The sequence below is a fragment of the Microcoleus sp. D3_18a_C4 genome, assembly GCF_036702415.1.
Lineage (GTDB): Bacteria > Cyanobacteriota > Cyanobacteriia > Cyanobacteriales > Microcoleaceae > Microcoleus.
Map to the genome: position 1 here is coordinate 1 of NZ_JAUBTI010000030.1, position 57,671 is coordinate 57,671.

At 47.2% G+C, this 57,671-nt stretch carries 46 protein-coding genes (1 of these 46 running past the window's edge); 30 read left to right on the plus strand and 16 right to left on the minus strand.

The window, feature by feature from the left end:
• Positions 1-105: 105 nt before the first annotated feature.
• Together QUB16_RS15500 and hslO are read right to left on the minus strand one after the other, a co-directional pair.
• Complete coding sequence (locus QUB16_RS15500) at positions 106-2,169, minus strand: hypothetical protein (RefSeq protein WP_333317350.1); 2,064 nt, start codon at positions 2,167-2,169, stop codon at positions 106-108.
• A 619-nt stretch (positions 2,170-2,788) separates the two neighbouring features.
• Entirely contained in the window at positions 2,789-3,688 is a 900-nt protein-coding gene (gene hslO / locus QUB16_RS15505; protein ID WP_333317352.1) for an Hsp33 family molecular chaperone HslO, read from the minus strand.
• A 386-nt stretch (positions 3,689-4,074) separates the two neighbouring features.
• Between hslO and QUB16_RS15510 the strand changes: the two genes are divergently transcribed.
• The 7 genes from QUB16_RS15510 to QUB16_RS15540 all read left to right on the plus strand — a co-directional run bounded on the left by QUB16_RS15510 (position 4,075) and on the right by QUB16_RS15540 (position 19,121).
• Positions 4,075-9,438 carry an FG-GAP-like repeat-containing protein gene (locus tag QUB16_RS15510; protein WP_333317354.1) on the plus strand — a complete coding sequence of 1,788 codons (5,364 nt, stop codon included), beginning with the start codon at positions 4,075-4,077 and terminating at the stop codon, positions 9,436-9,438.
• Entirely contained in the window at positions 9,390-14,120 is a 4,731-nt protein-coding gene (locus QUB16_RS15515) for an FG-GAP-like repeat-containing protein (protein WP_333317356.1), read from the plus strand. Before QUB16_RS15510 ends, QUB16_RS15515 begins: the two co-directional genes overlap by 49 nt.
• Complete coding sequence (locus QUB16_RS15520) at positions 14,120-15,472, plus strand: hypothetical protein (protein ID WP_333317357.1); 1,353 nt, start codon at positions 14,120-14,122, stop codon at positions 15,470-15,472. The genes QUB16_RS15515 and QUB16_RS15520 overlap by 1 nt, the downstream gene beginning before the upstream one ends.
• 164 nt (positions 15,473-15,636) lie before the next feature.
• Positions 15,637-16,407, plus strand: a complete 771-nt coding sequence (locus QUB16_RS15525; protein ID WP_333317359.1) for a glycosyltransferase — start codon at positions 15,637-15,639, stop codon at positions 16,405-16,407.
• Positions 16,408-16,513: 106 nt separating this feature from the next.
• Positions 16,514-18,259, plus strand: a complete 1,746-nt coding sequence (locus tag QUB16_RS15530; RefSeq protein ID WP_333317362.1) for a sulfotransferase — start codon at positions 16,514-16,516, stop codon at positions 18,257-18,259.
• Complete coding sequence (locus tag QUB16_RS15535) at positions 18,241-18,396, plus strand: hypothetical protein (RefSeq protein WP_333317364.1); 156 nt, start codon at positions 18,241-18,243, stop codon at positions 18,394-18,396. Before QUB16_RS15530 ends, QUB16_RS15535 begins: the two co-directional genes overlap by 19 nt.
• Positions 18,397-18,467: 71 nt before the next feature.
• Complete coding sequence (locus QUB16_RS15540; protein WP_333317366.1) at positions 18,468-19,121, plus strand: Crp/Fnr family transcriptional regulator; 654 nt, start codon at positions 18,468-18,470, stop codon at positions 19,119-19,121.
• 467 nt (positions 19,122-19,588) lie between these two features.
• On the opposite strand, the gene QUB16_RS15545 is transcribed toward QUB16_RS15540, so the two are convergent.
• Positions 19,589-20,809, minus strand: coding sequence for an FtsW/RodA/SpoVE family cell cycle protein (locus QUB16_RS15545; RefSeq protein WP_333317368.1), 1,221 nt, complete (start codon positions 20,807-20,809; stop codon positions 19,589-19,591).
• A gap of 36 nt (positions 20,810-20,845) precedes the next feature.
• On the opposite strand from QUB16_RS15545, the gene QUB16_RS15550 reads away from it, so the two are divergent.
• A complete protein-coding gene (locus tag QUB16_RS15550; RefSeq protein ID WP_333317370.1) occupies positions 20,846-21,265 on the plus strand; it encodes an EamA family transporter in 420 nt (139 codons plus the stop codon).
• Here QUB16_RS15550 and QUB16_RS15555 read toward each other — a convergent pair.
• The 5 genes from QUB16_RS15555 to QUB16_RS15575 all read right to left on the minus strand — a co-directional run bounded on the left by QUB16_RS15555 (position 21,262) and on the right by QUB16_RS15575 (position 25,079).
• Complete coding sequence (locus QUB16_RS15555; RefSeq protein WP_333317372.1) at positions 21,262-22,326, minus strand: transposase; 1,065 nt, start codon at positions 22,324-22,326, stop codon at positions 21,262-21,264. The genes QUB16_RS15550 and QUB16_RS15555 overlap by 4 nt on opposite strands.
• A 397-nt stretch (positions 22,327-22,723) precedes the next feature.
• Positions 22,724-22,927: a phycobilisome linker polypeptide gene (locus QUB16_RS15560; protein WP_006634929.1), complete on the minus strand. Its 204-nt coding sequence runs from the start codon at positions 22,925-22,927 to the stop codon at positions 22,724-22,726.
• A 322-nt stretch (positions 22,928-23,249) separates the two neighbouring features.
• Positions 23,250-23,735 (minus strand): allophycocyanin subunit beta, encoded by a 486-nt coding sequence (gene apcB, locus QUB16_RS15565; protein ID WP_006634930.1) that lies wholly within the window; start codon positions 23,733-23,735, stop codon positions 23,250-23,252.
• A gap of 176 nt (positions 23,736-23,911) precedes the next feature.
• Positions 23,912-24,397 carry an allophycocyanin subunit alpha gene (gene apcA / locus QUB16_RS15570; protein ID WP_333036136.1) on the minus strand — a complete coding sequence of 162 codons (486 nt, stop codon included), beginning with the start codon at positions 24,395-24,397 and terminating at the stop codon, positions 23,912-23,914.
• Positions 24,398-24,902: 505 nt separating this feature from the next.
• Positions 24,903-25,079 (minus strand): hypothetical protein, encoded by a 177-nt coding sequence (locus tag QUB16_RS15575; protein WP_333317374.1) that lies wholly within the window; start codon positions 25,077-25,079, stop codon positions 24,903-24,905.
• A gap of 377 nt (positions 25,080-25,456) precedes the next feature.
• Between QUB16_RS15575 and QUB16_RS15580 the strand changes: the two genes are divergently transcribed.
• Positions 25,457-26,737 (plus strand): hypothetical protein, encoded by a 1,281-nt coding sequence (locus QUB16_RS15580; RefSeq protein ID WP_333317375.1) that lies wholly within the window; start codon positions 25,457-25,459, stop codon positions 26,735-26,737.
• Between the two features lie 307 nt (positions 26,738-27,044).
• Here the strand turns inward: QUB16_RS15580 and QUB16_RS15585 are convergent, their stop codons facing one another.
• Complete coding sequence (locus QUB16_RS15585; RefSeq protein ID WP_333317377.1) at positions 27,045-27,629, minus strand: endonuclease dU; 585 nt, start codon at positions 27,627-27,629, stop codon at positions 27,045-27,047.
• Between the two features lie 100 nt (positions 27,630-27,729).
• On the opposite strand from QUB16_RS15585, the gene glpK reads away from it, so the two are divergent.
• From glpK to QUB16_RS15625, 8 genes are all read left to right on the plus strand, one after another.
• Entirely contained in the window at positions 27,730-29,217 is a 1,488-nt protein-coding gene (gene glpK / locus QUB16_RS15590) for a glycerol kinase GlpK (protein ID WP_333317379.1), read from the plus strand.
• 74 nt (positions 29,218-29,291) lie between these two features.
• Positions 29,292-29,663 (plus strand): c-type cytochrome, encoded by a 372-nt coding sequence (locus QUB16_RS15595; RefSeq protein WP_333317381.1) that lies wholly within the window; start codon positions 29,292-29,294, stop codon positions 29,661-29,663.
• A 229-nt stretch (positions 29,664-29,892) separates the two neighbouring features.
• Positions 29,893-30,393: a DUF3122 domain-containing protein gene (locus QUB16_RS15600; protein ID WP_333317382.1), complete on the plus strand. Its 501-nt coding sequence runs from the start codon at positions 29,893-29,895 to the stop codon at positions 30,391-30,393.
• A 325-nt stretch (positions 30,394-30,718) separates the two neighbouring features.
• On the plus strand, positions 30,719-30,934 hold the full coding sequence (locus QUB16_RS15605) for a hypothetical protein (protein WP_333105299.1): 216 nt from the start codon (positions 30,719-30,721) through the stop codon (positions 30,932-30,934).
• 379 nt (positions 30,935-31,313) lie between these two features.
• Positions 31,314-31,706 carry a 50S ribosomal protein L21 gene (gene rplU / locus QUB16_RS15610; protein ID WP_333036112.1) on the plus strand — a complete coding sequence of 131 codons (393 nt, stop codon included), beginning with the start codon at positions 31,314-31,316 and terminating at the stop codon, positions 31,704-31,706.
• A 27-nt stretch (positions 31,707-31,733) separates the two neighbouring features.
• On the plus strand, positions 31,734-32,033 hold the full coding sequence (rpmA, locus tag QUB16_RS15615; protein WP_190738131.1) for a 50S ribosomal protein L27: 300 nt from the start codon (positions 31,734-31,736) through the stop codon (positions 32,031-32,033).
• A gap of 234 nt (positions 32,034-32,267) precedes the next feature.
• A complete protein-coding gene (locus QUB16_RS15620) occupies positions 32,268-33,284 on the plus strand; it encodes an AAA family ATPase (RefSeq protein ID WP_333317384.1) in 1,017 nt (338 codons plus the stop codon).
• Positions 33,281-33,796: a hypothetical protein gene (locus QUB16_RS15625; protein ID WP_333281710.1), complete on the plus strand. Its 516-nt coding sequence runs from the start codon at positions 33,281-33,283 to the stop codon at positions 33,794-33,796. Before QUB16_RS15620 ends, QUB16_RS15625 begins: the two co-directional genes overlap by 4 nt.
• 7 nt (positions 33,797-33,803) lie before the next feature.
• Here QUB16_RS15625 and thiS read toward each other — a convergent pair whose 3' ends face one another.
• Positions 33,804-34,016 carry a sulfur carrier protein ThiS gene (gene thiS, locus QUB16_RS15630; protein ID WP_333249719.1) on the minus strand — a complete coding sequence of 71 codons (213 nt, stop codon included), beginning with the start codon at positions 34,014-34,016 and terminating at the stop codon, positions 33,804-33,806.
• Between the two features lie 97 nt (positions 34,017-34,113).
• A complete protein-coding gene (locus QUB16_RS15635) occupies positions 34,114-35,196 on the minus strand; it encodes a thiamine phosphate synthase (RefSeq protein ID WP_333317386.1) in 1,083 nt (360 codons plus the stop codon).
• A 213-nt stretch (positions 35,197-35,409) separates the two neighbouring features.
• Between QUB16_RS15635 and QUB16_RS15640 the strand changes: the two genes are divergently transcribed.
• Positions 35,410-37,287, plus strand: coding sequence for a DUF1565 domain-containing protein (locus QUB16_RS15640; RefSeq protein ID WP_333317388.1), 1,878 nt, complete (start codon positions 35,410-35,412; stop codon positions 37,285-37,287).
• A 728-nt stretch (positions 37,288-38,015) separates the two neighbouring features.
• Here QUB16_RS15640 and QUB16_RS15645 read toward each other — a convergent pair.
• Entirely contained in the window at positions 38,016-38,693 is a 678-nt protein-coding gene (locus tag QUB16_RS15645; RefSeq protein WP_333317390.1) for a peptidoglycan-binding protein, read from the minus strand.
• A complete protein-coding gene (iscB, locus tag QUB16_RS15650; RefSeq protein WP_333317392.1) occupies positions 38,662-40,026 on the minus strand; it encodes an RNA-guided endonuclease IscB in 1,365 nt (454 codons plus the stop codon). Before iscB ends, QUB16_RS15645 begins: the two co-directional genes overlap by 32 nt.
• A 462-nt stretch (positions 40,027-40,488) precedes the next feature.
• Between iscB and QUB16_RS15655 the strand changes: the two genes are divergently transcribed.
• From QUB16_RS15655 to QUB16_RS15665, 3 genes are all read left to right on the plus strand, one after another.
• On the plus strand, positions 40,489-42,402 hold the full coding sequence (locus QUB16_RS15655; RefSeq protein WP_333317394.1) for an SdrD B-like domain-containing protein: 1,914 nt from the start codon (positions 40,489-40,491) through the stop codon (positions 42,400-42,402).
• 819 nt (positions 42,403-43,221) lie between these two features.
• Positions 43,222-45,834, plus strand: coding sequence for an SdrD B-like domain-containing protein (locus tag QUB16_RS15660; protein WP_333317396.1), 2,613 nt, complete (start codon positions 43,222-43,224; stop codon positions 45,832-45,834).
• A 223-nt stretch (positions 45,835-46,057) separates the two neighbouring features.
• Positions 46,058-46,918 carry an SDR family oxidoreductase gene (locus QUB16_RS15665; RefSeq protein WP_333317398.1) on the plus strand — a complete coding sequence of 287 codons (861 nt, stop codon included), beginning with the start codon at positions 46,058-46,060 and terminating at the stop codon, positions 46,916-46,918.
• Positions 46,919-47,207: 289 nt separating this feature from the next.
• Here the strand turns inward: QUB16_RS15665 and QUB16_RS15670 are convergent, their stop codons facing one another.
• On the minus strand, positions 47,208-48,236 hold the full coding sequence (locus QUB16_RS15670) for a hemerythrin domain-containing protein (RefSeq protein ID WP_333317400.1): 1,029 nt from the start codon (positions 48,234-48,236) through the stop codon (positions 47,208-47,210).
• A 337-nt stretch (positions 48,237-48,573) separates the two neighbouring features.
• Here QUB16_RS15670 and QUB16_RS15675 point away from each other — a divergent pair, with 337 nt between their 5' ends.
• From QUB16_RS15675 to QUB16_RS15690, 4 genes are all read left to right on the plus strand, one after another.
• Positions 48,574-49,839 (plus strand): pitrilysin family protein, encoded by a 1,266-nt coding sequence (locus tag QUB16_RS15675; RefSeq protein ID WP_333317401.1) that lies wholly within the window; start codon positions 48,574-48,576, stop codon positions 49,837-49,839.
• Positions 49,840-50,118: 279 nt separating this feature from the next.
• Complete coding sequence (locus QUB16_RS15680; RefSeq protein WP_333317403.1) at positions 50,119-51,387, plus strand: pitrilysin family protein; 1,269 nt, start codon at positions 50,119-50,121, stop codon at positions 51,385-51,387.
• Between the two features lie 203 nt (positions 51,388-51,590).
• Positions 51,591-51,932, plus strand: coding sequence for a type II toxin-antitoxin system RelE/ParE family toxin (locus QUB16_RS15685; protein ID WP_333317404.1), 342 nt, complete (start codon positions 51,591-51,593; stop codon positions 51,930-51,932).
• Between the two features lie 6 nt (positions 51,933-51,938).
• A complete protein-coding gene (locus QUB16_RS15690; RefSeq protein ID WP_333317405.1) occupies positions 51,939-52,253 on the plus strand; it encodes a helix-turn-helix transcriptional regulator in 315 nt (104 codons plus the stop codon).
• 124 nt (positions 52,254-52,377) lie between these two features.
• Here QUB16_RS15690 and QUB16_RS15695 read toward each other — a convergent pair whose 3' ends face one another.
• On the minus strand, positions 52,378-52,584 hold the full coding sequence (locus tag QUB16_RS15695) for a hypothetical protein (protein ID WP_333317407.1): 207 nt from the start codon (positions 52,582-52,584) through the stop codon (positions 52,378-52,380).
• A complete protein-coding gene (locus QUB16_RS15700; protein WP_333317409.1) occupies positions 52,547-52,726 on the minus strand; it encodes a BrnT family toxin in 180 nt (59 codons plus the stop codon). Before QUB16_RS15700 ends, QUB16_RS15695 begins: the two co-directional genes overlap by 38 nt.
• Positions 52,727-53,038: 312 nt before the next feature.
• On the opposite strand from QUB16_RS15700, the gene QUB16_RS15705 reads away from it, so the two are divergent.
• The 5 genes from QUB16_RS15705 to QUB16_RS15725 form a co-directional block, all read left to right on the plus strand.
• Entirely contained in the window at positions 53,039-54,859 is a 1,821-nt protein-coding gene (locus QUB16_RS15705) for an efflux RND transporter periplasmic adaptor subunit (RefSeq protein WP_333317411.1), read from the plus strand.
• 436 nt (positions 54,860-55,295) lie between these two features.
• Complete coding sequence (locus tag QUB16_RS15710) at positions 55,296-56,561, plus strand: ABC transporter permease (protein ID WP_333317413.1); 1,266 nt, start codon at positions 55,296-55,298, stop codon at positions 56,559-56,561.
• Positions 56,562-56,630: 69 nt separating this feature from the next.
• A complete protein-coding gene (locus QUB16_RS15715) occupies positions 56,631-56,759 on the plus strand; it encodes a hypothetical protein (protein WP_333317415.1) in 129 nt (42 codons plus the stop codon).
• Between the two features lie 156 nt (positions 56,760-56,915).
• Complete coding sequence (locus tag QUB16_RS15720; protein ID WP_333052085.1) at positions 56,916-57,254, plus strand: NADH-quinone oxidoreductase subunit K; 339 nt, start codon at positions 56,916-56,918, stop codon at positions 57,252-57,254.
• Positions 57,251-57,671: the 5' end (the start) of a cation:proton antiporter gene (locus QUB16_RS15725; RefSeq protein WP_333317417.1), read on the plus strand. It continues 1,010 nt past the right edge of the window; only the first 421 of its 1,431 coding nucleotides appear in the window; the start codon lies at positions 57,251-57,253; its stop codon lies beyond the right edge, outside the window. The genes QUB16_RS15720 and QUB16_RS15725 overlap by 4 nt, the downstream gene beginning before the upstream one ends.

Sequence of the window (57,671 nt, forward strand, 5' to 3'; positions counted from 1 at the left end):
GTCCCGCCCGTCCTTTTTGGACGGGCGGGACGCCCATCCCACTTTCAAGAGTGGAAGTTATTTAATTCTCATTCCATATTAGGTAGCAGCTTCTCACCCTCAAACCTAGCGATTGCCAGAGCTGGTAGGAGGCTCAGTTTCCGGTGGTTCGGGAGGGGGAGATTCAGACTCAGGAGGATTCAGCGACTCCTCCCAAACTTTGATTTGCGATCGAGCTTGCTCAAAAGCCCGAGTCCCCGATGGAATTTTCTTCAAAGTCGCGATCGCCCCAGCCAGATCCGACGACGACTCTTCCACACCAAGCGCCAAAATCCGCTGGCTCCACTCATCAATCGCCTCACTCGCCTGCCACCGGAGCGAACTCGACTCGGGAACCTGACTTGCCAGCGCAATTGCCGTTTGCAAAGCGTCAGCAGTCCCCGCCCGGGCGGTCTGACGGGCGTTCTGCAAATTTTGCTCGCCCTGAAATTGAGCCTCCCAAGTCCGAATGTTCGATCGAGCTTCCTCATAAAGCACCCGTCCCGATCTAATCCGGCGGGCCATCTCAATTGCCCCCGCCAAATTGCCGCCCGCCGCTAGCTGCTGAGCTCTATCCAAAAACGGCTGGTCAACAAGCCGCTGTCTCCTCTCGATCCAAGCTTGAATTTTGGCTTGAGCTTCCACGTAAAGCGCCCTACCTCTAGCGATCCGAGAAGCTTGAGCAACAGCGGCTTCCAGAGCATTCGGATCGCCCGTACTTGCCAAATCGTTCGCTCTTTGCAAATACGGACTGTCTTCCAGCAGCTCGATTTGACGGCTCAAGGTGCTAATTTGACGGAGAGCTTCCGAAGCGCGGGGATTTGATTCCGGGACTGTTTGCAATTGCGCGATCGCAGCCCTCAAATCATTTACCCCACCAGGCGCCGCCAGCCTGCTTGCCAAATCCAAAACTTTCACATCAGCCATTTCTTGTTGCCAGCGGCCGACTAAATCTTGAGCTTGTTTGTATAAAGGGCGGCCGGACTTGAACTTTTGAGCAATCTCGATCGCCTTGGAGAAACCCTCAACAGAGCCAGTCAAAGCCAGAGAAGTAGCATTCGCCAACTCATTAAAATCTTGTACTTGTTCCGTTAAATTTGCCGAGTCTGGAATCTTGTTAGCGATCGCCATCGCCTCCTGCCAATCCCCTGCCTGCAAGCGTTTTTGGGCGATATCCAGAATTTTCTTGCTAAATTCCGCGATCGCCTTATTGGCAGCTTGATACAAATAACTGTTTTGACCAATTCCCTCAGCCAGCTTAATCCCCTTCACCAGATTGTCGAGACCTCCCTCGGAGGCTGTATTCCGGGCTTTTAGCAACTTATTGCCCTCCGCCTTAGTCGTCTGAATTAGCTTAGTCAATTCCTCGTACTTAGCCGATTCCCAGAAAGTATTTCCCAAATCCAAAAGCAGAGTAGCTTGGCTGAAAGCCAGCGGCCACTCTTCCTGACGCAAGTGGTCTTCCGCCGTGCGGTAAATTTTCTCTGCATCGCTCCATATCGACTGCCACTTTTCAATCTGCTTTTCCATCTTCGGGTAAGCCGGAACGTTTTTAGGAACCTTACGAGCGAGGGCAATCGCCTCATCCAGCTTTCCTTCTTGGAAACTAGCATTTCCCAGCCTAATAATATCCTCCGACCACCGATCGATTTGAGTGTTAATTCTCGGCCGCAGCGGATGGTTTTGTGGCAAAGCATTCACTAATTCGATCGCCAACAGCAAATCATCCGCCGTCCGCTTGCTTGCTGCTTCTTGAGCACAAAAAAAGCGATCGTTAGCAGAAGCCGTCGGCCAAAAAATCTTTGAGCAATTCGACTGCGAGGTCAGGTTGAGCAAAGACGCAATTGCCACAAACCCCATACCCACCGACAGCATCAAACTCACCGCCAGCCAAAACTGCCACTTCTTCGACCAGATCCGCCACAACGGATTGTGTTCCCCCGGCGGCTGCGAGTTTTCCCCAGACAAATTCGGCGGTAGTTCCAGATGCCCGGACGGCATTTTTCCCGAAGTAACCAACTCTCGGAGCTCTTTAAGTCGTTGGGCCCGGTTTTTCCTTGCTGGTAGCCGCACCAGCGACGAAGTATCCTTGGTTGACTCCAAGGATTCTGATGCAGACCAACGGCCTGATGTTTTGCGATCTTGACTCATATCCTCACCACAAACAACAACCAGCCTGTCTTAATTATTTCAAAACAGCGATCGCTGCTATTGACTGCTCTATAGAATGTATTCATAAAAAAACTCGGTAAGTGGGAAACGAGCGCGACTTCAGTCCTGAGAGGAAAACGACTCGGCGATTTCAATCGCCTTGAGTCTTTCCCCTTTCGGGTTGGAGGGGTATGGTTGCCCCTCCGATGAGGTATGGTTGCCTCAGTCTCCCTTGCGGGGTAATGTTCGTGCAGACCTGGTTATAAAGGCTTGTTAGACCTGCGACACTGTTTCAGTGACTTTAAAACTGTTTAATCGCAGGTGACAGAGCGGAAAACTGGCGGATCATTCGCCGGTGTCGTGACCTAAATAACGTCTCCTCTTGCGAGGGGTCTGGTCAGCATAGCTTGCTCGATTTCTCTTACAAGCGAGCGTGGCTTTAGCCCGCTCGTTACTGACCACTTTTAAATACTCGTGCAGGCGAAAGACTGCAAGAGCCGATCGCCAAACCGCAAAAATCAAAATTTTGTGATTAGGTAATTGATAATGGGTAATTGGCAATTGGTCAAGGCCTTTATCCCCAACTCGCACTCCTGATTGCCAATTACCAATTATTATCTCAAGAACCGGAGTTTGAGCGCAAATCGCCGATGAGTTCCGCCAGTTGGTCGCTATTAGCTTTGTAAACCTCGTTGCAGAAATGGCACGTAGCCTCAGCCCCCCCATCTTTTTCAATCATGTCTTGGAGTTCCGCTTCGCCCAACATTTTCAGAGCTCCCAAAACTCGATCGAACGAACAGCCACAGTCAAAGCGCACCATCTGAGTTTCCGGGAAAATTTCCAGGCCCATATCTCCCAGTAACTCTTCGAGAATCTGGTGCAGCGTTTTGCCCGATCGCAGCAGCGGCGTAAAGCCTGACAATTGAGCAACTCTAGATTCTAAAGTTTGCACCAATTTTTCGTCCGTTGCCGCCTTCGGCAGAACCTGCAACAGCACACCCCCAGACGCTTCTACCCCGCCCGCCCCCACAAACACCCCCAAAACCAGAGCCGAAGGCGTTTGCTCGGAGGTTGCCAAATAGTGAGTCAGATCGTCGCCAATTTCGCCGGAAACCAATTCCACCGTACTTGAATAAGGGAAGCCGTATCCAACGTCCCGCACCACGTACAAATACCCGTCACCTATTGCCCCGCCGACATCGAGTTTGCCTTTAGCATTGGGCGGCAGTTCCACTTCGGGATTATCCACATAACCTCGAACTGTTCCATCAAGTCCTGCATCAACCAGAAGCCCGCCCAGTGGCCCATCTCCTTTGATGCGAATGTTGACCCTCGATTCGGGCCGCTTCATGCTGGAGGCGAGTAACAGCCCTGCTGACATCGTGCGGCCGAGGGCGGCTGTAGCCACGTAGGAGAGCTTGTGCCGCTGTCTTGCTTCTTCGGTGAGGCGGGTGGAAATGACGGCTACAGCGCGAATTCCGCCCTCTGCGGCTGTAGCGCGAATTAATTGATCGGCCATGAAAAACCTTACTTTGTCTTTTGATACCTTCTCGAACTATTTTAGAAGTTCTTGAAGGTTGTGGCAGCAGAGAGCAGCAGTTGACTCGGCGGGCCTGGGAGTGCGATCGAACTTGTTTTAACTATCAAAGCAATAATATTACATTTCGCAATTTATGTTTATAAAATTTAAAGTTTTTTTGAACAAATAAAACTCCAAGCCGTGTATGCTTTGCTACATAGAAAGACAAAAAGAGTATATTTACAGAATTTCGCGCATTGATGTGTAGCGTCAGTTTTTATCCCAACGTATCTGCATCTATCTGCGCCTGTCTGCGGTAAATTTTTACTTTTTAGTTAATTTTTCGATGGCGATTCGGGTTTACTGCTAAATAATCATGAGGATATATGAATAAAATTCAAGACGTTTTATTGCCTCTGGAAAAGCCCTTTGAAATTAATCCCGAATTAACAAAAACCGATTTATTAACGTCAGGAAATTTACTAACTTCAAGCAGCATTACCGACAGTTCCAACAGCATTCCCGTTCCACTTTTACAAACATCCACTGTCAATTTTTTAATCCCCCAAAAAGTTGAAGATGCCAATAGTTTTGAACAATTTTTAACACAACCGCAACTCTTGGGTGCAGCCCCAAAGGCCTCGCCCTCAGCCTCCGCAAGCAGCGACATCTTAACCGGCGAAAAAGTAGAAACACAAGCTGACCGCACCGTTTGGAGCCAACTCCTCGGCGCATCCACCCCCGAACGGCAGGCAAAAAATAGCACTTTGCCAGCCGGAGTTTTCCAAGTCGGTGCTAGCGGACAAGTCAGTGCAGACTACCTGTTTGATGGAGGATACTACCAAGGGGAACTGGCTATTTTCAGCATGAAGGGGATGGAAACCTTAATCCCCGGTTCAAAACCCTTCATCCTAGAGGCATTCCGCAGAGTTCTCACCAATTCCACGTTAGGTCGCGTTGTAATCCGCGACTCTACCGAAGGCGCCAAATTCAGCGGTTCAATGCCAGGAGAATTTAATTGGGGTTCGGGGCCATACACCGGCCTCAAAAACTTCACCATGACCCCAGGTGACACCTTCGCGGTCATGGTGATTCCCAATGGCACAATACAAATATCTTACGCCACCCAATTGCTGTGGAATTTATTCCCCGAACGCCGCCCTTTATTCTCCGTCTCCCCAACTAATTCCACCAACAGCGGCTACCAGCTAGCACTCGCCGACGTTACAGGTTCGGGCAATACCTTTGCCATTGAAGACGAGCCGGCGGCCCAAACAGACCGCGACTACAATGATATTATCGTCAGCTTTATCGGCGCGAGTGGCAACGCCACCCCAATCGGCAGTGTCATCAACCCAGCCAGAGAATGGCGCACCACCCCTCTGGGACAGCAAATTATCAGCTACGCTAACAGCTTAGTTCCCAACGATACAACACCGCCCGCGATCGCCGCCACCTTAACCAACGATACCGGAACATCCAACAGCGATCGCATTACAAACAATCCTACGATCGGCGGTACCGTCACCGACAGCAGCAGCATAGCCAGCTTCCGTGCCGGTTTCGACGACACTCCCATTGCCGAATTCGCCGACATCACCCCCCTCCTCAACAGCAGCGGCAGCTTCACCCTCAGTCGCACCCAACTCGAAACCATCCGCCGCAACCCCCTCAGAGATGGCATCCACACCCTCCGCCTGATTGCCACCGACTCCCGTGGCAACACATCAAACACTTTCAGCCTCAACTTCACCCTCGACACCGCCGCACCCCAAACCACCCTGCTGACGCCAATTTCCGGAGGCAACCACAGCAGTACAGCCCGACTCATCGGTACGGCAACCGACACCGGGACAAATCTGTCCAACCTGCAATACTCCGTCGATGGTGGCAGCCTTAATACCCTGAACCCAGACACCAGCGGTAAGTTCGACGACTCGCCTCCGAACTCGCCCCTAGCTACCGGCAGCCACACTGCGGTTCTAGAAGCAACAGACACCAGCGGCAACCAAACATCTCAAAACATCAACTTCCAAGTCACTAACAGCTTTACCGTCGCCCCCCCACAAACAACAGGTTGGGCAGCAACATCAACAGACACCGTACTCCTGGCCGAACGCAACAGCAAACTCGTCCAAGCCGTAGTACCCGTGCAATTAGGGCAAACCACAGGCAGCCGCACCCTGCGGTTCCAACTCAAAGCCGACTTCGACAAAACAGATACAGCTTCAGCAATTGAAGACTTGTTCCAAATTTACCTCGTTTCCCCAAACGACCCCAACCAAACCCTACTCGACGGAGGTACCCCCGGAACCCCGCTGTTTTCCCTAATCGGCAGCAAAGCCGAATTCGTACCTGGACGAGTGCGGTACAGCGGCGACACCGTAGAAATCGATTTGAGCAGTTTGAAAAACAGCAGCAGCGGTAATCTGCTGTTCAGATTGACCGACAGCGACACCGATACTGGCAGTACCGTAGAAGTCAAGAACCTCACCAACACCGTCGATGAAGAAGGTACAGCCAGCCCAGTCTTTCTGCCAGCGCAGAACAAAACTGCCAGCGGCGGCAGTCTCAATACCGACAACCTGACAGCAGCCCCCAATTTAAAAGTAAATTTCAGTCAGGTACAGTTTGACCCCGCCACCGGCAACTACAAAGCATCAGTACAGGTACAAAATACTGGCAGCCCCGTCAGCCGCAGCGTGGCGGTAGTTTTCCCCGATTTGCCAGCCGCAGTAACCCTGCAAAATCCCGACGGTACCGACAGCAGCGGCAAACCCTACATCAATTTGCGCGGTGCTATTCCTGCTGGGGGATTGGATACTGGGGCTATTTCAGATGCTGTAGAATTAGTCATCAGCAATCCCAACTTTCAGAAATTTTCCCTCACGGCTACCGCCATTGCCGGTGTCGCCAATCAAGCTCCAAACTTGGCTGCAATCGAGTCCATCGACGTTAAAATCGGAGAAACTTTCAAGCTGCCCCTCACCGCAACCGACTCCGACGGCGACCCCATCAGCTTTGCCGTCAAATCGTCCGCTTCCTTACCCACGGGGAAAATCACCGGCAACGGCACCCTAGAAATTTCTCCCACTCCCGAAGAAATCGGAACCTACAACTTTACGGTAGTCGCTAGCGACGGAGTTTTAGAAACAACTCGACCTGTTACAGTTAACGTTACCCCTTCGACTGCCGGCCTCACTCGCATTTCAGGAGTAATTCAAAACACCAACCAGCAACCCTTAGAAGGTGTGTTGGTGGGACTCGGCGCCTTGCGGGCAATAACAGCAGCCGACGGTTCCTTTGAAATTCTGCGGCTGGAATTTCCCGGTTTGGCGGAACTCGGACTTCCCGAATTAGTGCCGCCAGATACCCTGCAAATTTACGGCGACGGCATTACAGGCGAAGACAACTACCCCTACATTGCCGAAAAACTGCCGTTGTTATTGGAACACGAAGTTTACTCCAACGTTAACAACGTCATCTCCCGTCCGATTTACCTGCCGCCGATCGACACCGCCAACGGCAAAATTATCAACCCAGCCGCCGACACCACCGTCACCACCGCAGCCATTCCCAAAGCATCGGTATTTGTCAAAGCCGGTTCCCTCCAAGATGCTGAAGGCAACCCCTACACCGAAAACCTCAGCATCACCGAAGTCCCCACAGAATTAACCCCCGCCGCCCTGCCGCCCAACCTGCATACCGACTTGGTAGTCACCATTCAGCCGGGGGATATGGTGTTTAGCACCCCTGCCCCCCTCTCCTTGCCCAACCGCGCGGGATACGCACCGGACAGCACGATGGACTTGTGGTCGATTAACCCCACCACAGGCGACTTCGACAATGTAGGCACCGGTAAAGTCACTGCTGACGGGAGTGCAATAGAAACTGTTTCAGGCGGCATCCGCAACAGCAGTTGGCACTTCTTCGCCCCCCCAGCACCTTCGCCCAGAAATCCGGGTCAAGACCCCCGCAATCCCAAAGACAAGTGCAACGAATGCAAAGCAAAAGGCGGCTTAACCTCTGAAGTAGAAATGCACTCCGGGGCAGTCATCGAAACCCACGACCTCGTACCTTACCAGTCAATGGGAGAAACCCGCAGCTTAACTCTAACCTACGATTCTCTCAGAGCAGACCCCAGACAGATCGTCCACTTCGGCTACAATAACGCGCCCGCCGATACAGCGCAAAAATTAGTAGCTAAATTAACCGTAGAAGGAGAAAAATTTCAGTATCAAGTACCCGGATATTCCGGCAATCAATACGGTTTAACGGGAGGCGAACACTTCTGGTCAATGCCTAATAATGGAGGTACAATTGATGCCGCCCTGCAAGTCGATATGAGTGCCTTGCCTTCGGGTCAGTACGACTATACTATTAACAGCGGCATCCGCCGATTTACGGGTACTATTTTTGCGGGTTCTTCAACCGACACGAAGGATAAGTTAGTTTCAGTCAACACAATTAACAGTCCTTTCGGCAGCGGTTGGGGAATAGCTGGATGGCAGGAATTAGTAGAAAATTCCGACTCTTCATTATTGTTAATTGACGGTGACGGCAGCGAATTGGTATTCGATAAATCCACACTAGCAGGGGAAGAGTATGTATCTCCTCCAGGGGATTTCTCCAAATTAGAGAAACTGACAGACGGCACGTTTACCCGCACCTTAACTGACAAAACTGTTTATAGTTTCAATGCCGACAAGCGTCTGGTTTCGGTTAAAGAAGCCAACGGCGACGAAACCAAATATACTTACAATTCATCCGGTGAGTTGTCCCAAATCATCGACGTAGCTGGGTTGATTACCAAGTTGACCTATGCGAATGGCAAAGTAAGTCAAATAGAAGACCCGGCTGGACGGTTGACGAAGTTAGAATACGACGCTGCCGGCAACTTGCAAAAGATTGTTGACCCCGATACCAAAGCGCGGACGTTTAGCTACGACAGCGAACGTCACATCACAAAAGAAGTAGACAAACGGGGATTTTCAGAACAAACATTATACGACTTTGCAGGTAGGGCAACGGGAGGAATTCGTAAAGACGGTTCGCAGTTGCAGGTGGCACCCGTACAGGTACAAGGACTTTATCGGAAGGAGGATACAACTAATCCTTTGAATGCGCCTGTAGCTCAACCTTTAGGTGCGGTAGAAGCAAGTTATGCTGATGGTAGCGGTGGCGTAGTTACTCAGATTCTCGACCAAACAGGTCAAGTTGTTTCGGCAAAAGATGGAGGGGGAAATCAACCTACCTTTGAGCGAAATCAGAATTTCTTAGTGACCAAAAGAACCGACGCGCGGGGCAATACTACCTCTTACGAGTACGATGCTAAGGGCAATGTCAAAAGCATTTCGGATTCCCTTTCCGGTACGCCTCAAACAGGTTCAAATAACAACGACGATCAGTTGTTTGCTGCTAAGACTTACTACCCAGTTGAGGCATCTTCTAGTGTAGCAACAATTAAAGATGTCAATGATGATGGAATTCCTGATATTATTACTGCCAATCGTTATAGTAATAATGTATCGGTGCTACCTGGAAATGGCGACGGTACTTTTACTCCTCCAACAAATTACCCTGTGGCAAACCAGCCAACATCTGTAGCTTTAGGGGATGTAAATGGAGACGGCAAAAACGATATCGTTACTGCCAATTTTTATGGGGTACGAATCCCGATAGCGGTACAGTATCAGTATTATTGGGCGATGGCAATGGTAATTTCGGTACTCCAACCAATTATACAGTAGGTTATGGGGCAGTATCCGTAGCTGTGGGAGATCTCAATAAGGATGGCCAGAATGATATCGTTACGGCCAGTGATTCTAGCAAAAATATATCAGTGCTTTTGGGCAACAGCAGCGGCTCTTTTTCCCGAACCGATATAACGCTAAATTATCGACCAGAAACCGTAATTTTGAATGATTTAGATAAGGATGGCAACTTAGATATTATTAGTGCAAGTCGCTATGACACCAATTATTCAACTGGTGGGGTGTCAGTATTATTGGGTAATGGTAATGGCACTTTTGCTGCTGAAAATAATTACATGGCTGGTTCTAGGCCAGGGGGCGTAGCTGTAGGAGATATCAATAAAGATAGCAGAAATGATATCGTTACGGCTAGTTCAGGTAGCGGAGAATCTGTTGCATCTGTATTATTGGGTAACAGCAATGGTTCTTTCGCTGTGGCAACTAATTACCCACTTAGGTCTAATATTTATCCTGAATCTGTAGCTATAGGGGACTTGGATTTAGATGATGATTTAGATGTCGTTGTTTCCGGCAGCGGTTACGGTTACGAGAGTGTCATGTTAAATAATGGCAGTGGTATCTTAGCAAGTCCCGCTGATAATTATGCCAATGGTAACGCATATCAGCCATCTGTGGCATTAGAAGACCTTGACTTAGATGGTGACTTAGATATGGTCTTGGTTAGTGGTTATAACGGCGTTTCTGTAAGTCTCAATAATACTGTGAGAAACGAACAGGGAGGGGGTACTGGCAAACGCAGCTTTACTTACGATAATGTTTTCAATCAAGTAACCGGCGAAACTGATGAATTAGGCCGCCAAACTCTTTACGAAATTGACTCGCTTACTGGTAACAGAATAAAAGTGACAAACGTAGTAGGCGCTGTTGGCGACAGCGATGATGTTGTTACTAGCTATACCTACACAAATAAAAATTTAATTGACATTGAAACTGACCCCAACGGACGGGTGACAGATTACGATTATAACGATAAAGACCAGTTGGTGAAGATTACTGTTGCTAAGGGGACTGTTGATGAAGCGGTGCAGCAGTTTGAGTACGATGCTGCGGGGAATCAAAAGGCAGTTATTGATGAAAATGGCATCCGCACTGAGTATGAATATGATGCGATGAATCTGTTGAAAAAGACGACGTTTGCTAAAGCGACTCTTGATGAAGCAACGCAGCAGTTTGAATATGATGGCGATGGAAATCAGACGGCGGTAATTGATGAGAAGGGCAACCGTAGCGAGTCTGAGTACAATATCATGAATCAGCTCGTTAAAGTAAAAGCTCCTGACCCGGATGGTAGCGGGCCGTTGAGTTCGCCGGTAACGAGTTACGAGTATGATAAGAATGGGAATCAGGTGTTGATGGTTGACCCGTTGGGAAGGAAAACCGAGTATCGGTATGACAGTCGGAATCGGTTGGTGGAGACGGTGAATCCTGACGGTACGGCAGAGAAGATGCGGTATGATTCTGATAATAATCAGACGGCGAGCTTTGATGCAAAAGGCAACCGAACTAACAAGGTTTATGATGCGCGCGGCAGGTTAATTCGAGAGGTCGATCCTAGTGAGAAAGTTACTCGTTTTGAGTATGACGCGGCTAATCAAATGGTGGCTCAAGTTGATGCTAATAATAACCGGACTGAGTACAAGTATGATTCGTTGGGAAGGCGCACGGATGTTACTCAAGCGGCACAGACTACTATTGCTAGTACGAGCAAAACTGAGTACGATAAGGTTGGGAATGTTACTGCTGAAATTGATGCTAACACTAACAAAACTCAATACGTTTACGATGCTCTGAATCGTCAAACTCAAATCACAGATCCACTCAATAATGTCACAACATCCGAGTACAATAAAGGTGGCACTCTCAAATCAGTTACTGACCCGCTACTTCGCAAGACTTCCTTTACCTACGATGCTTTAAACCGCCAAAAAACTGTCATTGACCCCAAACTCAACAATACCACCTACACTTACGACAAAGCCGGCAATCGAACTAAAATTACTGACGCTCTCAACCACTCCACCGAATTCACCTACGACAATCTCAACCGCCAAACCGACACCAAAGATCCTCTCAATCATACCACAAAATCCACCTACGACGCTAACAGCAACCTCCTCACATTCACCAACGAAGTGGGAGACAAAACCGAATATACTTACGACACAAAAGACCGAACTACTTCCGTCACCGACCCCATCGGCAACAAAGTGTCTACAGAATACGATGCTAACGGTAATGTTAGTGCTGTCGCAGACGGTTTGGGCAACACCACTCGCTACGGTTACGATGCTTTAAACCGTCAAACAACAGTCACAGATGCTCTCAACAAAACTACAACTACAGCTTACGATAGTGTTGGCAATGTCAGTTCCCTCACCGACCCTTCAAACAACAAAACAACCTTCGCCTACGATGAATTAAATCGACTCAAAACTGAAACGAATCAACCGCTAAACCGAACTCGCAGCTACACCTACGATTCGGTAGGTAATTTAATAACATCTAAAGACGGAAATAACCGCACTCGCAAGTTTGTTTACGACAAACTCAACCGTTCAACAGAGGAACAGTGGCTGAATTCAGCTAACACTTCTATTCGGACGATTACTTCAAGCTACGATGCAGCAGGTCAGCTTAAAACTATTAGCGACCCCGATGCAACTTATGCTTTGACTTACGATTTGGCTGGCAATTTGGAAACTGTTGACAATGCGGGAGCTCCGAACGTGCCAAATGTGTTGTTGAAGTACGCATACAATCAGGTTAATCGTCCGATTTCTGTGACGGATACAATTAACGGTCAATTGCGGGGAACGAAGTCTTTTACTTATGATGATGGGAACCGAGTAACTCGGATTACTCAAAGCGGAAATGGGGTAAGTTCCAAGCGGGTTGATATGAATTATGATGCTGCGGGTAAAACTAAGGATGTTACTCGTTACAGCGATTTGAATGGGACGGGTTTGGTGGCAAAAAGCGAGTATGTTTATGACAGTGTGGGTCGTTTAACTCGGTTGAGTCACGGTAAGGGGGATGTGACGTTAGCTAATTATGCTTGGACTTACGATTTTGCCAATCGAGTGACTGGATTTACTTCGCCGGATGGTAGTACCAATTACAGTTATGACAAGCGAGACCAGTTGACTGGTGCAGATTACAGTTCTCAGAGTGATGAGAGTTACAGTTACGATGATAATGGGAGTCGAACTAATTCTGGATATCAAACTGGAAGTAACAATCAGTTACAGTCGGATGCTGTTTACAATTACGAGTACGATGGTGAGGGGAATCTCACGAAGCGGACTGATGTTGTTACGGGTGAGGTGACTGAGTACAGTTGGGATTATCGGAACCGTTTAACTCAGGTTGTGGGTAAGAATGGTAGCGGTTCTGTAATTAAGTCGGCTCAGTATAGTTATGATGGTTTGAATCGCCGCATTGTTAAAGAAGTTGATGCGGATGGTGCTGGCAGTGCAGCGCCTCAAGTTGAGCGTTTGGTTTACGACGGACAGCATATTGCTTTGACTTTTGATGGTGCTGGTTCTCAAACGCACCGTTATTTGCACGGTGTGGAAACTGACCAGATTTTGGCGGATGAAAGTGCTGGCGGTAGCGTGTTGTGGCCGCTGACGGATAATTTGGGAACGGTGCGGGATTTGGTTGATTCTAATGGGGCGATTCAGAATCGGATTGGTTATGATAGTTTTGGGAAGGTGAGGAGTCAAACTAATCCGAGTGTGGGTTTCCGGTTTGGTTTTACGGGGCGGGAGTTGGATGCTGAAACGGGGAATTATTATTACAATTCGAGGTATTATGACCCGCAGGTGGGGAGGTTTATTAGTGAGGATACTATTGGATTTGGGGGTGGAGATGCTAATCTTTATCGGTATGTGGGGAATAGTCCTACTAATTATACCGATCCGTCGGGAGAACAGGTTCCTGTAGCGATACCTTTGCCTGCACCGGCTTTGCCTCTACCGCCTTTGGGTGGTCTTCTCCAGCGTGTGCCTGGTTTGGGTATATTGCTTGCACCTCCTGGTGGTGGTGGGTTGCTGAATCCTCTTCCTGCTGGTCAGGACGATCGACTGTTTGAGGAAAGACTGCGGAGAGGGTTGATTCAGCCACAGGGACAAACTCAGCCTACTCCACCGCTTAAGACACCTCCTAAGCGACCCGATCAGACAGCCCCTGCACCAGCCCCCGCGTCAGCGCCAAAGTCAGCCTCTCCAACTAGAACACCCAAAAAGAAAGGTAGCAATTGTCCAACCTGTGACGATCCCCCATTCAGCTCATATGATAAGTGTAGTGATTTGGTGACAAATGATTTGCCTTTTGGAGGGTATAAAGATACAACTATTAACTCTGCTGTTCAAGCTATGCAGAACTTTAGAGGAAAGCATCCTCTGATCAAAGATTATAGAGAGCTTGAGCGTCAAGAGGGAAAAGGCGACCCAGCGGATAAGTTTAAATGTAAAAATCCTACAGGTTCTAATCATTACAACGTTTACATCAAAGACCTTCTCCCAAAGAAAAGTGCTGGCTCTATAGCTGAATGTAAATGTTGTAAAGAAGGAAATCCTCCCGACTTAGTAAACCGATTTGCTATTCTGAACATTAAAGATAAAGCAGGTAATAAATATTACAATCGAGGGTTCTAATGAACAAATTAGAGTATTGGTTCCTAGATACTGCTGTTACAGAAATGATTGGTTTCAGTTGGATTGTTCCTGATGAGCAATACGGATACCTGGCCATCAATCGCGCACCCCTCAATCTCACCGTAGCCGAAATTACTGATGTATTAAATGGTCTCTTTCAAAAAGGAGATTTGCTAGCAATTACTCCGTCAGATTTGGATGAGTACGGCGTCAATAGAGGTTTTATCCCTTCAAAATCTGAAATTGACTTGGCTATTCACCAAAAAATAAATCTCTTCTACTTTTTGACAAGTCAAGGAGGGAACAAATGGGAATCTGTCTCTCATCCTAATTGGAATTTGTATTGGACAGGATATAATGGTTTCCTTAGCTGCGCTGACCGTAAATTATTAGAAGCATATTTAGCCTTGTACCATTTAATAGATCGTGGAAATACCCGTACCTATATTATTCCTGGCACAGAATCATGGGAAATATTGACTCCTTGGCAAGCTACTTATTGGAAAACACTTCCTATTGGTTACGAAGTTCGGTATGAAAGTAGAAGCGTTGAATTTGATGAAGCTGCTAAGCGCGATCCTAAGTTAATTGAACGAGAAAAACAAGCAAATAACTGGTATTCTAGCACTAGAATATGGTATACAAACTACTTTAAGCAGTGTGAAGCAGAACTTAACTATTCCACAGCATTAGCAAAAAGTCCGAATCTCAAAATCGAATACTTGATGCTTAAGTTTGTAATATGCAAATGGGAGGCACTAATCAGTTTTGCACACTCAGAGCATCTATCTCAGGCTGAAGTAGTGCTTGCAGCAGATTCCCTGTTTCAGAGAGGTGACATTAAAGCAATGGTGTTTGACGATGAATACGACACCGAACCAGCTTCAGATGTTGTCTTAACCAGGGCAGGAATTCAAGACCACTTAATTGGAAGACTTGTAGCAAGCTACTATTTAACTCCTCAAGGTGGTGCTAGATGGGAAGCAATGGCTCACCCTGATTGGAATAAGTTTTTTATTGTGAATTTTCGTGGGGCGTTCCCTTATTATGAATATGGAATTCTCAGTACCCAGAGAGAAATTATAGAGCAATTGTTGAGTTTAGACAACTTGATTTTTAAGGAGCGACACATCCCAGGAACCGAAAAATGGAATGTCCTCAAACCCTGGGAAGCAACTTATTGGAAGACTTTACCGCAAGGCTATCACGTTAGTTGTGAATTTCAGCACAATGATTCGTACCTAGATTACCAAAAAGAAGGAGCCAGCCCTGAGTTAATTGAGGAACACGAGCAAGTAATGAAATGGTACGAAAACATGAAAAAATGGTATACAGACCCTTCCTTTGACTAGACTTTAACTATTTTACTTAATTGGTAAATTTTAGAGATGTGTCAATTTATCTCAACGTCTGCTAACATTTACTTAACCATCAAATCTGGATTAAAACTTCTACATAAAAATATCAAAGTATTTTACCTTTGTACGGTCAAATTGCGATCGCTTGGAATTCCCCAATGACCTCCTCAATCTCCATTATCACCACCACCTACAACCGAGAACAATACCTCAGCGCCGCCATAGAAAGCGTTCTCGCCCAAACCTACCCCAACTTTGAACTGATAATTTGGGACGACGGTTCCACCGACTCCAGTCTCACTATCGCCCGCAAATACGCAAAGCAAGACGCGCGAATTCAAGTAATAGCCGCCCCCCACCAAGGCAGAGGAATTGCTCTCAAAGCTGCTCATACACTGTGCAAAGGAACATATATCGGCTGGGTAGACAGCGACGACTTGCTCGCACCCACCGCCCTCGAAGAAACCGCAGCCGTATTAGACGCACAACCTGAAATCGGAATAGTCTACACCGATTGTCTAACGATCGATGAAAAAACTCAAGTAAAAGGACTAGGACACCGCAGCCAAATACCCTACTCTCCTGACAGGCTGTTAGTAGACTTTATGACTTTCCACTTTCGCTTATTTCGCCACCAATTATACGATCGCATAGGTGGCATCAACTCCGAATTCAACCGCGCTGAAGATTACGACTTTTGCCTGCGACTCTCAGAGATCGCTCAATTCTATCACCTCAACAAACCCCTTTACTACTACCGACAACATTCGCTGCATACAGTTCAACAGCAACTCGACCAAATTCTTGAATCTCAGTCAGCTATTGCACAAGCGCTTCAAAGACGTGGATTGAGCGACAGATTTGAATTAGAAGTAGATATCGTCAGTCGATTTTTTCTGTACAAACGCCAGCAAAAAGAAACAAGTTAAGCAGGCCTAAGTTATTTTTAGTTAGTATAAAGTGCAACGTGCATCGCCCTTATCATCAATTCTTCAATCCCAAATCTAAAATCTAAAATCCCAAATCTAAAATCCTATGACTCCCATCTCAATTGTCATGACTGTCTACAACCGAGAACGTTACCTTAAAGCCGCCATAGAAAGCGTTCTCGCCCAAACTTACCCCAACTTTGAACTCTTAATTTGGGACGACGGTTCCACAGATAACTCTCTCAATATAGCCCGCAGCTACGCCAAACTAGACCCCAGAATCAAAGCCCTCGCCGCCGAACACCGAGGTTCGGGCTATTCCCTAATGGCCGCCATTAGAGAAGCCACATTTCCTTACTTTGGCTGCGTGGATAGCGACGATTTGCTCGCCCCCAAAGCACTAGCAGAAACAGTTCCTATTTTAGATGCAAATCCTCAAGTAGGAGTTGTTTATACCAACTATTTACTCATCGACGAAAACGACTGCATTGGCGGCGAAGGCCCTCTCTGCAAAATCCCCTATTCGCCAGAGCAACTGTTAGTAGATCCGATCGTTTTTCACTTTCGCTTAATCCGCCGTTCGGCTTACAATAATTGTGGCGGTGTTGACCCAAAATTTGCCAGTGCTGTCGATTACGAATTGTGCCTGCGGCTGAGCGAAGTTACAGAAATTAGAAAAATCGACAAACCGCTTTATTATTACCGCATCCACCAGCAAACCGTTTCTCGCCAGCGTCGGGCAGAGCAAATATTATTATGCCGCACCGCTGTCGAACAGGCGCTTCAACGTCGCGGACTTGCTGACAAATTGGAGTTAGGAGTAGAACTTCTCGGTCAATTTCGCTTGCGACCGAAGCAAGTTAATGATAAAATAGATAGGAGCAACTTTTCGCTCGCGGATGCTAATTCACCCAACAGCCAGTCAAGCATTTTTTTTGGCGCGAAGGCTCATTCACCCAGCAACAAATCGATCGTATCAAGTCCGATTTTTGTAATAGGAGCCGAACGTTCTGGGACAACTCTCCTGCGTTTAATGCTAACAGCGCATCCAGCTATCTGCATTCCCCCTGAAAGTCTGTTCTTTGTTGCCCTAGAGTCAAAATACGGTGCTGCCAAAGACTTGCTGCCTCAAATCGAAGATTTTTTTAATGACCTTTACAACAACAATTTTCACAGGTTTTGCGAGTGGAATGTTGACCCACAGCTTTTATTAGATAACTTAACAAATAACAAGCAATTGAGTTACGCTCAAGCAGTTTTTACAGTTTATCAAACTTACCGCCAGCAGTTTGACCCGACAGCTTCGATTTGGGGAGACAAAAATCCTTTTCACATTTATCAATTAGGAAAAATCAGGAGATATTTTCCGGGAGTTAAGGTGGTTTTGATTGTGCGAGATTTTCGGGCTTGTTACAGTTCTATCAAAAAATTAGTAGCAAAAGAGCAAGAAAGGGGGGAAGTGTGGCCGGGGATAAAAACAGTAGCGGGACTGACGCACCAGTGGAATCAAGTTGTGAAAATTATCGAAAAATACCATCAAAAATGGGAACAATTTTATTTAGTTTATTATGAAGATTTGGTGAGGGAGCCGTCAGCACAGTTAGCAAAAATTTGCCAGTGGATCGGGGTAGATTTTCAGGAGTCAATGCTGGAATTTTATCAACAAAATGCTGCGTTAGGTTTAGTTCCGCCTAGCCAAATGGTGTGGCATCCAAATACTTTAGAACCAGTTGGGGTAAAGGGAATTAATGCTTGGCAAGATGAGTTGAGTTTTTCAGAGGTGGAAACTATTGAGTTGATGAATTGGAAAAACTTGGAAAAGCTTGGATATAAATGTACTTCATTATTTTAGCAGGCAAGTTGCTGAGCGATTTTTCTCAATTCGGGTGCTCTACTGTTCCTTCTTTGATCGCACAAATTGCCGGTGAATATACAAAGTTAAAACAATTAATCAAAGTTTATATTTCCCCTAACCTGACGATTACCTAACCTTTACCTTGGCCGGTTAGAGTCAGAGGCGTAGGTCTCAGACAAATGTTTTTTAGCTGGAAATAACGGATATGTCACCAACATCCAAAGCACTTTTAGCGGAAATCCAGCATAACACAGGAGCGAGTCGAAACTTGCATTTTTATGCCAAGGGGGAAACCATTCCTATGATGTCGCAAGGCCTTTGGCGAGTGTGTCAAGGTCTAGCACAACTGAGTACGCTTTATCCAAGCGGGGAAGAAGGACTTTTGGGTTGGGTTGGGCCTTCGATGTGCTTCGGTTTGTGGTTGACAAGCTTGCAGACTTACCGAGCTACGGCGACATCAGATATTTATTTGATGTGGTATTCTATGGTGGAAATCGAAGCTTCTCCTCAATTGGCTCACGAGTTGCTGCCTCAAATGGTACGGCGGCTGCGGCAAATGGAAGCAATTTTAGCGATCGCCGGACAGCGACGAGTAGATGACCGTTTGTATCAGCTATTGCTATTATTGCAACAGGAATTCGGTCAGCCTGTGGTTGATGGAACTCGTTTGAATATCCGCTTGACACATCAAGATATTGCTAATGCGATTTGCACGACGCGGGTAACAGTAACTCGAATGTTGGGAAAATTGCAGCAGCAAGGGTTAATCAGTCGAGATGGCGATCGGCATTTAATTCTTAACAAAGGTGTTTTTGCGTCCCGGTCGGATTTGTTTGGCTGCAACCCTCAATCAGTGTAGAACCGACAGCAATTTGCCTTTCCACTTTTTTGCATCTACATAAAGTCTTCCAGTATTAGCTATCAAATCTCTGTACATGAGAATTTTTTGTCTGGCTCTTCCTCTCCCTATCTACAGCCATACCTTTGCAGTTGGAAAAGATATAATTGAGCGGTGCATCTATTTAGGACTAAACTCAATGGCTAACTCAACTCAAGAAACACCGCAACCAGACAAAAAAGAATTAACTGAGATCACAGCTAAACCTCAAGAACAACAAGAAGAACCCCCCAATAAAGGTGACGGGCGGAAATAGTCGATCGTTAGTTTTTATCAGCTATTACTCGTTACCAGGATCTGCCTGGTAAGGCAGATCCGGAGGCTCCGCCTCCAATTTGCCCCAGCAAGAATCGAGGCAGAGCCTGTGGGTATTAGTGTCCAGGCTCTGCCTGGGAAACAGTTAATCGAGTGTGTTTACTATTGACAAATTATTCGGGTTGTGCAGTGCCGTTGTTCGATCGCAACTTCGGCTTTCCCGGCTTTCCACGGAGACCGTTTAAAGAAACCACATCAGCCTCAGAACTCTCCCTCGCCACCCGAATCAGCAACCCCGACAACAACAAACTTGCCAACATCGAAGAACCCCCGTAACTAAAAAACGGCAGCGGCAAACCCGTAGTCGGCAAAACCCCCGTCGCCACCCCAATATTCAGCAGCGACTGTCCCACCATCACCACCATCACCCCAATCGCCACCAACTGACTCTCACTATTTCGAGCCTTCATCGCTACCCTCAACGCCACAGTAGAGTAAGCCGCCAACATCAGCAACAGGGAGAAACCTCCCACCAAGCCAAACTCCTCAGCAAACACAGCAAAAATAAAATCGCTGTACTGAATCGGCAAATAAAATAACTTTTGCTGCGACATCCCCAAACCAACGCCCCAAATGCCCCCTGAACCGACAGCCAGGAGACTTTGAATCAACTGATAGCCGTCTTGCATCGGATCAGCCCAAGGATTGAGAAAAGACATAATCCGGCGGCGCTGATATTCCCTCAAACTAATACTTAAAACGGCTAAAAGCATTCCCCCCATAGCCGTTGCACCCAACTGCAAGTAAGGCAAGCCCGCCGCCAAAGCCACCAACCACAAAGTCATCCCGCACAAAGCCGTGGTACTTAAATTTGGCTGCAACAAAATTCCCAAAAGCATTGCACCGAAAATTAACAGCCAAGTTAAGCGAACTTTATTCGTCAACCGGGACCAGTTGCCGAAAATGCGGGCGCTTTGGAGAACGAAAAACGGCTTGATCAACTCAGAAGGTTGAATAATCGGAACCGGGCCCAGAGATATCCAGCGAGTCGCCCCGTTGATTGTGGTTCCCACCCCCGGAACCAAGGTCAGCCACAGCAATCCCAGCAGCAACAGGACGCCTAACTGAGCTGTTTTCAGCAGGTACCGTAGGGGGGAGTATACCATCAAGTTAAAACCTGCCAGCCCGATCGCCACTGCGATTAGCTGTCGTTTAAAATAATAAAGGCCGTCTCCAAGTTCATAATTTGCAATGGGATAGGAAGCCGAAAACAATGCTGTCAGCCCGACAAACAGCCACAGAAAAGTCAGCCACCTCAGCCACCGAGCCTCAGCGGCCCATTGAGACGCGCTGGGGTCAAGAAATGGAATCAAGCGTCGAATGTCATTAGCCATAGGATTTTAGAATGCTCTCAATAAACTCTAACAAAGATGGCTAAAGTACCAGATTGGTTAATTTACGCATTAATCTGTTCGCTATTATATGGTTTGTGGGGATTTTTTGGCAATTTAGCGACTAAATATATTGACTACAAAACTGCTTTTGTTTATGAAGCAATTGGCGCTATTTTAACTACTTTATTTATTATTATCAAAACTAATAATTTTAGTTTTGAGGGAGATGTTAGGGGAATTTTGTTTGCCATGTTAGTTGGCGTTGCTGGCACTGTGGCCTCATTAGTATTTTTTATAGCCCTTGGCAAAGGTGAAGTTGCCAATGTAGTGAGTGTTACGTCTATCTACCCGCTGATTACTATATTATTATCGTCTTTATTCTTGAAAGAGGCTATTACATTACCACAAATGCTTGCTGTTTTGTTAGCCATAATCGCAGTTATACTTTCTGCTTAGTAAATTACCCAGCACGCTCCCTGAGTACAGGTACAGTGTGGGCTTTCAATAGCCCTGAAATGATCTTGCACATTGCAAAACAATCTCGAACCTTCGGGCTTATTTACGAAAGCCCCAATAGCAGCAATATTCTTACTGCCGTTTAAGTCGGCATCACCTTTCCATCCACAATGACCACAAGCAAACTTTTTGCCGTTTCTATAAGATTCACCCTTTACAGGGTGAATATGATTGCATTTGTGGCACATTTGGCTAGTGTATCTAGGCTCAACAAACAAAATCTTTACGCTATGCTTTATAGCTTTGTAGATTAGGAATTGGCGCAACTGAAAGAAGGCCCAGCTATTGAATCGTCTCCGCTCTTTTTTCGAGCGTGGCTGCTGGTTTGTGCGCTCCCTAATTCCCGTCAAATCTTCCAAAGCGATAACTTGATTTTTGTTTTTAGCCTTAGTTACGACACGGTGACTGATAGTGTGGTTTACCAATGTCTGAAAACGCTTTTCCTTGCCCGACAACCGTTTCAACAATTCTCGACATCTACGCCGAGTGCTGCGCGTGCCTTTCGTGGCTTTTCGCTGGATATTTGCTCTCAACTTGGCATAATGATTTCTAACTTTGGTAATTTGTTTACCGCTAAATGTATCTCCATCAGAAGTAACTGCAATATCAGTCCTACCCAAGTCACAACCCAAAACTTGATTGCTGGGTGGAGGCTCGGCTGGCTGAGATTCAAGCTGAATATTAAGATAGTAACTGCCATTTTTGCGTTTGCACAAAGTAGCAGTCTTGGGGTTTTGACCTTCCAATAATCCAAGTTGGTAGTTCCCGATAGCCAGTGCAAACCTTTCCCTACCACCAGTAGTAGTCAGACTTACTGTCCAATCTTTTTCCCTAAAAGAAAAGATACGGGTATCGTAAGTGACGCTAGTAGGAGCAAATTTGTTAACAGGCTTCCCATCTTTTTTAGCTGTTTTTCTGTTGCCAGAAACCCGTCTAATAGCATGGATTGCTAGCTGCGCCGAAAGTCCAAACATCTCTCTGACATCGTGATATACCTGCATATTGCATCGCCAATTCATTTGTCAGGGTTGGCGGCACAGTTTGATTCACATATTCACAAGCATTCGCAAACGCCTGAAGGGTTGCATCAATTTTGATGGACTGCTCAGGCGTTACTTGGAGCTTGCAAGATAGTGTCAGGACTTGTTTCATGACAAGATTGTATTACGTATCGAAGAAATTCTGTTGTGTTTATAGATAATTTGTTCAGCTCTTGAGCCTCACGCGCATTCCTCCCGACACTCAACGGGGTACCGTTAGAGTGCGGGACTCCTGCTGTTTTAGTTGAAATATTTTTCAATGATTAAATTAACAACGCTGGACATTCTTTCTTCTGCTATAACAACAAAAAAGAGGTCATCGCGACCTCTTACCCCTCTACTAATCCAGCTTCGGCTCTTAAAGTAGGCCGGTATTAGCTCCGGGCTTACCGGTAGCCAGTTGTACTTTAATAATTCTGCCGCCCATTTTCATAATTCTTTGCTGTTCCCGGAACCAGTTGTCGTAAGGAACGAGCTTAGTAAAATAGGTATTTTGCAATTCGCGCTGAGTGCGGATGCGAGTTTGACTTGGGACGCAAGCAGTCACCTTAAACATTCTCATGGGAAACTAACTCCTGAGTAGGTTTACAGATTATTAGATGGATTTTTTAAAGATTGAAGGCAGGGAGTTAGGAGTCAAAACTAGCTCGTTAAAACTCATCGGGCTTTCTCGACAAGCCTTTGACGGTCTAGCAATCACTCTCAACTTCCCTGACCTCTTTTCAAAGCCAAAGGTAACAAGTCCAAAGTTAAAAGTTAAAAGTTAAAAGAGGCAAGAAATAAATCTTCTTCCTTCTTCCGACTTTCATCGGACTGAAATCTGTTACATCCGTTACAGAATCCGTTGCCGAACTTCCTTCTTCCTTCTTCCTTCTTCCTGAGTCTTAGCTCAAGCCAGAGCAGATGTAGTCGAAATAGACGCCCATTTCTTTACCAGCGTCAGAACCAACCAAACCGGCGGTGACTTCTTTCATTGCTTGGATTGCTTGTACGGTAGAACCGATGGGCACGCCCAAGGAGTTGTAGGTTTCTTTCAAACCGTTGAGCACGCGCTCATCGAGGATGGAAGGGTCGCCAGCTAGCATAGCGTAGGTGGCATAGCGCAGGTAGTAGTCCAAGTCGCGGATGCAAGCTGCATAACGACGAGTGGTGTACATATTGCCGCCGGGACGAGTTACATCAGAGTACAACAGAGACTTAGCAACTGCTTCTTTGACGATTGTGGCTGCATTAGCACTGATGGCGGTAGCGGCGCGGACGCGCAGTTCGCCAGAAGCAAAGTAGTTCTTGAGCTTGTCTAGAGCGCTGATGTCGAGGTACTTACCTTGAACGTCAGAGGAATTGATAACGGCGGTAATTGCGTCTTGCATGGTTGTCTTGTTTCCTAGAAAGTGGCTGAGTCAGTCCAATTTTGGAGCGAGAATTTGGGATTTGGGATTTGGGATTTGAGATTTTTAACTGGCTGGTTATTTGCAAAAGCTTTTAGCTTGTTACCAGTAACGCCCAATTTTTCAATCTAAAATCGAAAACCTAAAATCGAAATTCCTTACTGCATCGCACCGATAACGTAGTCGAAGTAAGAGGAAGCTTCGGAAGCATCTTCTCCAGACAGCAGCGAACTTGCTGCATTTTTCATAGCGCGAACGCCTTCGGCGACGGCTTCAATCGGGGTGCCGAGAGATTTGTACATTTCGCGGACGCCGACAATACCGATTTCTTCGATCGGAGTAATGTCGCCAGCTACGATTCCGTAGGTAATCAAACGCAGGTAGTAGTCCATGTCGCGCAAGCAAGTTGCGGTCATTTCTTCGCCGTAAGCGTTGCCGCCGGGAGAAACAATATCAGGGCGTTTTTGGAAAAGTTGGTCGCCTGCTTGTTTGACGATGCGTTCGCGGGATTCGCTCAAAATTTGGGCGATGCGGACGCGGCGTTCACCAGAGGTGACGAAGCTTTTGATCCGATCTAATTCACCTGGGCTCAAGTAGCGAGCTTCGGCGTCTGCGTTGACGATTGATTTGGTGACGATACTCATCTTGTGTGTACCCGCTGGATATTTTGCTATATGAACTGCTCCGCGCTGAGCTAGCGACGGCGGGCGCTTGCATCCCTTACCTTTCATGCTCAGGCAGGAGCTTTGACTCCGAAGGTCGGACTTTCCACAGCCAGCAACTGTTGAAGTTGTTGGGGGGCGGCTGCCTTCGGTGTTTGACGGCGCTTGTTCTTCACACCGGTGCGCTTGTGAGTGCCCGCACTAAGCCTGTCGCTTACAATACCATAAATGACTGATGCGATCTTTAATTTATGATAAAGATTGCAGCAGGCCACTTAGTGGCGATCGAGTGACTGTCGGACAGTTAGTAAGGATATTGCTCCTCGGACGCAACTACCTCTCGCAAGTATTTTGAGGCATTATGTTCACATTCTGAGTGTTACTGTAATAGTTTGTAACATTCCTTTTCATATTGGGGCCCTCGCTTGGGTCTGAGAAGTTAAAATTTCACCGTTAAAAAATTGCTAAAATTATCTTGCAGCAATGGTTACAGGCGATCGAGCATTGAGTTGCCATTGTGACGGGCGACGGCGCAACCCTCAAAGACTTTTCCCTTAGAGGGAGACAGGCGGGAGACAGGCGGGAGACAGGCGGGAGACAGGGGGGAGATGTGCGATCGTCTCACATCTTGCACCATTCTGAATAAGTCTTGGACGGGCGGCATCTCTTACCCATTGGTGTGCACTTAAGGTAAAACCGATAGTCCGTCAGGGGTTGAAACCCCTGCCTCAAAGCGAAAGTCCTCTAAAAGAGGACTAATGAATGATTCAGTCCTCTTTTAGAGGACTTTCGCTATTAGACAGGGAATTCATTCCCTGGCGGACTGTCGGGTGAGCGGGAGGACTGGCGGACTAAAAGCTTAAGTTGACACCAATGGCCCCAGAGCCCAACCCCTACTCCCCGCAAGAACACTCACTCTTTGTGTTTGTGGAACAGGCCGGAAAGCCTGTTCTCGATCGCGATGCAAGATATAAGAGCATCGGAAATCCTAACTTTCGAGCTTGTAGCTAGATTTGACTCTCACTTTTAATCTGGTGCGCCGTGAAAAGAAATCTATCAGCCCTTAAAAAAGCTTTACAGTTTGGCATTAGCGGTGCAGTCGGCGGTTTCGTCGGCAATCTAATCACCGAACCTTTCATGCAGCGAGTCCCTGGTTCGGAATCTTTTTTTGACAGTGCTTTTTTTGACAGTGCTTTTTTTGACAGTGCTTTTTTTGACAGTGCTTTTTTTGACAGTGCTTTTTTTGACAGTGTATTGTCCACAGCTCGCTGGTTTGGATTGGTAGGCGGTGGTATTGCTACTGCTATCATGTTCGGCTATTATTACTATATCAAAGGTAAGCCTCAAATTAAACAGGCTTTAAAAAATGGCGGATTGTTTGGTTTAATAGCAGGAGCCATTTCGGGGGCGATCGCCGAAGGTATTTACAGCGGGATTGGCGACGGAAACAACGAATTATTGCGAGTAATTTGCTGGGGAATAGCTGGCAGTTTGTTAGGACTGGGACTGGCACAGCGGATTCCTAATTTGGGGGCGCTTCGCGGCATGGGTGGCGGCGGGGTTGGGGGTGTGTTGGGCGGCTGTTTGTTTATTCTGTTTGCTTACAATTTATCCGGTACGGCGGGCCGTTTAGCTGGCTGTGCTGCGATCGGTTTTTGGATTGGCATTATGTTGGTTGTAGCTGAAACTTTGTTCAACAAAGCTTGGCTGGTAATTAGTTACGATACCGGAGCAAATCGCACTCTCACTCTGGGATCGGAACCGATAACTTTTGGCAGTGATGAAAATTTGTCTATTATCTGCATTCCTAATGTTTCGCCCTTGGCTATGCGGTTTCAATTGGAAGCAGGTCAAATTGTTTGCGAGAATGTTGATAGCGGGGCCGTGAGTTATTTGCGATCGGGCGACCAAAAGAAAATCGGCAACTGTACAATTACAGTAGGAAACTCTGACTTGCCAGCCCCAACACCGACAAATCTTCCACCTACCTTTATATCAGATCGGCCCGCAGTAAATTCTTTTACCAGCGGTCAATTTTCTCTGAAATTAGGCAGTCGAGTTATTCCTCTGAGTGCGGGAACTCAACTATTCACCTCTGACATACCGAGTTTAACAGCCGCAGCATCTAACGGTCTTGTAGCTATAGTCACTTCTCGATCGACGAGAAACGAGCTTTCGTTAGGATTGACCAATTTGTGCGATCGCGCTTGGTGGGTTACAGACATTCAAGGTGATATAAAAATGGTAGAACCTGAAAGTACCCTAACTTTGGCGTTGGGAACTCAAATCGAATTCGGTGAATTAGAGGGCGAAATTGTGTAATTAAGCGAGTAGAAACTGAGATATTGCACCATTGTCAATAAACTTTTCATGGCCGGGCAGGATGCCCAGCCCACAAGAAAATTTACTCTGTGTGGAACGGGCGGGCAGGATGCCCACCCACAAGAAAATTTACTCTGTGTGGAACGGGCATCTTGCCCGTTCTTAACGGTATCTCCGGCCCACCCCACAAGAAAATTTCCTCTGTGTGGAACGGGCATCTTGCCCGTTCTTAACGGTATCTCCGGCCCACCCCACAAGAAATTTTCCTCTTTGTGGAACGGGCATCTTGCCCGTTCTTAACAACAATTCAAGCAGAACTGCCGCTAACTCCATTAATTACCGCCGCACCAATCAAATGAGCCAAACGCAAAGCTTCAGGAACTTTACCAGTGTCTGTCAAACGCTGGAGAACCCTCGCTATTACTTCGGGTTGTTCGCCGCACACTTGAAAAAAGAAAGGTTCAAAAGCGTGAATTTTACCAGCGCGGCGCAACAATTCTAAACGGTATTCCGAGTCTGGAAAATGGCGGAGGGCTTTTTCAACAGCAGCTAAATCTGGTTGGCGGCGCATGACAGCAACGCAAGGAATTTGCAGCCGCGATGCTAACTCAGGAAGGTCAATAATATTGAAGCCGCCGAAAGCAATTCCGTCGAGCAAAACGAGATGCAATTGCGGCAGAAATTTGCCTCCGAGGAGTAGCCCAGAAATAGCATCCGTGGCATCTAATCCGTCTGGGAGGACTTGTCCCCACACCATTCCTTCAAATCGAGTTCCCCCGCAGACTATGCCCGCGATCGACACCAGACTGCCGCTTGTACGAGAAAACGGAGCGTCGTCAAAGCCAATAACCTTAATTGTGCGATCGAGCCTCAGCAAATCTGCCAGTTTCAACTTGTGGAGTTCCCTAAGCTAAAGTTTTTGACATTAATTTGACTTCTAGATATAGTATCATATCCCTTAAAGACCTCATTACTAAAAATATTTTAGACAATTGGCAAAAAAATACGTAGCAGCGATCGACCAAGGAACCACCAGCACCCGATTTATCGTATTCGATCGCCAGGGACAGATAATTTGCAGCAACCAACAAGAACACCAGCAAATCTATCCGCAACCAGGATGGGTGGAACACAATCCCGATGAAATTTGGCAGCGCACCCAAAGCGTGATTAAAAATGCCCTCGAAATCGGCAATATCGACCCCAAAGATATTGCTGCACTCGGTATTACCAACCAGCGCGAAACTACAATTGTTTGGGACAGAAACACGGGCAAACCTTACGGAAATGCCATTGTTTGGCAAGATACCCGCACTCGCTTTATTTGCGAGCAATTAGCAGAAGTTGATGGCAAAGATCGATTTCGAGAACGATGCGGTTTGCCGCTGACAACTTATTTCAGCGGGCCGAAAATTAAGTGGATGCTGGACAATATTCCAGGATTGCGGGAAGCGGCAAATCAAGGGGATGCGATTTTTGGCAATGTCGATACTTTTCTGATTTGGCGCCTGACTGGCGGCGCGCACATTACCGATGTTACCAACGCCAGCCGCACGATGCTGATGGATTTGCAAACCCTCGATTGGGATGCCGAAACTTTGGAAATAATGGCAATTCCCCGCCAGATGCTGCCAGAAATTCGCCCTTCGAGTCAAGTTTTTGGAACTGCAAAAGGATTGCTTGCAGGTGTTCCAATTGCTGCTGCTTTGGGCGATCAGCAGGCCGCTCTCGTCGGGCAAACTTGTTTCAGTCCGGGGGAGGCAAAAAATACTTACGGTACGGGCTGTTTTATGCTGCTGAATACCGGTGAGGCGATCGTCCCTTCAAAGCAAGGGTTACTAACAACAGTCGCCTACAAGATGGGAGAATCGCCCGCTGTGTATGCTTTGGAAGGCAGTATTGCGATCGCCGGAGCTTTAGTGCAGTGGCTGCGCGACAATTTGGGCATCATCAACACATCTGCGGAAGTAGAAACATTAGCAAATACAGTCGAAGATAGCGGCGGAGTTTACATTGTCCCGGCATTTTCTGGACTCTACGCGCCCTATTGGAAAGACAGCGCGCGGGGAGTAATTGCAGGTTTAACTCGCTACGTGACTAAGGCACACATTGCCCGCGCAGTATTGGAAGCGACAGCGTGGCAAACGCGGGAAATTTTGGACGCTATGAATCAGGATTCAGCAGTGCAGCTTTTGTCTTTAAAAGTAGACGGAGGTATGGTGGGAAATCACACGCTGATGCAGTTTCAGAGCGATGTTTTGGGAGTGCCTGTGGTGCGGCCTGTGGTAGCAGAAACTACTGCACTCGGCGCGGCTTATGCGGCCGGTTTGGCGGTAGGTTTTTGGAGTCAGCTAGCCGAATTGCGGGAGAATTGGGCGGTGGATTGTACTTGGGAGCCGAAAATGCCGATCGCACTTCGCGAACAAAAATATCGCTTTTGGAAAAAAGCGGTTTCCCGCACCTTCGATTGGGAAGAATGAATCGCTGAGTTAACCCCAAAATGCGTATTTAGTGATATCATTAAATCCAGCACTATTTTTCAACCTGCCAATAGATGATTTCACTAAATAATTTAAAAAAAATTCTCACCGCCTTTCTATTGATACTGACACTGGCATTTGTAGAAATCGCCACTAATTCCCAAATGGCGATCGCAGATACAGCTACAAATCCCACAACCGCAGCCGAAGTCTTCAGCGCCAACTGTGCAGGCTGTCACATCAACGGCGGCAACATTATCAGGCGCGGCAAAAACTTGAAACAAAAAGCCTTAAAAAAATACGGCATGGATTCCATCGCCAACATTTCCAACTTAGTAACCAACGGCAAAGGTATTATGCCCGCTTACAAAGATCGTTTGTCGGAACAACAAATTATCGATGTTTCAGCTTACGTGCTATCTCAAGCTGAAACCGATTGGAAATAAACCCGACTATGTACATTGTAAGACTAGGTTGAACGCCTAACTTCAGGAAACCAAGGCGAGGTATAATGTAGGGGCCGGTTTAGCGCGTAACTTTGTCATCGATGAATAATCTTTATACAAAACCTGCCTGCTTCTTGTCTTTTATTGTTCATCCCTCAATAATCTCAATACAAACCTGTTTTTTTATATCTTTGGATAAAAAATTGTCAATTCTCGGAGGTAGGGCAAGTTGAAAAAATATTATTGGTGGCGTCGAACTTTAACTATTATTAGCTTGTGCTTGTATCTAATCTTAGCTAGCAGCCCGCCCGCTTTCGCGTCGATTCATAAATATCCAGAAACTGCCGAAACAGTAATGTTCCGATCCGTACAAAGCCTGCGCGATACGGACGACAAAGCATGGCAAGTTGTTTTGTACAAGCGAGTCAAGTCGGGAGTTGTAAAGTCTTTAAATCTGAGATTAGTAGGATTTCCAGGAACAGAATTGCAGCACCCTGTTCCGCTGAAAGTTGCAGCGGGCAAGCGGGAAATGGGCAAGGCTAATGATATTTGGAACGAGTCGGGTTTGCCAATTAATGTCGGAGAATACGATTTCAAATCAATAATTACACAAGTGGAAAGTAATCGACCTTTGCTGTTGAATTTGCCCGTGAAAAATCTAAAAGAAACAGAATTGGTGGTTCCTCCTTTTGCTGTCAGAGAATGGCGGCTGTTGTTAGACAGAAACTAAATATACCGATTTAAGCGCACTCTAAATTTAAAATCGATACAATTTCCCCGGTCACAAATCGTTATGTTTAAATTATGCCTTAAGGTAGATTTAACATATTTGAATAATAATGTGGTCGGGCAAAAACTAAAGAGATCAATTTAATCGTACTCTACATTTAAAATCGCTAAAGTTTGATGGATGTATTAAAAATAACTTTATTTACATAGACCTTAAGGTAGATTTAACCTATTTTAAGGATAATTATGAAACAAACTAAAAGCTGAGTCAGTCGGGTGACAAAACTTCAGTGTTTTAACGTAGGTGTATTCAGGGTGAAGCTACTATGACTTTAATCAGTAAAATTGTCCGCAAAGCTTTGGCAACAGGTTACTTAACGGTTGAGGCCGAAGAACAGTTGCGACAGCAGTTGCAGATGACCAAGTATGGTTTAGAAGATTTTGACGCTTTTATTAATTTGCAGAAAGAGGTGATGGAAGGTAGGGTGAAACAACAAGCTTTGGAATTGTTACGATCGAGCAAATGTTCTGCGACTGCTTGAATCGAGTTCGATCGACCTTTTGGATCAATGGGATAAAAAATTTACAGCATCTTCTATTTTTATCCCTAACAGGGCTTACCCATTCAGACCGAAGAAACCGGGTTTTTTACCTAATCTCTGGCTGAAAACGAATAATTTTCGTAAAAAACCCGGTTTCTGACCACCCGTGCCTAAGTTTTACCTAATTAGAATTTTCCGGCGCGCTCGAACTTGACAAAAATACCAAAATCGCGAATAATAGTAGATTGTCTGTCTAAATCCGGCTCGGATCAGGTTAAGACATTCCAAAAGCTGGAGAGCAGTCAGCCGTCAAAAGTCCACAACGACCAATGACCAATGACTCATCAGCTACCTGTACGGCAATCTCAACAACCATCCCATGACTTACGCAATCATTGAAACCGGCGGCAAACAATTTCGGGTAGAACCAGGCCGCTTCTACGACATCGAACTGCTTCACGTTGAAGCTGAATCCAAAGTCACCATAGACAAAGTATTTCTGATCCAGCACGAAGGCGAGGTTCATATCGGCCAGCCTTTACTAGAAAATGCCACTGTAGAAGGAACGGTTCTACGGCATTTCCGGGGCCGCAAAGTCCTCGTCTACAAGATGAAGCCGAAAAAGAAAACTCGGAAGAAAAAAGGGCACCGTCAAGAAACAACTCGCTTTATGATTGACTCCATCAGCGTCAACGGTACAGTCTTGGCCGCCAGAGACTTAACTCAAGCAGTTGTTGAAACCCCCCAAACCGCCGAAACTGATTCAGAATAAAACATAGTAAATACAGTTGAGGATATTATGGCCCACAAGAAAGGTACAGGCAGTACACGTAACGGACGCGATTCTAATTCTCAGCGTCTGGGTGTCAAAAAGTACGGCGGTCAAGTTGTCAAAGCTGGCAACATTTTGATCCGCCAACGCGGCACTAAAGTTCACCCTGGTAATAATGTTGGTATCGGCAGAGATGATACTCTGTTTGCCATGATTGACGGTGTGGTGACTTTTGAAAGAAAGGGCAAAACTCGCAAGAAAGTCAGCATTTATCCTGTGGTAGCAGCACCTGTGGCTGAACCCGTGGCTGAAGCTGTCGCAGTTTAATTGCGATATTTTGCGGCGTTCTTTAAGTCTCTTTTGTTTGTCTCAAAGTCTCGATCCCCCCTAGCCCCCCTTAATAAGGGGGGGACAAGATTTCCTCGTTCCTAGGCTATGCCTGGGAACGCATATCTAGAGGCTATGCCTCCTGATTCTCTATCTCAATATACCCAGATACCCGACTTCTTTAAGAAGTCGGGTATCTAAGGTTTGGTAGACAAGTTTTGTGAGAAATAACCGATGATAAACAGCCTTGAACTCAAGAACTTTGGACCTATCCATCAGTTCAAGTGCGAGAACTTAGGTAACATTAATTTGATTATCGGCGGCAATGGAACAGGTAAAACCATTCTCCTCAAAGCGCTTTACACTGCTATGCGAACCCTAGAAGAGTATAAACGGGGCAACGAACCACGCAATGCTTCCGAAATACTCGCAGACAAACTGTATTGGACTTTTGAGATAGAGAAAATCGGCGACCTTGTGAGCAAAGGAGCAGATGAACCACTATCTTTCAAGCTCAATTGTGATGGTCAAGATTTTTATTATAGATTTGGTAAAGACACCACGAAAAATATCCAAACTATAGAAAATCATGTTCCACCTCGAAGTAGTAATTCTATTTTTTTACCTACAAAAGAAGTTCTCTCCCTGCATCATATCATTCTACAATCCCGCGAACTGAGCAAGACCTTCGGTTTCGATGATACCTATCTCGATTTAGCACGAGCACTGCGCCAACCTCCTACAGGTGGCCGAAATTACCAGCAGTTTGCTATGTCCAGAAAGAACCTAAGCGAGATTCTAGAGGGAAAGGTTGAGTATGATGAAAATTTGGGGCGTTGGCAGTTCAAGAAGGGGAATCAAAAGTTCCCTATTGGCGTAACGGCAGAAGGTATTAAGAAGATTTCCATTCTTGACACCTTACTAGGGAACCGTTATCTTGACCAAAAATCGGTAATCTTCATCGATGAACCAGAATCAGCACTACATCCAGCCGCAATTTCAAAGTTTCTCGATATTATTGCCATGTTAGCTGAGTGTGGAATCCAGTTTTTCATGGCGAGTCACTCCTATTTTGTCATCAAAAAACTGTTTCTCATTGCACAGAAAAAGGATAGACTCTCAATTCCAATAATTTCTGTGAAAGATAATCGTTGGGAGCTCGCAAATCTCAGGGAAGGGTTGCCAGACAACCCAATTATCGACGAATCAATCCAGCTCTACAAAGAAGAGGTGGAGCTGGCATTGCAATGACGACTGAGCCAATTATTGAGTCTGGGATGACATTCGGCCCTTACCCAGAAGGAGATTGCTTCTACATTGAGAAAAGCGAAACTTATCAAAAAATCAAGGAAGGCGTGAAGATAGCGGAGTTCTTACTGCTCCATTCCCAAGATGACTCTATAGTATGGATTGTGGAGGCAAAGCAGAGTTCCCCACGTCCTGAAACTCAGCCGAATTTCGATGAATTTCTCCTCGAAATTCAAGAGAAGTTGACCAACGCGCTCACTTTAAGTGTGGCAACTTGCCTAAAGCGCCATTCTACCTATGAAGAATTGCCTAACTCCTTTCAAACCCTTGATCTGAAAAAAGCCAGTTTTCGCTTAATACTGGTGATCAAGGGACATCAAGAGGCATGGCTACCACCCCTACAGGATGCGCTCAAAAAAGCACTCAACCCTACAATCAAAACTTGGAATTTATCTGCGACTTCTGTGGTGGTGCTGAATGACACAATGGCTAGATTACAAGGATTGATTAGCTAATTTGTGGCTAGCCTCCTCCCACAATTGTCACAACTTCTAAGATGTCACCCTCTTGCATCTTTGTAGTTTCCCAAAATTGTTTGTGCAGAATTTCCCCGTTGTACTCCACAGCCACCAAGCGCGGGTTTAATCCCAATTGTTCTAGTAATTTTGGTAACGGTGTGTCGATCGCACAATTGCGGGTTTCTCCGTTAACTTGCAGCGCAATTTGATTTATCATAAGTAAAATATCAGTTTTCAGGGCGGGTTGGGTAACAAAATTATATTTTATGCACAGATTTCCTGTGCTAAACCCGCCCTACGAATCGCAAATAAACCTACCTTTTTCCGTGCAAAGCTTTCTGAGCTTTGAGATTCTGCATCCGAATCAACTGCGAGATGAAAAACTGCGTGACTAAAGTAGGCTGTTCTGCTTCCATAATCGCGCGTACTATCGCAACCCTTTGAGCTCCGGCATTCAATACTTCATCGAGGTTGTTGATATCAATTCCGCCGATCGCAAACCAGGGAATCGGTGACTTAGTAGCAGCATACCGCACATAGTCCAAACCTGCCGCCTGTTTATCAGGTTTAGTAGGAGTGGAGTAAACAGGCCCAACTCCAATATAGTCGGCTCCCGCGTCAACCGCTCGCTGCATTTCCTCGCCATTCGTAGTCGAACAACCGATGATCCGTCCCGGGCCGAGCAACTTGCGCGCTTCCGCCACAGGCAAATCTCCCTGCCCTAAGTGTACGCCGTCGGCATCCGCTGCGATCGCAAAATCCACGCGATCGTTCACAATCAGCAAAGCATCATAGCGGTGACAAAGTTCGCAAAGCTGGCGCGCATTAGCCAGCTTTACCCCGTCGTCTGAGGTTTTGTCGCGGTACTGCACCAAAGTCAGTCCGCCTTGCAAAGCAGCTTCCACAACTCCCAACAAGTTGTCTCTCGGCGAAGTTACAAGGTATAACTGCGATCGAAGTAACTGCTGGTAGCGCCGGTAAGCCAGCAAATCGCTTTCGAGAGTATAAACCCGATAGCGCATCTGCTTAAAAGCCGCGCCCATATTCCGATCGTAAATTTTGCCATACTCTTCGAGTACCCGCAGAGCTTCTTCCACCCGACAGAAATTCGCCTCCAGTAGCTGCTGAATGCTCGAACGCTGCTCTTCCTGCGGGTGAGTCAACTCCGTACCCGGATCGGCCGGCGTATCCCTAGCACTGCGAAGTTCTGCGACGTGCCAAGCAGCCAATTCTTGACGCAGTTGCTTGCACTCGCCAGCTAAATCAGCGCTGTTGAGACCAAACCTGCACCATTCTTCAATAATTCTCAACCCTTCGCGCGATCGATCTAAATTTGCATCTAAAATCCGGCAGAGGGCTGGCTGTGCCGGTAAAGTTCTGTTTTGTTTGTCGGTCATTCAGAACCACCCTAATTATAATTAATCGTACCAGTCAAACCGCTACATTGTCCCACGCTGTCAAGATTGTGGCAAAGCAGGCGGCTTAATTTTGGCATAAACCAATCTAAATTCGACAATAATTTTTTAAGTTTTGATGAAAACAAAGCATAATAGATCAAACTTGATGAGAGTGGAATCGTTAAACTGCATACCACACTTCGGAGGAGAGCCGTGAGGTTAGCAGAACAACACAAAAGATTAACAGAAGAAAACCCCAGCAGGCGGGTGAAATCAAAGTTCGATCGCGAAAACCCGACACCAAACTCGGGAAGCGGAACTCGAACCGCAAATCAGTGGGGTTTATTTATGCTCCTAAATTCTCAATATAGCGAGTGCAAAGAAAATCGATCGCAAAAATCTTGTTTGAGTTCTTGCCTTCTACTCGTCTTTGCGATGACCGCCTTTTGCAACCCTCAACCGTCAGTTATCGCTGCCGGGATACCCGGAGTGCAGCTACTTTCTCAGACGCTGGAGAGCGAGATTAACATACTGTACGTCAGCTCGATCGGCGGCAGCGACACAGGAGGTAACGGCAGCGATCGAGCTCCGTTCAAAACCCTAACCTACGCCTTAAGCGTCGCCCCGCCCAAAACAGCGATTTTGCTAGCGCCCGGTACTTACAGCGAGCAAACCGGCGAAAAATTTCCATTAATGCTCAGGCCCAGCGTAACAGTTCAGGGAAATCCCAACACTCGCGGTCAGAATATTGTCATCAAAGGCGGAGGATACTTTATCAGTCCGACTTCGGCGGGTCAAAATATTGCGATTTTAGGCGCAGATGGGGCGGGACTCAGCGGGGTGACGGTGACGAATACCAACTATCGCGGTTACGCTTTGTGGATCGAATCGAGTTCGCCGACGGTTGTTAACAATACTTTTTCTGGGAGCACTCACGACGGAATTTCGGTAGTGGGTACTTCCAGGCCGACGATTGGCGGGAATGTTTTCTCGAAAAATGGAGCTAACGGCATTACGATTTTTGGCACTTCCCAGCCGGAAGTTCGAGATAATGTGTTTGAAAACACGGGATTTGGGGTGAATGTAGCGCAGAACGCTTCGCCTTTGCTAATCGGTAACAAAATTACTCGCAATAAGGACGGCGTGGTGGTGCAAGCTAATGCTAGGCCGGTGCTGCGTAACAATTATATCGAGAGTAATCGGCGGGACGGAATTGTGGCGATATCGAGCTCTCTGCCGGATTTGGGAACTGCTGCCGAACCGGGGGGCAATGTCATTCGCAACAACGGTCAGTACGATGTGAACAATGCCGCCAAAGGTCAAGTAATCCCCGCTTACGGCAATCAATTGTTGAGAAACCGGACGACGGGATCGGTTGATGTGGCGGGAACTTTTACCCCTCCACCAATGGGGGGAAGTGCTTTGCAGCGTATAGCCGATCGACCTCCCAGCATCGGTGGCCCCGACACTTCTCTCCCTGTTTACACTCCCGGCCGGCTAAGCCCCAGAGTTGAAAGAGCGCCACTTCCCCCACCTGCGCCCGTTTCAAGGCGACCGGTGCAAAATCTCTCGGCACCGCCAAGCGCTGAGTTGCGGCAAGAGCTTTCTGGGAGGAATGCCGCTGCTTCATCGGTAGTCCCAGGGACGATCGCAATTCCTGTGCCCGATCCGAATTATCGATCGGTTTCGGAAATTTCGGTACAGCAACCAATTATTCCTCCCAATTTTGATAGTTCGAGTTCGGTTTCTTCCGAGGGTAGATTGCCGGTTCCGGGCCGCAACATTCCTATCGGAAGGGGCGGTTATGTACCTGCACCTTTAGGGGGGAATTCTTGGCCCGATGCCGCGGATAATTCGCCGTCATTCGATCGAGCCAGAGCTTTGGGTTTCCGGTATCGAGTTGTGGTGGATGCCAACAGTTGGGGCGATCGACAAAAAATGCAATCCCTCGTTCCCGGTGCTTTTCGCTCTTTTTCCAGCGGACGACCGGTGATCCAAGCCGGTGCTTTTCGGGAACGCGAAAAAGCTGAGGAATTGCTAGAAATGCTCAGCGCTAACGGTTTGAATGCTCGAATTGAAGAAATTAAATGAAATGGTCATTAGTCAGTAGTCATTAGTCAGTAGTCAGTAGTCAGTAGTCATTAGACCTCTTTCAAAAATAACTAGGACGGGCAAGATGCCCGTTCCACAAGAAAAAATGTTTTTTGTGGAACGGGCATCTTGCCCGTTCCCAAATTTTATTAAAAGGACTTTTGCAAGAGTCTATTAGTTTGTCAACTGTAAACTATCAAAAATTTTAGGGCCTAGCATATCGGATGCCAGACCCTAAAATTTTTGTAAATTAAGTTGATTCAAGTGGGATTTTAGCTCTGCTGAGTTTCAGCAAACTACAACTAAGGTGGACTTTTTTGCAACTACTCTGGAGACGAGCTAGCTATCAGCGGAGTCTATTCAGACTTCTGTGTTTGACTGTTGTGCGATCGCAACTTTTGATTCATGCAATAGCCTCAAGCTATCTAACAAATATCGATCGCAATATCAACCTTTCTGTGCTAATAAGCTACACGGTTCAGGCGTTGCCTGCGAACTAGAGCCGATCGGGACAAATACTCTAATTCCAAATTTTTTATCCAAGTTTTTTGTGCTTCTTGGTTTTGCCCCTCATGTTTTTAAGTTAACACCAACTCCGCGCATAAAAACACTTTGTTTACCAAACTTGACACTTTTTGATGTGAAGAAATACTTCCAAAAGCGATTATTAACAATTTGTACGATCGCGCGATACCGCAACGTGCATAGCCGGCACTATTGGCTTGGTGTCAACGCAGCAGAGCTTCCCAAGTAGCGCGGCCGACAATGCCGTCTGCTGGCAGTTGATATTGTCGCTGAGCCGCCTTGACAGCAGCTTGAGTTTCCGGGCCAAACACGCCGTCAGCACTCACGCGCAAAAATCCCTTGGCCTGCAGCCGCTCTTGCAAATCTCTGACTGCCGGCCCCCGCATTCGTCTTCTCAAAACTGGAAAATTGGTTGGCTGCGCTTGGGGGTTAATCTCTGAGTTGTCGGCAGTTGCAGGATCGTTGGCGATGGGGTTTTCGCTCGCACTCGGAGTCGCAGGAAACAGCCGGTTCCAAGTATCTTGACCGACTATGGCGTCGGGAGCCAGGCCTGCTGCTTCCTGGAACTGAGACACAGCTCTAGCGGTGCTTTGTGAGAAAATCCCGTCTACAGTGCCAGTATAAAAGCCCAACAATTGAAGAGCAGCTTGGAGTTCGATGACTTCCGAGCCGCGGCTGCCCAATTTGAGAGTGGGGCGGACGATCGCACCTGTTTGAGCGATCGGGCTGTTGCTGTTACTCTGTTCGGAGGTAGGTAGCTGTGCGACAGCAGGAGTAGGGGCGATCGAGCTCATTGCCAATAAACCGCACAAACTCCAGCCGAAGAGCAAACTGGGAACCTCGCGGGCTTCATTCCAGCTTGCTGTCAAGTTTTGGGACATTGGGAATTCGACCTCTAACTGTTTTCTTGGACATTTCACGACAATCTCCGGGAAACGAGTAGTTATATCCATCGCTGCGATGAACAGGCTTAAGTTGATTCCGAGAAACGCTAATCACGCTATCGTTTACCCGAATATCAAAATTACCTTTGAACCTAGTGGTTTTAATTCTTTTGCATTTAACCCCTTGATGTTTTCCACCAATTACCGAAACAATGTCTCCAGTATTCCAGCCTGCGACCTTTTTCTTTGGTTTATACCCCGAACGCACAAACCCATATTTGTCAGTCTGCACGACTTGACGACTTCCCCAGCCCATCGCCTTAATTAGCAACGGTTGATTGATAGTTAAAGTCAAACCTTGACTTACATCTCCACAACAAGCAGCATCGATCCAATGAGCCTTTGGGAACTTCAAATTAGTCCGATTGAACTTCGTCAAAGAACCGCGTCCTACATAAATAGGTTCAATCGCTGTAGCCTTCAGAGCTTGGAACCAAGCGGACTTGGTTGCGTTAACTGCTGCTGCGTCCTTCAATGGTGCTTTAGCTTGACTCATTATTTTCTTAAGAACTTCGGGCTTTTTCTTAAGAAAATCCTTAATATCTTGAGTCCCCTTTTTGAGGTGGCATTTTTCACAAGCTAAGCAAAGATTAGAAACACGATTAGTGCCACCTTTGGCGCGTGGATTAATATGCTCAACTTGCAATGGTAAATTTTCATTACCGCAGTAAGCACACTTCCGATTCCACTTTTCTTTCAGGTATTCTCTAACCTCGTAACCTTGCAATTCCCCTTGTTGATATTCAACGCCGGAAATCTCTGGATTTTGCATTTTTTGAGTGTCAAAGTTTACCAACTCGAAAGCAATTGATTGGATAGGTGCTAGTTTACGAAGGCGAGAAACCCACGTCATAGTCGTTAACACTCGGTGCTGCAAGCTCGGAGGCAACCAGCCTTTCGGACGAGTGCGATTTAAGAATCTCGCTTTTCGATAACGAGTTTTGCGGTTACCGCGGGTGCGCCGGACGCCCCGACGGGTTTCAAGTCGAGACTTGATAGCTTGACCCCGATGAGTGACTTGGGCGCCCCAAATGACTTGGATTCCCTGAACCAAAGCTATGCCAGCAGTCTTGCTACCAGGGTCGATGCGGATTTCAATTGGTTCTGGTAGATCGTTGACCGATTTTCCCAGAATAATTGTAAACGGGTACAATCTAAAAACCTTTGCTTTGCCTGCATTCAATAGCTTTCTAGCTATCACTGGCAGGCACGGAGTTAGAGGTTTTTTGTCAGCGTCAAGTACGAATACTTGATTGGGGGTTTTAGACATGGTTGCGTCTATTCCTAATTAGTAAAGGTTGCCTCGGCATAGTTATTAGGCGGTACTTTCTCCACAGCACTGGCTTTACAAATCCTTGCCTGTTTAACTGCGGAGTTATAGTGCTTGGGGCTGGCACGTACTCCAAGGTATGAACTTTAACGCTCCCTAATAACGAAAGCCTGGACTTACTTAGCTATTTCAGGATTTCTCCAGAAATGTCTAGGATTTTAGTAAGTCTGCAAAACTGGTAGCGATCGTACATCAAATCTGGAAAAAATTTACGCATCGGCCAAACAGGGCATTGGGCATGGGGCATGGGGCATGGGGCATTGGGCATTGGACATTTCTGATTCCCCTCCCTTCCCTTTCCTAAAAATAATTTATCCCCTGAAATAGCTGCAATTGGCAAAAAAACTGCTAGATTGCCCTACAGAAAACATTGAACCGCGTTCATTGGGCCCCAGCAACACCATGTCCGAATTCAGAACCGCCAGCCAAATAGACATCGGCAACGTCAACATCGGGAACTTCCAAGTCGGCAGCATCAGCGGCACCAAATACAACGATTTTAACGCCAACGGCCGCCCAGATCCCGGAGAAGTTCCAATTCCCAACTGGCAAATCTACCTCGACCTCAACAACAACGGCCAGCCTGAGTTTAACGAACCTTCCACCCTCACAAACGCGCAAGGCAACTACATCTTCGCCAACCTGCCGCCGGGAACTTACCAAGTTAGGGAAGTCCAGCAGCCGAACTTTCGCCAAACTACGCCAAATCCCGCACCCATCACAATTACCAGCGGCACAAACGCTGGCAATATCAATTTTGGCAACAACTTTAACGCAGGGACGATCGCAGGCACAAAATTCAACGACATCAACAACAACAGCAGCCGAGATCCTGGGGAACAAGGGCTAGCTAACTGGCAAATTTACCTCGACCTCAACGGCAACAACAGGCTCGACGGCGGCGAACCTTTTACTTTTACAAACGTTCAAGGCAATTACGCTTTTGTCAATATTCCCGCCAATACATATTTGGTCAGAGAAGTCCAGCAACCGGGTTTTCGCCAAACCACGCCTGACCCCGGCCCGGTTAACGTTACTTCCAACGCCACTGTCAACAACATCAATTTTGGCAATGTCTTTTTTGTCGGCAGCATCAGCGGTCTCAAATACAACGACCTCAATGCCAACAGCGTCAGAGACGCGACAGACCCGCCTCTGACCAACTGGCAAATTTACCTCGACCTCAACGGCAACGGCAGCCTTGACCCGGGCGAACCCAACACCATCACAAACCCGCAAGGCAACTACACTTTTGCCAATGTTTCTCCCGGCCGGTATTTGGTGAGGGAAGTCCCGCAACCGGGATGGGTACAGACTACGCCAAATCCAGGCCCGATCGACATCATCGGCAATACCAACGCTGTCGGCGTCAATTTCGGCAACAATTTTCCTACCGGCAGCATCAGCGGCTTCAAGTTCAACGACCTCAACGGTAACGGTATCAACGAACCGACGGAACCGAGAGTTGCCAACTGGCCGATTTACCTTGATTTCAACAACAACGGCGGCCGAGAGCCCAACGAACCTTCGACTTTAACAAACCCCCAAGGTAATTTCTCTTTTATCAATTTGCCTCCAGGGATCTATGTGGTGAGGGAAGTCCCGCAGCCCGGTTTTCGACAAACCACGCCAAATCCGACTCCGATCGCCGTGGGTAACGGCACAAATGCCACTAATCTCAGCTTTGGTAACGTGTTGGTGACTGGCACCATCAGCGGGGTGAAATTTAACGATTTTAACGCCAACGGCCGCCTAGATCCGGGCGAACCGCCGATCGCCAATACTCAAATTTACATCGACCTCAACAACAACAGCAGTTTAGATCCGGGCGAAGCGAGTACCTTAAGTGACGTTCAGGGCAATTACAGTTTCCGTAACGTTCCTGTAGGTAGTTATGTTGTCCGCGAAGTTCCGCCGCCCGGTTTCATTCCAACGACTCCGCCTGCGCTGGTTGTGGTCTCGGCAGAGATTCGGGCCAGCAGCATTGATTTGGTGACGGGAGAGGCTGACGGTAGGTCGGCTAAATCCTTGGGCGACCCGCTGACGGATGCCAGTAACTATGCGGGCGAACCGGCGGGCAATATGGGGGCCGATAGCTTGCTTTTGAGCCAGTGTCGTGATAGTGATCGAATTAGTAAATTTTTGAGTGATGGATTTTTTGCAAATTTAGGCAATACTCCTAACTTTGGGCAACAGTATGTCGGTTTGGATACTCACGCACAAATCGGTGAATTTGTCAAGAAAAATGAATTAATAAAAGGGGCGCTCGGGAACTCGGTCAGCAGTATGGGTGCGAGAGATTTCGGGGTTATGTAGCAATACGCTTGGGTGAAGCCCGATCCCCCCTAGCCCCCCTTCTTAAGGGGGGGACAAGAGTCTTCTCAAAGTCAACCCCTACTCCCCTTCTTAAGGGGGATGCGAGGGGGATCTGCGAGGAATAAAGAGTGTTAACCCAAGCGTATTGGGTTATGTAGGGTGACACATTCGCTCGATCGCCCGGAGTCCCAAACCGCAGATAAAAATAACGAAGAGGTGAAAGGGCGATCGCGTGATACCCTATTGTTGGCAACCTCCAACACTCAAGCCTAAGTTCCGGCAACTCCGAAGCTGGCTTGTATATTGGTTGCAAGATTCAGAGGCAGTAGCATCTCTGTGAGTGAGAAACTATCAGGTAATTCCCCCAAACCCGATCGGCGTATTTCCAGTCAGGGCAAGCCATAATCAAGTCCGGTAGCTCGATCGATGCTGGGATATCTGTCATTGGCAATCCCAGAGGAGGCGATCGTCTAGGACAGCGAACCAGGACGAACAAGAACAATGCAGCCGGACTTGATACCAGGGGGGAGAAGTCAGTCTTAGGCTTTTTAAAGCTCGAAACCGCAAGTATGTCCGGACAGAGAAGGCGTGCAAATCCTGAAGATGTTGCCCTCAAATTGCCAGGGTTCTTCAAAACCTGATATACTTGCCAGCGACAAAGCTTGAGGCATTGTTGTGTGAGATGGGAACATTACCTCAAGTACAGACGTATGTAAAATCGAGTAGCGGTTGTCAGCTATTAGTAAAAACTACTCAGCAAGTTACAACCCATACAGTAGTCTGTAATTTACGTGGATTTAGGTGTGAAGGAGAGAAATCATGGCAGATTTAGATTTTATTAACGAAGAGCAATTGCTCACAGCCAGTCAACTACAGCCTGTTGTGGTTGGGAATGCTGGCCCGGCAATTTTAGGCATCAAGTTCAATGACCTGAACCGAGATGGGGTCAGACAGCCCAACGAACCAGGTCTTCGGGATATCCCCATCCTCCTCGAATCAGCAACAAGCAGCAACGGTGTATTTAATGCTGGTACTGGCGAAGTCTTAACCACGACGGACGCTAACGGCGCGTTCTCATTCATAAATCTTGCCCCTGGCAATTACGTACTCACCGAAACGGTACTACCTGCTGGTTTCACCGCTACTACTCCCAACCCCCTGGCTGTCACTCTCGGCAACCGAAATGTCAACGTTTTCTTTGGCAACGCGGGAGTTCCACCAGTTACAGGCAGTCGTATCGTAGGATGCAAATACTTAGACATAGATGGCGACGGCTTCCGAGATGGGAATGAACCGGGGATTAAAAATGTCAGGATATATATTGATTCAAATGGCAACGGTCAACGCGATGCAGGGGAACAGAACACTTTAACAGACAAAAATGGTGGATGGTCGTTCAACGTATTACCCGGAAGCTACAAGATTCGGGAAGAACGGATCAGACGACAGATTAGTTCTGTTACCGGACTAGAAGTTAATGCTACGGATGCAGAACCCTTAGAAACACAAGATTTTCCCCAAAGCACTCCCCCCGGCAACGTTCCGGTACTCGACGTGACGGTAGCAGCAGGTCAAACCTTTGCCTGCGCTCAAGTTGGCGATACTCCGCTCTATCAAATTGAAGTTAACAAATTTCGCGACATAGACCGCAACGGCTTGCGAAATGTGGTTAGTGGAGTATTGGAACCCCCCATTGCCCGAGTACCGTTTATTTTAGATGTGAACGGGAACGGTCGCTGGGATGGAGCAGGCTCCGAACCGATAGCCATCACAGATGCGAACGGAGTAGTTACCTTCAAGGATTTGCGAGCTGGCAATTACAGAGTGTTGGAAATTTTTCCAGGTGTACTGCCTGCAGAAGTAGGTGGCGGTGCCCCAGGAAACCTGAATGCTCCAGTAGCAACCACTCCAAACCCCGCTCTGGTTTCGGCACCAGGGCCACAGGCGCGATTCCAGGGTACCATCAGCAGAGAGCAACCGCTGTTAGTAGCAGACTCAACCTACACGCTGAAACCAAACGACCCTAAATTCGTAGACACCAACCGCGACGGCGTTCAACAAGCAGGTGAAAGAGCGATCGCGACCACTGGTGAGCGGCCGATTTTTGCAGCGCCAGTTACAACTTTACCAGCGCGGAACCCATCGCCATCACTTACCTTTTCTCCGGTTGGAGCTACTCAGGGTATTGGCAATAATGCAGGTGTGGGCAACACTCTACCACTCATCAATGTCTTCAAATACAACGACTTGAATGCCAACGGTCGCTTTGAACCAAATCAGGGTGAAGCGCCAATTAGGGGTATCACTGTCTTCCTGGACACCAACAATAACGGGACTCCCGACACTGGCGAACAGCAACTGAGCACAAATGAGCAGGGAAGAGCTGCCTTTACCAACTTGGCACCGGGCAACTATGTCGTCCGAGAAGTGGTACCGCCGAATTTCTCGCCTTCTACTCCAGATCGCGTTGATGTTACCCTGAACACTCAGGACGCCAACGTTACCTTTGCCAACACACCCAACAGCAACATCACCGGGTGCAAGTTTGAGGACTTTAACCTGAACGGTTATCGAGATGGCAATGAACCAGCTATTGCTGGTGTCACCATTGCTATCGATACCAATGGTGACGGTGTGTTGCAAGCAACAGAGCCCACTTCTATTACCGATCAGTTTGGTCGTTTTGCATTCAACAATTTGCGCCCTGGCAATTACAGCGTTCGGGAAGTATTACCTTCGGGCTTCTTCAAAACGACTCAACCGCTGGATATTGTTCTCGGTGCGAATCAAACCTTTACTTGCGCTTTGGTGGGTAACTCTCGCCGTTATGACCTCTTGGTTCCTAAATTCCGAGATGACGACCGCAACGGTATACGCAACGGAAACGAACCGCCCCTTGCCGATGTACCCTTCACTTTGGATTTCAACGGCAACGGTCGCTACGATGCTGCAACAGAACCGCTGGTGAGAACTGATGCTGCTGGTATTGCTCGGTTTAATAATTTGTCTCCAGCCAGCTACTCGGTTTTGGAAGTCTTCAATACTCCGGGCGTTACCAACAATTTCCCGATCCCAACTGGCCCCAACCCGGTTAGCTTTGACGTGCCGGGCCCTAACACAGTGCCTACGACATCTGTGGCGACCCCAGACCCATCGGGAATAGTAAGACTAAGTAGCCTCGATCCGGTGACTGGTGAATCTCAGAACCTGGAAACTGCACCCGATCCTCTGAATAACCCCGACCCTTCACTCAATGCTACGGTTAAGGCCAGCAGCATTGATACCAGCTTGATCGTACCTGGAAATGCAGGTATTAAGTTTGTTGAGGACATGAGCTTGAGCGGCATCGCGAGTGCAGTGACTGTATTGTTGCCTGAAGATAAGAAGGATTTACTGTTAGGTGTTCCTGCTACTCCTCCGACTGGTTTCTAATGTTAAGTTGAGTCTGTAGTGTGAGACTCAGCAATTAGCAGCTAACTTGTTTAAACAGCACGTCAAATTATGTTTTGGCGTGCTTTTTACTGTTGTGACAATCTTAACAACTGGTTTCGATCGCCCGAACTGTCTTTAGTGGTAGGGAACGATCGGCAAAAAGAGCGATTCCCTAGTTCCAGAAAACCTTTATTTATAGAGGTAGAACTTAGAGGAATATGTTATGCCAACTCAACAACAAACCAATCCGGCTCAACATCAAGAACAGCAACCCGGTATTGAATCCGAGATGACTCCGCAACCTCAATCCTTCGCGGAGGGATATCGCGGTAGCGACAAATTGCGCGACAAAGTAGCCTTAATTACCGGCGGAGACAGTGGAATCGGGCGTGCAGTGGCGATCGCCTTTGCCAAGGAAGGCGCTAACGTGGTCATCAGCTATCTTAACGAAGATGATGATGCCAAAAAAACCAAAGAGGCGATCGAACAACAAGGCCGCCGCTGTATTGCGATCGCCGGCGACATCGGCGATGAAAGCCTCTGTCAAAACCTTGTAGAACAAACAGTTAAAGAATTTGGCCGCCTCGACATCCTCGTCAACAACGCCGCCGAACAGCATCCCCAAGAAAGCATCGAAAACATCACCGCCGAACAATTAGAGCGCACCTTCCGCACCAACATTTTCTCAATGTTTTACCTGACAAAAGCGGCTCTCAAACACCTCAAACAAGGAAGTGCAATTATCAACACTACCTCTGTCACCGCTTACAAAGGCAATCAACAATTGCTAGATTACTCCTCCACAAAAGGAGCAATTGTTGCCTTTACTCGCTCCTTGTCTCAAAGTTTAGCTGAGAAAGGAATTCGGGTCAACGGAGTCGCCCCCGGCCCGATTTGGACGCCTCTAATTCCCTCGACTTTCCCCGAAGAAAAAGTGGAGAAATTTGGTGCAGACACGCCCTTGGGACGCGTCGGTCAACCCGATGAAGTGGCTCCCAGTTACGTGTTTTTAGCTTCACAAGATTCGTCTTACATGACTGGTCAAATTTTGCATCCCAACGGAGGATCGGTGATTAACGGCTAAAATCTTTCTTCTTGCTCCCAATGCTCGTAGGGGCGGGTTTTACCGAAAATCTTTGATAAAATTCATAATATAAATAAACCCGCCCTCTCCACAACTCGGGGGGCGGGTTTATTTATATTATGAATTACCCGAAATATCTTTCGTGAAACCCGCCCCTACAAATAATATATTTATTTTTTAAAATTGTCTTTCAAAAAACAGTAATCCCGCTACGTGGGTAGCGGGATTGATAGGTTGCAGTTTAGCTAGTTTTTAGCTCAGCTAGAGCTACAATTAGCTTGCTGCTGAATTAGCTCAGGTTAGCCATTTCTTGCTGCATTGTGCTTTTGGCTGCTTTGAATTGAGTAGCCATTTGTTCCATTTGCGCTTCGCTTAAGTTGCGGCGAATTTGAGCGAACATATCGCTTTCTTCTTCTTTTACGTGATCTTGAACCGCTGCTTGGAGCTGTTTGATTTGGGCTTTGAAATCAGAAGAACTGGGGTTCATTGACTTAATCTTGGCGAGCATTTGCTTCATTTCTGCTTGCTCGTCGTACAGTTCTTGAGTGTTGCTGTAGTAGCTGCGAATTGCTGGGTAAACAATTTGCTCTTCGGCTTCTGCGTGAACGCTGAGGTCTTTGTAAAGTTGACCGAAGAATTCTTGCAGTTTTTGAGGATCGTCGGTGCTTGCGATTTCCATAAATAGGGTATCGGTTTTGCGGTGATCCATGGTGAGGATTTCGGTGATGTTCATCTCATCTTTGGTGCGGGTAACTGCACCGCCGATGATGCCTGTCATGGCAGCCATTGCATCTTGCACGCGAGCCCAAACGCCTTGGTCGGGGTCTTTGCCGGTCAGTTCGCGCACGCCTAAAATTTCGAGAACTCCTTTGAGTTGTTCTTGGTGAGCGCGGTTCTCAAAGTTAACTGTGTTGAGCGGGGTAATGGCAGCTTCGATGTCGGCGCCGACTACTTGAGCAGCTTTGTGAATTAACAAACCGGCCATTGTTTGTTTGTGTTTGAGCAGTTCGTGCTGGGTGACTTTTTCAAACAATGTGAGTTCAGAACCTTGCATGAGTTGCTGAACTTCTTCAATCATTTTGGCGCTGGTTTCTTTGGGTTCGGTTTGAATTCCGTATTGAACGATTACGGTTTCTAATACGCCCAAGTTTTTGCGATCGTCCTCGAGCATATCCCGGAAGCGCTGGGCTAGTTCGGAGTCGTTGCAGGAATTGATGAACAATTGCTCGTTGGCGATCAACAGGTTTTGCAGCGCTTTCATGTCTGCTAATTTCATCGCGATCGCTTGGCGCTTGGTATCTTCTAGGGTAGCTACCATCTGTCGTTTCTCCTCTCAATGTCTTTAGTGTTCTTACATCTCTTAATTTATTGATATATTCTGATAACATCCTCTTTCTCCCGACTGATTCATTAATATCCCGTGCAACCTATTGACTTTTGAGCAAAAAAATGGTAATAAATTAAGGCTCGAGGTTGTTTAAAAAAAAGCAAAAATTACTTCCTGACCACTGCCCACTGCCCACTGCCCACTGCCCACTGCCCACTGACAACAGTCAACAGTCAACAGACTTTTGTATCAATTAATCCCGATCGCAGAGCCCTAAAGCGCTACCATAGTTGCAGCCGAAGTTAACTAAAGTTTAAGAATAACTAGCTTGTCTCAACTGCTCACTGCTTTAGAGTTCCCAGCCAATGTCTGGAAGCTGAATAATGGGTTAACGGTCATTCACCAGCGGATTTCGGCCACACCGGTGGTCGCGTTAGACGTGTGGGTGAGGGCTGGCGCTACGCTGGAGCCGGATTCTTGGTCGGGAATGGCTCATTTTCTAGAACACATGATATTTAAAGGGACGGATTCGATCGCCCCTGGAGAATTTGACCAGGTAATCGAAAATCGTGGCGGTGTCGCCAACGCAGCTACAAGTCACGACTACGCCCATTTTTTCGTCAACGCTGCGGCCGATTATTTAGCAGAAACAGCCCAGCCGCTGGCAGAATTGCTGCTGCGGGCTTCGATTCCCGATCGGGAATTCGATCGCGAGCGAGATGTGGTGCTAGAAGAAATCCGTCAAGCTCAAGACAATCCCGATTGGCTGGGTTTCCAAGCAATGATGGAAACAGTTTACCAGCGACATCCCTACAGGCGATCGGTACTCGGCACGGAAGAACTGCTGATGTCGCGAACTCCCCACGAAATGCGCTGTTTCCACCGATCGCACTATCAGCCGGAAAATATGACAGTGGTGGTAGTCGGGGGAATTGATGAACAACAGGCCAGAGATATTACGGGTAAAGCTTTTGAGCAGTTTTCGGATCGGTGGGATTGTCCCAAATTAACCGCAGAGGCGGAACCGCCACTGATAGAAATTCGCCGTCAGGAATTGAGCCTCCCCCGATTGGAACAAGCGCGGCTGATGATGGCCTGGACGGGGCCGGGAGTTGAACACTTGCAAAGTGCTTGCGGCTTGGATTTGCTGTCGGTGTTGCTCGCAGACGGGCGGACTTCGCGTTTAGTCAGGGAACTGCGGGAAGAATTACAATTGGTAGAGGCGATCGACAGCACTTTCTCGCTGCAACGGGAATCGAGTTTATTTACTATCAGTGCAGTCTTGGACGCTTCTGATGTCGAAGAGGTGGAATCTCGGATTTGCGATCGGCTTTGGGAATTGCAGTCTGAGCCTGTTTCCGAGGTAGAATTGCTCCGCTGTCAGCGTTTGCTGTGCAACGATTTTGCTTTCTCGCTCGAAACGCCGGGACAGCTAGCGGGTCTTTATGGATATTACAATACGATCGCCAGTGCCGAATTAGCGCTCAGCTATCCCACCAGGATTAAAGCGTTTGGGCCCTTAGACCTCCAGCGCCTAGCTCAACAATATCTCTCTCCCCGACGCTATACAGCCGTGGTACTCAAACCAATCTAATCGTTAAGTTTGTGAATATAAATATCTTTTGTACCCGATAGATGTTCGGCATTTGTCCGGGGATCTCTGTGCTTGTGGCGCACCCTACGGGATAAATGTTGTTACATTTAGATGTTGTGGGTCAGGCCCTGCCCGGTATGACATCATACAAGATGCACATGGAAAATAGAAAAATGGCAATCAAGTAATTACCGATTACCAATTACCAATTACCAATTACCCATTTTCACTTACCAATACTTCAGCTACTCTCAGTACAAGTTCCCAACTAAATTAACCATGAAAAATGAAATCCAGCGCACGGTTTTAGACAACGGTATTGTTGTCTTAGCAGCAGAAAATCCAGCAGCAGATATTATTGCAGCTAGGATATTCCTGCGGGCCGGCAGTCGCTACGTGCAGCCGGAACAAGCAGGATTGTGTCACTTGCTGTCGGCGGTAATGACTAAGGGAACCGATCGGCTGTCTTCGCTGGAAATTGCCGAGCGTGTAGAATCGGTGGGAGCGAGGTTGAGTGCCGACTCTACTACAGACTATTTTTTAGTGAGTTTGAAGACGGTTTCTGCGGATTTTGAGGAGATTTTGGAGTTGGCGGCGCAATTGACCCGATCGCCCACTTTCCCGGAAGCTGAAGTCGAACTTGAACGCCGCATTGCCATATCGGCAATTCGATCGCAACAAGAACAGCCATTTGCGATCGCCTTCGAGCAATTGCGGCACGCGATGTACAAGGAACATCCCTATGCTTTCTCTCCCTTGGGCACGGAAGCTACTATGTCAAAGCTCACCAGAAACGAGCTCGAACAGTTCCACAAAACCTATTTCCGTCCCGATAATGTAGTTATTTCTGTAGCCGGCAGAATCTCGACCGAAGATGCGATCGCCCTGATCGATCGAACTTTTGGGGACTGGAAAGCGCCTTTAACACCCCTGCCAACTTTAACCGTCCCCCCCCTATCACCCTCCCCTCAATCGGTCGTTACGGCGCAAGATACGCAGCAATCAGTGATTATGCTGGGCTACCTCGCACCCTCGGTCAAAAATCCCGACTATGCAGCGATTAAGTTGCTGAATACTTATTTGGGTAACGGTTTGTCGAGCCGATTGTTTGTGGAATTGCGGGAAAAGCGGGGCTTGGCTTACGACGTTTCCGCGCTCTACGCGACGCGCTTGGACACGGCACAGTTTGTGGTGTACATGGGTACGGCGCCGGAAAATACAACGACGGCTTTTGAAGGATTGCGTACAGAAGTCGATCGACTCGCCAACATCGAACTAAGCGAGGAAGAATTGCAAGCTTGCAAGAATAAAATGCTCGGTCAATATGCTTTAGGAAAACAAACTAATTCGCAAATTGCCCAAGTTTTAGGCTGGTACGAAATTTTGGGATTGGGAATTAAATTTGACCAACAATTTCAAGAAGAAATTGCACAGGTTACAGCTTCACAAGCGCGGGATGCTGCTAAGAAATATTTTGTAGAACCGTATATTTCTTTGGTGGGCCCGGAGGCGGCGATTACAGAATTGGGTGTAGTGGCTGTTTGTTGAGTAGGCAATGGGCGATCGAACTTTTCAAAAGTTCGATCGATGCGAGCGCACATAAAAAGACTTTTCGCTGTTGGTATAACGATTGCCTTCAACAGCGGCATTAGTTTTCGAGCCATCACTAGAGTGTTTAGACTGTCCGCTGCCAGCCCTGGTTGGGCTGCGATGACATTTATAATTATATCAGATATGATATAAATGGCGATATGGACGAAATCAATAAACCTTTAGCCTGGTTACAGGGTGAGGTTAAAACACCACCTTTTAGTCAAGAAGCACGCATAGAGGCTGGTGTGCTTCTTAGACGTTTGCAGCAGGGTGAAAGTCTCGGAATGCCTCATTCAAAACCTATGCCGAGCATTGGCAAACACTGCCATGAGCTAAGAATCCGGGATATAGGTCAAAATTGGAGGCTTATTTACCGAATCGACGAAGATGCAATTCTGATTCTCGAAGTCTTTAATAAGACCACTAGAAGTACACCAATCAACGTGATTGAAAACTGCAAGAAACGATTGAAAAAGTATGACACAGAAATAGAGGACTAATGTTATATGGATGAAGCGAAAAAGAAGCGTCTAGAAGATCAAGGCTGGAAGATAGGCTCGGCCTCGGAATTCTTACAACTTTCACCAGAGGAATCGATCCTAATTGACATTAAGTTAGCCCTCAGTCTTAATCTCAAAGAACGTCGGCAAAGATTGATGACACAGGCAGAGTTAGCTGAGAAAATCAACTCCAGCCAACCTCGTATTGCCAAGGCTGAAAATGGCGACGATTCGGTTTCCATTGAACTGTTAATACGCGCAATCCTGGCAACAGGTGCAACGCCTCAAGATATAGGGCAAATTATTGCTCAAGCAGGATAGAAAGAACGATTACTCACTCATAATACTATGCAGCACCACTTAAAACGCACGGTTATGCTGGGTGCTGAGTTTTTTGGCTCTCTATATATTGGCGTAAAACGTTATTAATTAGAGTTTTATACTGTTATCCTTGAGCCTCAAACCACTGCTTCACATCTGGATCGATCTGAACTAAGTTGTGGGCTCGATCGGCTGGAATACGTAAAGTCGCTCGTTCAAAAAATTCATCGGTCAGCGGTGGAATATCTGAGTAGTCGATATTCTCTTCTGACCTTGACTCTAAGGCGGCCCAGTTAGTACCAGAGGTACTGTTCAAATCGTTTCTGCTCATGACGGTTGGCTCTTCGCGCTGAAATGATTCGGATTACATTGTTTTGACGTTCTGTCCAGACTACTACCGCTATTCCAGAACCGAGAAAACCGATTCCAAACCAGCGATTTTCGCCATAATCAAAACGATCGGAAGAGCTCAATCAGCATTTCACCATCAAACATCGCGGGAACATCGGCAAAATCAATCTGATGTTTACGGATGTTTTCAAGGTTTTTCGCTTCGTCCCACTCAAATTGCCTGAAGGATTAGGAGAAGCGAGATTAAACTATCTTCATTCACGATCGCGCATTTGGCTCAACAGGTTTTATGCTGCACTGGAGATCGATGTTGGGATCTAAACTCGATCGCCCGCAAGCATTAAACACGGGAAAAAACTTAGTGCGACTTCAATTGAACCTTTTCTGTTCCCGATCGGTCTAAATTCAAGACAGACCCATCAGGTCTAATTTATATGTACTTCGTAAAGCACTTTCAGATTAAAAAAGAGCTGACTCCGTGGGTTAGCGGACTCCTCGCCGCTTCCGTGCTTGCAGGAGTAGGCTACACAGCTTACAGCCAGCTAACAGTCAAATCCAGCCGCGAAACTAGGCGCAAGGAAAAAACCGTTGCTGTAGAAAGGGTGAACCTGCCGATTACAATTTCGGCAAACGGCACAATTGTGCCCGAACGTTCCGTTAACGTCAGCCCCAAAACTTCAGGAATGCTCAAAAGTTTGCTTGTCAAGGAAGGAGATAAAGTTGAAAAAGGGCAGATTCTCGCCTACATGGACGACTCCAACCTGCAAGGCCAGCTTACCCAAACTCGCGGACAACTCGCAGCCGCGGAAGCAAACCTGCAAAAATTGCTCAACGGCACTCGATCGCAGGACAAAGCTGTGGCTAAGGCGGTGTTAGCAGAACAACAGGCAATTCTGGAAAAATTGCTCAACGGCAATCGCAGCCAAGACATTGCGGTAGCTGAGGCACAACTAGCAGAACAACAGGCAAATTTACAAAAATTGCTCAACGGCAATCGCAGCCAGGATATTGCTGTAGCCGAGGCACAACTAGCTGAACAACAGGCAAATTTACAAAAATTGCTTAAGGGCAATCGGCCTGAAGACATCGCCCAAGCGATCGCCCAACTCAGAGATGCCGAATACGCCAAAAACCAAGCTGAGGAAGACTTTCAGAGAAATCAGGAACTCTATAATGCCGGAGCCCTTGCTTTGCAAATTGTCAACAACTCCCGCACCGCGCGCGATCGAGCTCAAACGCAAGTCAGGCAAGCCGAACAAGCTGTAGCTTTGCTGCAAGCGGGTGCTCGCCCTGAAGAAATCGCTGCGGCGCGGGCTGCTGTGGAGCAAAAACGGCAAGCTTTGACCCTGGCGCGATCGGGCGCGCGCCCCGAAGACATCGCTGCGGGGCGGGCCGCAGTCGAGCAAAAACGGCAAGCTTTGGCCCTGGCGCGATCGGGCGCACGCCCGGAAGACATCGCTGCGGGGCAGGCCGCAGTGGAGCAAAAACAGCAAGCTTTGGCGCTGCTAGAAGCCGGTTCCCGCCCCGAAGACATCGCCCAAGCCCGCGCCCAAGTTCTCGCCGCTAGAGGCAGCCTGCAAAGCGTTCAAGCGCTGATCGACGACACTGTGCTACGGGCTCCTTTCACCGGCACTGTTACCCGCAAGTACGCCGATCCGGGCGCTTTTGTGACTCCCACTACGGCAGGTAGTGCGGTTTCTTCGGCGACTTCTTCTTCGATTTTGTCCTTAGCTTCAAAAAATCAATTAGTAGCAAACGTAGCAGAAACTAATATTTCTCAGATTAAGATGGGCCAGGCTGCGTCTATTCAAGCCGATGCTTTTGCGGGAAAGACTTTTGCAGGTAAAATCACTCAAATTTCGCCTCAGTCGATCGTCCAGCAAAATGTGACAAGTTTTGAGGTAAAAGCGGCAATTATTAATGATGATAAACAAATGCTGCGATCGGGCATGAATGTGAATGTTGAGTTTAAGGCTGGTGAGCTCAAAAATGTTTTGGTAGTTCCGACTGCGGCAATTGTCCGTCAACAAAGGGAAACGGGGGTTTATGTTCCCGGTGGAGAAGATGGTAAACCTGCTTTTATGCCGATTAAGACTGGTATCACGGTGGATGACAAGACGGAAGTGCGATCGGGTTTGAAAGGAAATGAACAAGTGCTGCTTAGTTTACCCGCCGGATTGCGGCCTCGATCGCAAAATCCATCGTCGGGGGGGATTCCGGGTTTGCAACCGGGTGGGGGAACGCGCTTGCGTTAGTAGTCAGTCCGCGCAGTAGGGGCTAGTTGGTTCGTCGCAGAGTCCGCCAGGGATTGAAATCCCTGTCTCATAGCGAAAGTCCTCTGAAAGAGGACTGAAGAGTTAGTTGATGTACATCGATTTTAGACGAATTTTCAGTCGGTTTCAACTCACCTCTTGCACCATTCTCAAGAACGGGCTCTCCGGCCCGTTCCACAAAGAGTGAATTTTCTTGTGGAACAGGCCGAAAAGCCTGTTGCTAAACAAGTAATTGAGAATGGTGCAACATCTCAGTTTCAACCGACTGTCTTCTATGAGACGGGGGTTTCAACCCCCGGCGGGTCGTGCCACAAATCATATCGTTTCCGGTTGCATCGTCAGGTGATAAATTAGGGGCCAATTTAGGCATAATCCTTAGAAGTTGCCACCAAATAACAAATAACTAATAACTAATAACATGAAATTACAGAGTCGCCCCCGTACCAACAAAATCTCTAACGTTCAAATCGCTTTCATGGCGACAGAGGCGCTGTGGAATAATAAGTTGCGTACCAGTTTAACTATGCTGGGCGTAATTATTGGGATATCTTCGGTAATTGCCATTACTTCGGTGGGACAGGGAGTACAAAAATCAACTGAAGAACAGTTGAAGGCTTTGGGTACAAATGTGCTGTTGGTTTTATCCGGCGCTTCGCGATCGGGCGGTGTCAGTCAGGGAAGCGGTTCTGCTACTACCCTTACTTGGGATGACGCTAGGGCGATCGGCAAACAAGCTCCTGCAGTTAAGGCGATTTCGGCTTATTTGCAGCGCCAAGTGCAAGTCGTTTACGGCGGACAAAATTCATTTACTTCGATTTTGGGAACGGATTTAAACTATCCAGATGTGAAGAACATTCAACCCCAAGAAGGACGGTTTTTTAACGAGGATGAATTGAATGCTGCTGAGCCTGTAGTTGTCCTCGGTTCTAAGGTGCGGGACGAACTTTTTGGAGCCGGAGTTAATGCGCTATCCTCTGATATTCGCATTCAGGGAAACCGCTACAAGGTCATTGGGGTGATGGAAAGCAAGGGGTCTGTAGGGGGAACCGATCAGGACGATCGAGTGTATATTCCCCTCAAAAATATGTCTGCGCGGATTGTGGGGAGAAATTCTTTAGCGGGGATTGCAATATCGGGTTTTTGGTTGGAAACTGCGGGCGAAGCGGATTTAGCGGATGCTCAATTTCAAGTGGAAAATATCATGCGCTTGCGCCACAATATTTATCCGCCACAACCGGATGATTTTCGAGTTGTAAATCAAGCTGAGATTGTTAATACTTTCAGCAATGTGATAGGTTTATTTACGGTTATGGTGGGTGCGATCGCCGGAATTTCTTTGGTGGTTGGCGGCATCGGTATTGCTAATATTATGTTGGTGTCTGTTGTGGAACGCACTAAGGAAATCGGGATTCGCAAAGCGGTAGGCGCTACTAATGCAGCAATTCTCATTCAATTCATGGCGGAATCTATTTTAGTTTCCACGGTGGGGGGAACGGCGGGTATTGGGTTGGGAGTTGCGATCGCCTTTGGGGCCTCGACAGCGTTCAAATTTCCGTTTGTGGTTTCTGTATGGTCGATCGCGGCGGGTTTTGGGCTATCTTTTACTGTAGGCTTATTGGCGGGAGTATTGCCGGCTCGGAATGCGGCTCGCTTAGATCCGATCGCAGCTTTGCGGAATGATTGAAGTTAGTGACGTTCGCCCCAGTTAAATTCAACACTCTTGGACGCACGAGTGGTCTGAAACTGGGGAAAGATGGACGATCGGACTTGGTTGTCGGCCACAGATTCGCTAACGGGACTTAGACCAAAATCCGGTCAAAAATGGCTGCAAACTCCGACAGGTAAACGGTTTGAGCTTGAATTGGCTTGGGACCCCAATTGACAAGGGTTTCAGCTCTGACGGGGCCTCAAACTCTTTCCCTTACCTAGAGTGCGTTTCAGGTAGTTTAGGGGCTAGAAAATGTCTGAGTCCAATTAGAAATAATATACGCTTATTCAAATATAATAACAAAAACCCCTTATCCAACACGCAATTTCCATGTTAGAAGCATTGGTATTGGCAACAGTATTTTGCGGATTTTTTGGTATCATCTTTAAAAAGAACCTGCTCATGAAAATCGTCTGTATGGATGTCATGAGTACAGGGGTTATCGCCTATTACGTGGTGGTGGCATCGCGAGAAGGCTTGCTGACACCAATTATTTCAAAGGGGAAAAATGTTGTCGCTTACGCCGATCCGGTTCCCCAGGCGGTGATCTTAACGGCGATCGTGATCGGCTTTTCGATTCAGGCTTTAATGCTGGTCAGTGTGATGAAGCTGGCACGAGATAATCCGACATTAGAAAGTAACGAAATCGAGATGAATAATACCCCATGAATACCCTGACGCTAGCCTGGATTGGACTCCCGTTTTTTGTCGGGTTTACTATTTATTTGATTCCGAAGTTTGACAAGTATCTCGCAATATTCGGAGCGCTCGCGTCCGCTGCCTATGCGTTCCAGCTTTTTGTGATGCCGTCAGCGGTGACGCTGGAGTTACTGGATAATTTCAGTGTCACGTTGTTAGTCGATCGCTTGAGCGGCTATTTCATCTTAACCAATGCCTTAGTCACGGCAGCGGTGATTATCTACTGTTGGCCCACAGAGAAGACGGCATTTTTTTATGCACAGATTCTGATGGTACACGGCAGCCTGAATGCGGCCTTTGCCTCTAGTGACTTTATCAGTTTATATGTGGGGTTAGAGGTCAGCGGCATTGCGGCGTTTCTGTTGATTGCCTATCCTCGCACCGATC

Coding starts and splice junctions, on each gene's coding strand:
- QUB16_RS15500 (WP_333317350.1), bottom strand. CDS start 2,169: ATGAGTCAAGATCGCAAAACATCAGGCCGTTGGTCTGCATCAGAATCC.
- hslO (WP_333317352.1), bottom strand. CDS start 3,688: ATGGCCGATCAATTAATTCGCGCTACAGCCGCAGAGGGCGGAATTCGC.
- QUB16_RS15510 (WP_333317354.1), top strand. CDS start 4,075: ATGAATAAAATTCAAGACGTTTTATTGCCTCTGGAAAAGCCCTTTGAA.
- QUB16_RS15520 (WP_333317357.1), top strand. CDS start 14,120: ATGAACAAATTAGAGTATTGGTTCCTAGATACTGCTGTTACAGAAATG.
- QUB16_RS15525 (WP_333317359.1), top strand. CDS start 15,637: ATGACCTCCTCAATCTCCATTATCACCACCACCTACAACCGAGAACAA.
- QUB16_RS15530 (WP_333317362.1), top strand. CDS start 16,514: ATGACTCCCATCTCAATTGTCATGACTGTCTACAACCGAGAACGTTAC.
- QUB16_RS15535 (WP_333317364.1), top strand. CDS start 18,241: ATGTACTTCATTATTTTAGCAGGCAAGTTGCTGAGCGATTTTTCTCAA.
- QUB16_RS15540 (WP_333317366.1), top strand. CDS start 18,468: ATGTCACCAACATCCAAAGCACTTTTAGCGGAAATCCAGCATAACACA.
- QUB16_RS15545 (WP_333317368.1), bottom strand. CDS start 20,809: ATGGCTAATGACATTCGACGCTTGATTCCATTTCTTGACCCCAGCGCG.
- QUB16_RS15550 (WP_333317370.1), top strand. CDS start 20,846: ATGGCTAAAGTACCAGATTGGTTAATTTACGCATTAATCTGTTCGCTA.
- QUB16_RS15555 (WP_333317372.1), bottom strand. CDS start 22,326: ATGCAGGTATATCACGATGTCAGAGAGATGTTTGGACTTTCGGCGCAG.
- QUB16_RS15560 (WP_006634929.1), bottom strand. CDS start 22,927: ATGAGAATGTTTAAGGTGACTGCTTGCGTCCCAAGTCAAACTCGCATC.
- apcB (WP_006634930.1), bottom strand. CDS start 23,735: ATGCAAGACGCAATTACCGCCGTTATCAATTCCTCTGACGTTCAAGGT.
- apcA (WP_333036136.1), bottom strand. CDS start 24,397: ATGAGTATCGTCACCAAATCAATCGTCAACGCAGACGCCGAAGCTCGC.
- QUB16_RS15575 (WP_333317374.1), bottom strand. CDS start 25,079: ATGCCGCCCGTCCAAGACTTATTCAGAATGGTGCAAGATGTGAGACGA.
- QUB16_RS15595 (WP_333317381.1), top strand. CDS start 29,292: ATGATTTCACTAAATAATTTAAAAAAAATTCTCACCGCCTTTCTATTG.
- QUB16_RS15605 (WP_333105299.1), top strand. CDS start 30,719: ATGACTTTAATCAGTAAAATTGTCCGCAAAGCTTTGGCAACAGGTTAC.
- rplU (WP_333036112.1), top strand. CDS start 31,314: ATGACTTACGCAATCATTGAAACCGGCGGCAAACAATTTCGGGTAGAA.
- rpmA (WP_190738131.1), top strand. CDS start 31,734: ATGGCCCACAAGAAAGGTACAGGCAGTACACGTAACGGACGCGATTCT.
- QUB16_RS15620 (WP_333317384.1), top strand. CDS start 32,268: ATGATAAACAGCCTTGAACTCAAGAACTTTGGACCTATCCATCAGTTC.
- QUB16_RS15625 (WP_333281710.1), top strand. CDS start 33,281: ATGACGACTGAGCCAATTATTGAGTCTGGGATGACATTCGGCCCTTAC.
- thiS (WP_333249719.1), bottom strand. CDS start 34,016: ATGATAAATCAAATTGCGCTGCAAGTTAACGGAGAAACCCGCAATTGT.
- QUB16_RS15635 (WP_333317386.1), bottom strand. CDS start 35,196: ATGACCGACAAACAAAACAGAACTTTACCGGCACAGCCAGCCCTCTGC.
- QUB16_RS15645 (WP_333317390.1), bottom strand. CDS start 38,693: ATGTCCCAAAACTTGACAGCAAGCTGGAATGAAGCCCGCGAGGTTCCC.
- iscB (WP_333317392.1), bottom strand. CDS start 40,026: ATGTCTAAAACCCCCAATCAAGTATTCGTACTTGACGCTGACAAAAAA.
- QUB16_RS15655 (WP_333317394.1), top strand. CDS start 40,489: ATGTCCGAATTCAGAACCGCCAGCCAAATAGACATCGGCAACGTCAAC.
- QUB16_RS15660 (WP_333317396.1), top strand. CDS start 43,222: ATGGCAGATTTAGATTTTATTAACGAAGAGCAATTGCTCACAGCCAGT.
- QUB16_RS15665 (WP_333317398.1), top strand. CDS start 46,058: ATGCCAACTCAACAACAAACCAATCCGGCTCAACATCAAGAACAGCAA.
- QUB16_RS15670 (WP_333317400.1), bottom strand. CDS start 48,236: ATGGTAGCTACCCTAGAAGATACCAAGCGCCAAGCGATCGCGATGAAA.
- QUB16_RS15680 (WP_333317403.1), top strand. CDS start 50,119: ATGAAAAATGAAATCCAGCGCACGGTTTTAGACAACGGTATTGTTGTC.
- QUB16_RS15685 (WP_333317404.1), top strand. CDS start 51,591: ATGGACGAAATCAATAAACCTTTAGCCTGGTTACAGGGTGAGGTTAAA.
- QUB16_RS15690 (WP_333317405.1), top strand. CDS start 51,939: ATGGATGAAGCGAAAAAGAAGCGTCTAGAAGATCAAGGCTGGAAGATA.
- QUB16_RS15695 (WP_333317407.1), bottom strand. CDS start 52,584: ATGAGCAGAAACGATTTGAACAGTACCTCTGGTACTAACTGGGCCGCC.
- QUB16_RS15705 (WP_333317411.1), top strand. CDS start 53,039: ATGTACTTCGTAAAGCACTTTCAGATTAAAAAAGAGCTGACTCCGTGG.
- QUB16_RS15710 (WP_333317413.1), top strand. CDS start 55,296: ATGAAATTACAGAGTCGCCCCCGTACCAACAAAATCTCTAACGTTCAA.
- QUB16_RS15715 (WP_333317415.1), top strand. CDS start 56,631: ATGGACGATCGGACTTGGTTGTCGGCCACAGATTCGCTAACGGGACTT.
- QUB16_RS15720 (WP_333052085.1), top strand. CDS start 56,916: ATGTTAGAAGCATTGGTATTGGCAACAGTATTTTGCGGATTTTTTGGT.